Annotated in this window: 62 protein-coding genes (2 of these 62 cut by a window edge); 30 read left to right on the forward strand and 32 right to left on the reverse strand. The window is 31.9% G+C overall.

The genetic code is table 11. The annotated features are described in order from the left end of the window. Positions 1-1,494: the 5' portion of a choice-of-anchor I family protein gene (locus IQ05_RS07950; RefSeq protein ID WP_144891782.1), read on the reverse strand. 33 nt of this gene lie to the left of the window's left edge; 1,494 of the gene's 1,527 nt are visible here — the first part of the coding sequence; its start codon is at positions 1,492-1,494; the stop codon falls past the left edge of the window. Positions 1,495-1,669: 175 nt separating this feature from the next. Between IQ05_RS07950 and IQ05_RS07955 the strand changes: the two genes are divergently transcribed. Then, the gene (locus IQ05_RS07955; protein ID WP_144891783.1) at positions 1,670-2,710 is read left to right on the forward strand and encodes an agmatine deiminase family protein; all 1,041 of its coding nucleotides are present in this window, start codon (positions 1,670-1,672) and stop codon (positions 2,708-2,710) included. Positions 2,711-2,785: 75 nt separating this feature from the next. Here IQ05_RS07955 and IQ05_RS07960 read toward each other — a convergent pair whose 3' ends face one another. Next, positions 2,786-5,053: a M1 family metallopeptidase gene (locus IQ05_RS07960; RefSeq protein ID WP_144891785.1), complete on the reverse strand. Its 2,268-nt coding sequence runs from the start codon at positions 5,051-5,053 to the stop codon at positions 2,786-2,788. Positions 5,054-5,208: 155 nt separating this feature from the next. On the opposite strand from IQ05_RS07960, the gene IQ05_RS07965 reads away from it, so the two are divergent. The 3 genes from IQ05_RS07965 to IQ05_RS07975 all read left to right on the forward strand — a co-directional run bounded on the left by IQ05_RS07965 (position 5,209) and on the right by IQ05_RS07975 (position 7,280). Continuing rightward, positions 5,209-6,060, forward strand: coding sequence for an aldose 1-epimerase family protein (locus IQ05_RS07965; protein WP_144891787.1), 852 nt, complete (start codon positions 5,209-5,211; stop codon positions 6,058-6,060). A 9-nt stretch (positions 6,061-6,069) separates the two neighbouring features. Further along, positions 6,070-6,621 (forward strand): GNAT family N-acetyltransferase, encoded by a 552-nt coding sequence (locus IQ05_RS07970; protein WP_144891788.1) that lies wholly within the window; start codon positions 6,070-6,072, stop codon positions 6,619-6,621. A gap of 107 nt (positions 6,622-6,728) precedes the next feature. Then, positions 6,729-7,280, forward strand: a complete 552-nt coding sequence (locus tag IQ05_RS07975; protein WP_144891790.1) for a DUF3575 domain-containing protein — start codon at positions 6,729-6,731, stop codon at positions 7,278-7,280. Here the strand turns inward: IQ05_RS07975 and IQ05_RS07980 are convergent. Further along, positions 7,277-7,501 carry a VF530 family protein gene (locus IQ05_RS07980; protein WP_144891792.1) on the reverse strand — a complete coding sequence of 75 codons (225 nt, stop codon included), beginning with the start codon at positions 7,499-7,501 and terminating at the stop codon, positions 7,277-7,279. The two genes, IQ05_RS07975 and IQ05_RS07980, sit on opposite strands and share 4 nt — an antisense overlap. Before the next feature lie 58 nt (positions 7,502-7,559). Here IQ05_RS07980 and IQ05_RS07985 point away from each other — a divergent pair, with 58 nt between their 5' ends. Together IQ05_RS07985 and smpB are read left to right on the forward strand one after the other, a co-directional pair. After that, entirely contained in the window at positions 7,560-8,045 is a 486-nt protein-coding gene (locus IQ05_RS07985) for a histidine phosphatase family protein (RefSeq protein ID WP_144891794.1), read from the forward strand. Between the two features lie 37 nt (positions 8,046-8,082). Continuing rightward, positions 8,083-8,535, forward strand: a complete 453-nt coding sequence (smpB, locus tag IQ05_RS07990; protein ID WP_086454511.1) for an SsrA-binding protein SmpB — start codon at positions 8,083-8,085, stop codon at positions 8,533-8,535. Positions 8,536-8,719: 184 nt separating this feature from the next. On the opposite strand, the gene IQ05_RS07995 is transcribed toward smpB, so the two are convergent. Then, positions 8,720-9,361, reverse strand: coding sequence for a protein-L-isoaspartate(D-aspartate) O-methyltransferase (locus IQ05_RS07995; RefSeq protein WP_144891796.1), 642 nt, complete (start codon positions 9,359-9,361; stop codon positions 8,720-8,722). 144 nt (positions 9,362-9,505) lie between these two features. Here IQ05_RS07995 and IQ05_RS08000 point away from each other — a divergent pair, with 144 nt between their 5' ends. From IQ05_RS08000 to IQ05_RS08040, 9 genes are all read left to right on the forward strand, one after another. Then, entirely contained in the window at positions 9,506-10,471 is a 966-nt protein-coding gene (locus IQ05_RS08000) for a Gfo/Idh/MocA family protein (RefSeq protein WP_144891798.1), read from the forward strand. A gap of 6 nt (positions 10,472-10,477) precedes the next feature. Further along, positions 10,478-11,074, forward strand: a complete 597-nt coding sequence (locus IQ05_RS08005) for a hypothetical protein (RefSeq protein WP_144891801.1) — start codon at positions 10,478-10,480, stop codon at positions 11,072-11,074. A 1-nt stretch (position 11,075) separates the two neighbouring features. Next, a complete protein-coding gene (locus IQ05_RS08010) occupies positions 11,076-11,963 on the forward strand; it encodes a 3-hydroxyacyl-CoA dehydrogenase family protein (RefSeq protein WP_144891803.1) in 888 nt (295 codons plus the stop codon). An 82-nt stretch (positions 11,964-12,045) separates the two neighbouring features. Then, positions 12,046-13,266: a DUF1015 domain-containing protein gene (locus IQ05_RS08015; RefSeq protein WP_144891805.1), complete on the forward strand. Its 1,221-nt coding sequence runs from the start codon at positions 12,046-12,048 to the stop codon at positions 13,264-13,266. Positions 13,267-13,289: 23 nt separating this feature from the next. Further along, a complete protein-coding gene (locus tag IQ05_RS08020; RefSeq protein WP_144891807.1) occupies positions 13,290-13,952 on the forward strand; it encodes a YggS family pyridoxal phosphate-dependent enzyme in 663 nt (220 codons plus the stop codon). 23 nt (positions 13,953-13,975) lie between these two features. Beyond that, complete coding sequence (locus IQ05_RS08025; RefSeq protein ID WP_144891809.1) at positions 13,976-14,344, forward strand: four helix bundle protein; 369 nt, start codon at positions 13,976-13,978, stop codon at positions 14,342-14,344. Positions 14,345-14,475: 131 nt separating this feature from the next. Continuing rightward, positions 14,476-15,837, forward strand: a complete 1,362-nt coding sequence (locus IQ05_RS08030) for an exonuclease domain-containing protein (RefSeq protein ID WP_144891811.1) — start codon at positions 14,476-14,478, stop codon at positions 15,835-15,837. Between the two features lie 219 nt (positions 15,838-16,056). Further along, the gene (gene miaA, locus IQ05_RS08035; protein ID WP_144891813.1) at positions 16,057-16,974 is read left to right on the forward strand and encodes a tRNA (adenosine(37)-N6)-dimethylallyltransferase MiaA; all 918 of its coding nucleotides are present in this window, start codon (positions 16,057-16,059) and stop codon (positions 16,972-16,974) included. A 278-nt stretch (positions 16,975-17,252) separates the two neighbouring features. Further along, positions 17,253-17,993 (forward strand): acyl-[acyl-carrier-protein] thioesterase, encoded by a 741-nt coding sequence (locus tag IQ05_RS08040; protein ID WP_144891815.1) that lies wholly within the window; start codon positions 17,253-17,255, stop codon positions 17,991-17,993. Between the two features lie 40 nt (positions 17,994-18,033). Here IQ05_RS08040 and IQ05_RS08045 read toward each other — a convergent pair whose 3' ends face one another. From IQ05_RS08045 to IQ05_RS08100, 12 genes are all read right to left on the reverse strand, one after another. Next, the gene (locus tag IQ05_RS08045) at positions 18,034-18,747 is read right to left on the reverse strand and encodes a response regulator transcription factor (RefSeq protein ID WP_144891817.1); all 714 of its coding nucleotides are present in this window, start codon (positions 18,745-18,747) and stop codon (positions 18,034-18,036) included. A 3-nt stretch (positions 18,748-18,750) separates the two neighbouring features. After that, on the reverse strand, positions 18,751-20,334 hold the full coding sequence (locus tag IQ05_RS08050; RefSeq protein ID WP_144891819.1) for a sensor histidine kinase: 1,584 nt from the start codon (positions 20,332-20,334) through the stop codon (positions 18,751-18,753). 59 nt (positions 20,335-20,393) lie between these two features. Beyond that, complete coding sequence (gene coaE / locus IQ05_RS08055; RefSeq protein ID WP_144891821.1) at positions 20,394-20,990, reverse strand: dephospho-CoA kinase; 597 nt, start codon at positions 20,988-20,990, stop codon at positions 20,394-20,396. A 1-nt stretch (position 20,991) separates the two neighbouring features. Beyond that, positions 20,992-21,993 (reverse strand): glycosyltransferase, encoded by a 1,002-nt coding sequence (locus IQ05_RS08060; RefSeq protein ID WP_144891823.1) that lies wholly within the window; start codon positions 21,991-21,993, stop codon positions 20,992-20,994. Positions 21,994-22,118: 125 nt separating this feature from the next. Further along, the gene (gene fabV, locus IQ05_RS08065; RefSeq protein ID WP_144891825.1) at positions 22,119-23,309 is read right to left on the reverse strand and encodes an enoyl-ACP reductase FabV; all 1,191 of its coding nucleotides are present in this window, start codon (positions 23,307-23,309) and stop codon (positions 22,119-22,121) included. Between the two features lie 81 nt (positions 23,310-23,390). Next, on the reverse strand, positions 23,391-25,043 hold the full coding sequence (gene recN / locus IQ05_RS08070) for a DNA repair protein RecN (protein WP_144891827.1): 1,653 nt from the start codon (positions 25,041-25,043) through the stop codon (positions 23,391-23,393). A gap of 41 nt (positions 25,044-25,084) precedes the next feature. After that, a complete protein-coding gene (gene porD, locus IQ05_RS08075) occupies positions 25,085-25,969 on the reverse strand; it encodes a type IX secretion system protein PorD (protein WP_144891829.1) in 885 nt (294 codons plus the stop codon). Between the two features lie 61 nt (positions 25,970-26,030). Further along, entirely contained in the window at positions 26,031-27,248 is a 1,218-nt protein-coding gene (gene coaBC, locus IQ05_RS08080; protein ID WP_144891831.1) for a bifunctional phosphopantothenoylcysteine decarboxylase/phosphopantothenate--cysteine ligase CoaBC, read from the reverse strand. Between the two features lie 8 nt (positions 27,249-27,256). Next, positions 27,257-27,574: a DNA-directed RNA polymerase subunit omega gene (locus IQ05_RS08085; protein WP_026709525.1), complete on the reverse strand. Its 318-nt coding sequence runs from the start codon at positions 27,572-27,574 to the stop codon at positions 27,257-27,259. Between the two features lie 8 nt (positions 27,575-27,582). Beyond that, the gene (locus IQ05_RS08090) at positions 27,583-28,377 is read right to left on the reverse strand and encodes an outer membrane protein assembly factor BamD (RefSeq protein ID WP_144891833.1); all 795 of its coding nucleotides are present in this window, start codon (positions 28,375-28,377) and stop codon (positions 27,583-27,585) included. A 131-nt stretch (positions 28,378-28,508) separates the two neighbouring features. After that, positions 28,509-29,390, reverse strand: a complete 882-nt coding sequence (gene dapA / locus IQ05_RS08095) for a 4-hydroxy-tetrahydrodipicolinate synthase (RefSeq protein WP_144891834.1) — start codon at positions 29,388-29,390, stop codon at positions 28,509-28,511. 6 nt (positions 29,391-29,396) lie between these two features. Beyond that, positions 29,397-29,909, reverse strand: coding sequence for a DUF6913 domain-containing protein (locus tag IQ05_RS08100; protein WP_144891836.1), 513 nt, complete (start codon positions 29,907-29,909; stop codon positions 29,397-29,399). A gap of 53 nt (positions 29,910-29,962) precedes the next feature. Between IQ05_RS08100 and IQ05_RS08105 the strand changes: the two genes are divergently transcribed. Beyond that, on the forward strand, positions 29,963-30,745 hold the full coding sequence (locus tag IQ05_RS08105) for a 5'-nucleotidase C-terminal domain-containing protein (RefSeq protein WP_144891838.1): 783 nt from the start codon (positions 29,963-29,965) through the stop codon (positions 30,743-30,745). A gap of 142 nt (positions 30,746-30,887) precedes the next feature. Next, the gene (locus IQ05_RS08110) at positions 30,888-31,799 is read left to right on the forward strand and encodes a bifunctional metallophosphatase/5'-nucleotidase (RefSeq protein ID WP_144891840.1); all 912 of its coding nucleotides are present in this window, start codon (positions 30,888-30,890) and stop codon (positions 31,797-31,799) included. Positions 31,800-31,827: 28 nt separating this feature from the next. Here the strand turns inward: IQ05_RS08110 and IQ05_RS08115 are convergent, their stop codons facing one another. The 7 genes from IQ05_RS08115 to rpsF all read right to left on the reverse strand — a co-directional run bounded on the left by IQ05_RS08115 (position 31,828) and on the right by rpsF (position 39,625). After that, positions 31,828-32,532, reverse strand: a complete 705-nt coding sequence (locus IQ05_RS08115) for a hypothetical protein (RefSeq protein WP_144891842.1) — start codon at positions 32,530-32,532, stop codon at positions 31,828-31,830. Between the two features lies 1 nt (position 32,533). After that, positions 32,534-34,534 (reverse strand): NAD-dependent DNA ligase LigA, encoded by a 2,001-nt coding sequence (gene ligA, locus IQ05_RS08120; protein WP_144891844.1) that lies wholly within the window; start codon positions 34,532-34,534, stop codon positions 32,534-32,536. Positions 34,535-34,609: 75 nt separating this feature from the next. Next, on the reverse strand, positions 34,610-35,083 hold the full coding sequence (locus IQ05_RS08125; RefSeq protein WP_144891846.1) for a DUF6495 family protein: 474 nt from the start codon (positions 35,081-35,083) through the stop codon (positions 34,610-34,612). Between the two features lie 118 nt (positions 35,084-35,201). Beyond that, positions 35,202-38,378 carry a TonB-dependent receptor gene (locus IQ05_RS08130; protein WP_144891848.1) on the reverse strand — a complete coding sequence of 1,059 codons (3,177 nt, stop codon included), beginning with the start codon at positions 38,376-38,378 and terminating at the stop codon, positions 35,202-35,204. A gap of 98 nt (positions 38,379-38,476) precedes the next feature. Next, positions 38,477-38,917, reverse strand: a complete 441-nt coding sequence (gene rplI / locus IQ05_RS08135; protein WP_144891850.1) for a 50S ribosomal protein L9 — start codon at positions 38,915-38,917, stop codon at positions 38,477-38,479. Between the two features lie 64 nt (positions 38,918-38,981). Further along, positions 38,982-39,278 (reverse strand): 30S ribosomal protein S18, encoded by a 297-nt coding sequence (gene rpsR, locus IQ05_RS08140; protein WP_086454224.1) that lies wholly within the window; start codon positions 39,276-39,278, stop codon positions 38,982-38,984. A gap of 5 nt (positions 39,279-39,283) precedes the next feature. Then, positions 39,284-39,625 (reverse strand): 30S ribosomal protein S6, encoded by a 342-nt coding sequence (gene rpsF / locus IQ05_RS08145; RefSeq protein ID WP_035671622.1) that lies wholly within the window; start codon positions 39,623-39,625, stop codon positions 39,284-39,286. Positions 39,626-39,787: 162 nt separating this feature from the next. Here rpsF and IQ05_RS08150 point away from each other — a divergent pair, with 162 nt between their 5' ends. Then, a complete protein-coding gene (locus IQ05_RS08150; RefSeq protein ID WP_086454225.1) occupies positions 39,788-40,483 on the forward strand; it encodes a LytR/AlgR family response regulator transcription factor in 696 nt (231 codons plus the stop codon). Between the two features lie 12 nt (positions 40,484-40,495). Here IQ05_RS08150 and priA read toward each other — a convergent pair whose 3' ends face one another. The 4 genes from priA to nadC all read right to left on the reverse strand — a co-directional run bounded on the left by priA (position 40,496) and on the right by nadC (position 45,271). Next, positions 40,496-42,946, reverse strand: coding sequence for a replication restart helicase PriA (gene priA / locus IQ05_RS08155; RefSeq protein ID WP_144891853.1), 2,451 nt, complete (start codon positions 42,944-42,946; stop codon positions 40,496-40,498). 70 nt (positions 42,947-43,016) lie between these two features. Then, positions 43,017-43,445 (reverse strand): DUF2147 domain-containing protein, encoded by a 429-nt coding sequence (locus IQ05_RS08160; protein WP_144891855.1) that lies wholly within the window; start codon positions 43,443-43,445, stop codon positions 43,017-43,019. Between the two features lie 63 nt (positions 43,446-43,508). Beyond that, positions 43,509-44,417, reverse strand: coding sequence for a YihY/virulence factor BrkB family protein (locus IQ05_RS08165; protein ID WP_144891857.1), 909 nt, complete (start codon positions 44,415-44,417; stop codon positions 43,509-43,511). Beyond that, entirely contained in the window at positions 44,414-45,271 is an 858-nt protein-coding gene (gene nadC / locus IQ05_RS08170) for a carboxylating nicotinate-nucleotide diphosphorylase (RefSeq protein ID WP_144891859.1), read from the reverse strand. The genes IQ05_RS08165 and nadC overlap by 4 nt, the downstream gene beginning before the upstream one ends. 258 nt (positions 45,272-45,529) lie before the next feature. Here nadC and IQ05_RS08175 point away from each other — a divergent pair, with 258 nt between their 5' ends. Genes IQ05_RS08175 through rlmH form a run of 3 tightly spaced genes read left to right on the forward strand, consistent with a single transcriptional unit; the run spans position 45,530 to position 47,041 of the window. Then, positions 45,530-45,985: a hypothetical protein gene (locus tag IQ05_RS08175; protein ID WP_144891861.1), complete on the forward strand. Its 456-nt coding sequence runs from the start codon at positions 45,530-45,532 to the stop codon at positions 45,983-45,985. Between the two features lie 33 nt (positions 45,986-46,018). Then, entirely contained in the window at positions 46,019-46,510 is a 492-nt protein-coding gene (locus IQ05_RS08180; RefSeq protein WP_144891863.1) for a CIA30 family protein, read from the forward strand. A gap of 57 nt (positions 46,511-46,567) precedes the next feature. Beyond that, positions 46,568-47,041 (forward strand): 23S rRNA (pseudouridine(1915)-N(3))-methyltransferase RlmH, encoded by a 474-nt coding sequence (rlmH, locus tag IQ05_RS08185; RefSeq protein WP_086455505.1) that lies wholly within the window; start codon positions 46,568-46,570, stop codon positions 47,039-47,041. Positions 47,042-47,046: 5 nt separating this feature from the next. Here the strand turns inward: rlmH and IQ05_RS08190 are convergent, their stop codons facing one another. Continuing rightward, positions 47,047-47,667: a hypothetical protein gene (locus IQ05_RS08190; protein WP_144891865.1), complete on the reverse strand. Its 621-nt coding sequence runs from the start codon at positions 47,665-47,667 to the stop codon at positions 47,047-47,049. Between the two features lie 3 nt (positions 47,668-47,670). After that, entirely contained in the window at positions 47,671-48,495 is an 825-nt protein-coding gene (folP, locus tag IQ05_RS08195; protein WP_144891867.1) for a dihydropteroate synthase, read from the reverse strand. A 159-nt stretch (positions 48,496-48,654) separates the two neighbouring features. On the opposite strand from folP, the gene IQ05_RS08200 reads away from it, so the two are divergent. The 5 genes from IQ05_RS08200 to tpiA all read left to right on the forward strand — a co-directional run bounded on the left by IQ05_RS08200 (position 48,655) and on the right by tpiA (position 52,210). After that, complete coding sequence (locus tag IQ05_RS08200) at positions 48,655-49,200, forward strand: DUF1599 domain-containing protein (RefSeq protein ID WP_144891869.1); 546 nt, start codon at positions 48,655-48,657, stop codon at positions 49,198-49,200. 19 nt (positions 49,201-49,219) lie between these two features. Next, on the forward strand, positions 49,220-50,320 hold the full coding sequence (locus tag IQ05_RS08205; protein ID WP_144891871.1) for a BT_3928 family protein: 1,101 nt from the start codon (positions 49,220-49,222) through the stop codon (positions 50,318-50,320). A 181-nt stretch (positions 50,321-50,501) separates the two neighbouring features. Beyond that, on the forward strand, positions 50,502-50,693 hold the full coding sequence (locus IQ05_RS08210; protein ID WP_144891873.1) for a cold-shock protein: 192 nt from the start codon (positions 50,502-50,504) through the stop codon (positions 50,691-50,693). Positions 50,694-50,910: 217 nt separating this feature from the next. Continuing rightward, positions 50,911-51,411: a TlpA family protein disulfide reductase gene (locus IQ05_RS08215; protein ID WP_144891875.1), complete on the forward strand. Its 501-nt coding sequence runs from the start codon at positions 50,911-50,913 to the stop codon at positions 51,409-51,411. Between the two features lie 46 nt (positions 51,412-51,457). Next, complete coding sequence (gene tpiA / locus IQ05_RS08220; protein ID WP_144891876.1) at positions 51,458-52,210, forward strand: triose-phosphate isomerase; 753 nt, start codon at positions 51,458-51,460, stop codon at positions 52,208-52,210. 51 nt (positions 52,211-52,261) lie between these two features. Here the strand turns inward: tpiA and IQ05_RS08225 are convergent, their stop codons facing one another. After that, on the reverse strand, positions 52,262-53,485 hold the full coding sequence (locus IQ05_RS08225; protein WP_144891878.1) for a porin: 1,224 nt from the start codon (positions 53,483-53,485) through the stop codon (positions 52,262-52,264). A 92-nt stretch (positions 53,486-53,577) separates the two neighbouring features. Here IQ05_RS08225 and prmA point away from each other — a divergent pair, with 92 nt between their 5' ends. From prmA to IQ05_RS08245, 4 genes are all read left to right on the forward strand, one after another. Continuing rightward, a complete protein-coding gene (gene prmA, locus IQ05_RS08230; protein ID WP_144891880.1) occupies positions 53,578-54,414 on the forward strand; it encodes a 50S ribosomal protein L11 methyltransferase in 837 nt (278 codons plus the stop codon). 42 nt (positions 54,415-54,456) lie between these two features. Further along, positions 54,457-54,732, forward strand: a complete 276-nt coding sequence (locus tag IQ05_RS08235) for an ATP-dependent Clp protease adaptor ClpS (RefSeq protein ID WP_144891882.1) — start codon at positions 54,457-54,459, stop codon at positions 54,730-54,732. A 93-nt stretch (positions 54,733-54,825) separates the two neighbouring features. Beyond that, a complete protein-coding gene (locus IQ05_RS08240) occupies positions 54,826-56,097 on the forward strand; it encodes a sterol desaturase family protein (RefSeq protein ID WP_144891885.1) in 1,272 nt (423 codons plus the stop codon). Between the two features lie 63 nt (positions 56,098-56,160). Beyond that, positions 56,161-56,778: a lysoplasmalogenase gene (locus IQ05_RS08245; protein ID WP_317133638.1), complete on the forward strand. Its 618-nt coding sequence runs from the start codon at positions 56,161-56,163 to the stop codon at positions 56,776-56,778. Between the two features lie 44 nt (positions 56,779-56,822). Here the strand turns inward: IQ05_RS08245 and IQ05_RS08250 are convergent, their stop codons facing one another. After that, positions 56,823-57,239 (reverse strand): DUF6691 family protein, encoded by a 417-nt coding sequence (locus IQ05_RS08250; protein WP_144891889.1) that lies wholly within the window; start codon positions 57,237-57,239, stop codon positions 56,823-56,825. Between the two features lie 13 nt (positions 57,240-57,252). Continuing rightward, positions 57,253-57,671, reverse strand: partial view of a YeeE/YedE family protein gene (locus IQ05_RS08255; RefSeq protein ID WP_144891891.1) — the 3' portion only. 142 nt of this gene lie beyond the right edge of the window; 419 of the gene's 561 nt are visible here — the last part of the coding sequence; the start codon falls outside the window, past its right edge; its stop codon occupies positions 57,253-57,255.

Genomic DNA, 57,671 nt, shown 5'->3' on the forward strand with positions numbered 1-57,671 from the left:
TCCGTCACCTTCACTACTTACCACAAGCAAACTTCTTTTTGTTGGACTTTTTGAAGCAGGAATATATAGTAGACCCTCAGGAGCATCACCCGTTTTTATAGTTTGCATTAGTTTAGGTGCTGCAGGATTTGAGATATCATAAATAATTACTGCATCGGCGCGTTCAAGACCTACAAAAAGTATTGTTTTAGGCCCCATTTTTGTAACTACTACAGATTCTGGCTCAGCCCCTTTATCATCACTTCTACCGTCATCATAAAAACCTAATTCTTGTGATTTTTTATCCAATTCATTTTTACTATCATAAACTAAATCACCAGTTGTACCATTCCAGATTGAAAACGACCTCGACCCAAACGATACTAGCTCATCAAAATCGCCATCGCCATCAGTATCTCCCATTTTAGTATTAATATTTAGCCTACCTAAACTAGTCTCAGCTTTTAGTGCTGTAGCATCTGGAAACGCTACAGGATCAAGAATTACTGATGAACTACCTACTCTTTTTACATCAACAAAAGCGCTATATTCTCTAGCATCACCTTCATTTGCAGTTACAAAATAAGATATTTTATTTACTTCAAAACTACTTATTGCATCTGGTTGATACATTCCTTTTATTTTCCAAGGTTTCATAAATATTCCTCCATCTTTATCACTAACATCAATTGCGTTGTCAGCAAGATTATAGTCTTTTAGACCCAAAGGAAAAATATTCGTAATCGTTTTGCTACTCAAATCAATTTTAGCAACCCCATTGTTTTCTTGTAAAGTTACCCAAGCTGTTTTAGAATCAGCAGATATAGTAATGTATTCTGGTTCAACATCTGATGCGAAATTATTAGTTACGCTAGCAATTCTAAAACCTTTTGCCTTGAGCGTATTTAACTGGTTTACAAAACCTGCAAAATTTAAAGTTGTAACCGCATAATTACTATTTACCGCAATTATAGATACGGAACCCTCTGGGTCAATCGAGTAAGTGTCGTTTGGCTCACCTTCATTGGCAGTCATGATAAAATTTCCATCAGGAGAAAATGTAATCATATCTGGTAAGGCACCAACCGTAATTTCTTTAATAAGAGCGTATGTAGTGGTATCAAAAACCAAAACTTTACCAGCATCTTGCTTATTCGGTTTTGCCTCTAAGGCTACAGCTAATTTACCATTAAAGGTAGTAACGCTATTTGAGGCTCCATTATAAGGCGTCAAATCAATACTGGTTACAAATTTTGGACTCGCTGGATTTGACAAATCAATTACATCAATTCTATTCGTATTGCTATTGTTGACAGTAAATAATTTCTTAGATACTTCGTCATATGCACTAATTTCAGCAGCACCTGTTCCTCCTATTGTAAGACTTCCAATTTCTTTAAATGAAGCAGGATTTTCATTCACAATAGTTTCTTGATCGTTGCTTGAATTATCCTCTTTAGTACAACTAGACAAAATCAAAATTGCAGCTAGAAGTGAAATACTGTATTTTTTCATAAATTATTTTTTACCAAAAATAGAAATGAACAAATCAACTATAATTAACACAATATTATTTAATCATTACCTTAATACTATAAATGAAAACGCAGTTTTAAAAAATTGCAATGTTTGCTCGTTTTTTAAGTGAGTCTGAATCATTATATTTGCACCTTTGATAAACGTATATAATATGACTACAAATACTAGGCGTTTTCCAGCCGAATGGGAAAAACAACAAGGAATGCTACTGTGTTTCCCTCATAATGGGAAAGATTGGCCTGGAAAATATGAAGCAGTTCAATGGGCTTTTGTAGAATTTATTAAAAAAGTAGCAACTTTTGAAACTGTTTTTTTGGTTGTGGCAGATGAAAACCAAAAAATAAAAGTAAACACCATGCTGGAAACAGCTCATGTTGAACTAACAAATGTTTCGTACATCATTCACAAAACCAATAGAAGTTGGATGCGTGATTCTGGACCAATCATTATAAAGAACGGCGCCGAAAGAGAGGCATTAAACTTTAATTTTAATGGCTGGGCCAAATACAAAAACATACAATTAGATAAATTTGTTCCTGAGAAAGTGGGCGAATTTCTAAATATTCCTGTAACTCAAGTCATGTACAAAGGAAAACCGGTGATTGTTGAAGGTGGTGCCATTGATGTAAACGGATGTGGAACCTTATTAACATCAGAGGAATGTTTAATGCACCCAGACATACAGGTTCGAAATGCAGGCTTTACAAAAGAAGATTACGAAGCCGTTTTCAAGGAATATCTTGGCGTAACCAATGTGATTTGGTTAGGCGACGGAATTGAAGGCGATGATACTCATGGACATATTGATGATTTGTGTCGATTTGTAAACGAAGATACCATTGTCACTATTGTAGAAAACGATCCGCTTGATAAAAATTATAAGCCGCTACAAGACAATTTAAAACGTTTACAAAATGCAAAACTTGAAAACGGAAAATCTCCAATTACTGTAGCCTTGCCAATGCCGAAGAAATTAGAATTTGACGGATTGCGATTACCTGCAAGCTATGCTAATTTTTTGATTTTAAACCAATGTGTTTTAGTACCTACTTTTAATGATAGTAACGATCGTAAAGCACTAAACATACTAGCAGAATGCTTTCCAGATAGAGAAATTATCGGCATAAATGCAACTGATTTTATTTGGGGCTTTGGAACCCTACACTGTTTAAGTCAGCAAATACCTGAATAAAGAAATAAAAAAAGACTTGTAAATACTTACAAGTCTTTTTTATTAAAATAAATTCTTCTTTAAAATTCCAAAAAATTATTTATCTCTGGTAAAAGGAATTTTTTGTCCACCTGGAACAGTCATTTCAAAACCGTTTAAATTTTCGTTGAATTCAAACTTAAGTCCCGCTTGTTTTGATTCAAAAGCATTCTTTCCAATGTTCTCCACAGAAAATGCAGGATAATTTGTAATCAAGGCATTAAGCGCTCCATTTTTTTCAGAAAAAGTGATTTTTAAAGGAGCCATTTGAGTTGAAAAAATCCCCAAATAACCATCCAGAATTACATCTTTTTCAAGCAAACCTTTGTCAGCAGTCCATACATTATTGGCTGTATTAGAATCTGGAAATGCATGATCCGGATCCAATGTGATGCTTTCAATTTCTTCAGTAGAATTATGTTTAAACGACCAAGATTTATTTTTTTGCCACACTTCAACTGGTAACTTTATTCTTGTGATTTTTCCACTTTTAGTTTTCACGTCAAGAGATACAGGCATAACCATTTTTTCGAAGTTCTCAATAGTAATGATAACTCCTTTACTAGGATCATTTTTTACATATTTTATTGAATTTACACCTTGATCTAAGCGCCAATTGTATTGAAACCAACCTCTCCAGAACCAACTCAAATCTTCTCCAGCAACATTTTCAATTGTTCTAAAAAAATCATCTGGCTGTGGATGTTTAAAAGCCCAACGTTCAACATATGTTTTCAATGCTAAATCAAAACGCTCAGGTCCTAAAACTTGCTCTCTTAAAATCACTAAACCTGCACTAGGTTTAGAATACGCCAAAAGACCAATGTTACGCTCCTTCATGTTATCTGGTGAACTCATTATTGTTTCCAAAAAAGGACTTGTATACATTTCTGCTCTTTGCTGTAAATCCGCTTTTGGCTCTTTATATTCTCCATTATTAAAATCAACAGAACTTAATGAATTGATAAAAGTATTAAAACCTTCGTCCATCCATGCAAACAATCGTTCATTAGATCCTACAATCATAGGAAACCAAATGTGACCAAACTCATGATCTGTAACACCCCATAAATCAGCTCCTTTTGATTCCCAGCTACAAAAAACAATTCCAGGATACTCCATTCCACCTTCATTTCCAGCAACATTTACAGCTGCAGGATAAGGGTACTCAAACCATCTTTTAGAATAGTTCTCTATAGATGCTTTTGTATATTCTGTAGATCTACCCCAAGCTGCATCACCTGCACTCTCAACTGGATAAACGGACATAGCTAACGATTTTTTCCCACTTGGCAAATTGATTTTGGCAGCATCTAAAATAAAAGAGGCTGATGATGACCAAGAAAAATCACGCGAATTATTTATTTTAAAATTCCAAGTTTTTGTAGTACTTGATACTGATTTTGAAGTATTAGCAACTTCATCGGCAGTTCTAATAAATACCGTTTTATCACTTTGCTTCGCTTGTGCTAACCTACTTTGCTCCACTGCTGAATATACTGCTGTAGGATTTACCAATTCACCAGATGCAACCACAATATGATTTGAAGGTGCTGTAATACTTACATCAAAATCACCATACTCTAAATAGAATTCAGATGCACCTAAATAAGGATTCACGTTCCATCCACGGACATCATCATATACACACATACGAGGATACCATTGCGCCATGGTAAATATTTTTCCATTTTTAGTTTCAAGAACTCCCATTCTATCCGATCCTTCATAAGGAGCAATAAATGAAAAGTCTATTTTAATTTTTGTAGAACCTCCTTTAGCATTCAGCGCTTGAGGCAAAAAAACTTGCATTCTAGTATCTGAAATCAAATATTTTGCAGGTGTTTCTGAAGCTACACCTTTATTAGTACTAATTACAGATACTGATTTTATTTTGTGACCTCCGTCAAAAACTTGACCTTGCGCACCATTTCTACTACCTGATAATGGTACTATTGCACTTCCACGAGAATCAGCTTTAAAAAGATTTTGATCTAAATTCATCCAAACAAATCCTAATTTATCAGGACTATTGTTGGTGTACGTTATAATTCCAGATCCTGAAATTTCATTGTTTTTCTCGTCAAGTTTAGCTGTTAGTTTGTAACTAGCACTATTTTGCCAATATTCTGACCCTGGTTGACCACTTGCTGAACGTGTTGCGTTTCCATTTTTAGTGTAAAAATGAGGTCCAAAAGCATCGTGATAGTTGTACTTTGATACTGTATTAGCAGTATTTTCAGGAGTTTGCTGTGCATTCAAATTTATTATTCCAATAAATAATAAGCTCGCATGTACAAAAAATCCGAGATTGATTTTCTTCATAGTTAATTGATTTTGTTTACAAATTAATGAAAAAAAAGAGAATTTTGCGTATAAAAAGTTTAAGAATTTTAGCACTTTGAGAAAAAAACATCTTGTGATTAAATATTGAATATATTTACGGTAAATTTAGAGTATCTCAGTAAAACAAAATTATTTTGACTACAATTTTAAAAAACAATAAACTAACTGCAGCAATAGATCATCATGGTGCAGAACTCATTTCTCTTAAAAGCAGCAATACAAGGGAATACATGTGGAATGGTAATCCCGAATTCTGGGGCAAACATTCCCCTATTTTATTCCCAATAGTAGGAACTTTAAAAAACAATTCTTTTCATTATGAGAATAATGATTACCATTTAACCCGTCATGGTTTTGCAAGAGACATGGACTTTGAAGTTATTGAAGCAAATGATGAGAGAGCTATTTTTTCATTATCACGCACCAATGATACATTAAAAAATTATCCTTTTGATTTCCAATTGCAAATCATTTATACTCTTAAAGAAACAAATTTATCAATTTCCTATCTGGTTAAAAACTTTGGAAAAAGAGCCATGCCCTTTTCTATTGGAGCCCATCCAGCCTTCGCTTTACCATTAAAATTTAAAGATTATGAAATTGAATTTGAACAAGAGGAGCCTCTAGAGTATCATTTATTAAAAAATGATTTAATATCACAGGAGACCCAAAAATTAAATCTTCAAAATAAAAAAGTAAAACTAAATTATGATTTATTTGCGCTTGATGCATTAATTTTCAAAACAATACAGTCCAAAAAACTTACAATTTTAGAAAATAAAAAACCTCTTTTAAAAGTTGAATATGAGGATTTTCCAAGTTTAGGAATTTGGACAAAAATATCAGCACCATTTATTTGTATTGAACCTTGGTTTGGATATTCTGATGTACTGGAGAGTACCGGAGATTTACTACTAAAAGAGGGCATTCAAATTTTAGAACCAAACGCAACCTTTCAATCTATATTTACTATCAAAATTCTTTAATAAAATTCTATGTTGACTATCAATTTCACTCCATTTCCAAATCTTGAAACCGACCGTTTACTTTTAAGAAGAGTAAACGCAGGTGATGTAAAAGAAATTTTAATGTTACGATCTAATCCAAAAACTATGCAGTATATCCCTCGTCCTTTGTTAAAAACGGATGAAGAAGCTTTAGAGCATATTGCCATGATTGATCAAAAAATTGAAGTTAATGAGGGCATCAATTGGGCTATAACTTTAAAAGATAGTCCAAAACTTATCGGGATTATTGGTCATTATCGCATTAAACCAGAACATTACCGAGCCGAAATTGGATACATGCTACTACCTGATTATCAAAGAAGAGGAATCATTACTGAGGCTGTCAAGGCTGCGGTTCATTATGGGTTTAACGACTTAAAACTACATTCAATAGAAGCGGTTATAGCTCCAGAAAATCTTGCATCAGCAAAAGTTTTAGAAAATAATAATTTTGTAAAGGAAGCTCATTTTAAAGATTATGAATTTTACGAGGGCCGATTTTTAGATTCAGCTATTTACTCCCTAATCAACAAATCATAATTTTCATAAACTTAAAATCAACAAATTTTACTATGATTTTTGAAAATTACTGTTACTTTTGTTGATGAAAAATTCCTCTTTAAAACATTATCCTACCGACCTTTTTTATGAAAAAATTAATTGTTCTTATAATTTTAATTTCTAGTGCTACCCTTTCTGCTCAAACTTATGTTAAAGTAAATGCTTTTACAACGATTTTAACGATACCAAATGTAGGTATTGAAACGAGCATAGGTAAGAAATCAACTTTTCATTTTGATGCTTTGGCCTCTTTTTGGAAATCAGTAAACGGTAAACCCAGAGAATTTTATACTTTCACTCCAGAATATCGATACCATTTTAAAGAAAAATATAATGGTTTTTATGCAGGTGCACATATAGGAGCTAGTATTTTTAATTTCCAAAAGTGGAATTATTTAAACACTAATTTATACGAAAAGGGGTTTGGTTATTTTGCTGGTGCAACTATAGGATATCAAGTAAAAGTAAATGAAAAATTTATGATTGACTGTTTCCTAGGTGGTGGTTGGCATCAAGGTTTTTACAAAGGATATGACTTAACCACAGGACAACGCTATGAAAACGTAAAAAATTACAACAAAAGTGGAGAATCACTTCCTTATAGAGGCGGTGTGATGGTTTCTTACAAAATAAATTAAAATTTATTTATACTTTTAACATATAAATCTTCAACTTGTTTACGAGCCCAATCTGTTTTTCTTAAAAAAGTCAAACTGGATTGAATGCTTGGATTACTTGAAAAACATTTAATTTTAATCAGTTCACTTAAGTTGTCAAATCCATAATGACTGACAAGTTTTTCTACAATTTGCTGAAGTGTGATTCCGTGTAGCGGGTCGTTTGATTTTAATTTTTCCATTGTACAAATATATACATTCTAAAATTTATGATTTATTAACCCCCTAAAAAATCTAACCATGAAAAAAAAACTACTCATCCTTACCCTATTGTTTTTTAATATTTGTTTAGCACAACAAAATATCACTACCTATTATTTTATTAGACATGCCGAAAAAGTAGATGATTCCAAAAATCCTGATTTATCAGAAATTGGATTAAAAAGAGCCAATCAATGGAATGCTATTTTTGCAGATGTTCATTTTGACGAAATTTACAGCACCGATTTTAAAAGAACCACACAAACTGCAGCACCTACAGCTACAGCTAAAAATATAAAAACTAAACTGTACGATCTTAAAGATTTAAATATTGAAAATTTCAGAAATGAAACTCTAAATAAAAAAGTTTTGATTGTAGGGCATAGTAATTCAATACCCAAGTTTGTAAACCAAGTTATCAAATACAATTTGTTTCCTGATATTGAAGATACGGTTTTTGGGAACTTGTATGTAATTACAATTACTGGTGATACCATAAGTTACCATTTATTGAAATTGCCATAAACATTGCTTGATATTTTAATTTTGCTACCTTTGCACCATGTTAAAAACAATTAATATTTACAATAAAAGAGCCAAATTCGATTATGAAATTATCGAAACATTTACGGCTGGAATCGTTTTGGCTGGTACTGAGATAAAATCAATTCGTTTAGGCAAAGCCAATATTACAGAAAGTTTTTGTGAATTCAGTAATCTAGAATTATTTGCCATAAATACCTACATTGAAGAATATTCATTTGGAAATCAATTCAACCATAAAGCCCGTAGCGAACGTAAATTACTCTTAAATAAAAAAGAACTTAAAAGTTTATCTAAAAGTGTTCAGGCTAAAGGCTTAACAATAGTTCCTCTTAAATTATTTACAAATGAAAAAGGAATGGCAAAACTTCAAATAGGACTTTGTAAAGGAAAGAAAACTTATGACAAACGAGAATCTTTAAAAGAACAGGATACAAAACGAGACTTAGAACGCATAAAAAAATCATTTTAAATTAAAATGATTTTTTTTGTTTTTGGTAAAGGCTATTTTGATGAAAAATCACAATAGCCAAGCAGATTAAAATATCTTATTTTCTATTCCAAACCATTAAAAACAAATCTTTTTGGGCTAAGCCAAAAAAAAAATCATCTTCAACTCTTTTGTAATAAAACGCTGAAGATGATTTTTTTTTGTTTTAATTCTTATCTTCTAATAAGGGAACAAATCTAAATTCTCCAAATTCGTGCTTTTCAAATTGAGTTTCATTAATTCGAATCAGCAAGGTCATAATTTGCACGTCTTCACCAAGTGGAATTACTAGCCTTCCTCCTATTTTTAATTGCGCCATCAACGGTTTAGGAATAATTGGCGCACCAGCCGTAACAATAATGCTGTCAAATGGTGCGTAATTTGGCAACCCTTTGTAGCCATCACCAAAAGAAGTATGTTTAGGACGAATATTCAGTTTAGGAAATAAGTTTGTAGTTTTTTTAAACAATTCATTTTGGCGTTCTACACTATACACTTTAGCTCCCATGGTACATAAAACTGCTGTTTGGTATCCAGAACCAGTACCGATTTCTAATATTTTATCTTCCTTTTTTACTTCTAATAATTGGGATTGAAAAGCAACGGTGTACGGTTGTGAAATAGTTTGCCCAGCACCAATAGGAAAAGCCTTATCTTGATAAGCATAATTTTCAAAGCTTGAATCCAAAAATAGGTGACGTGGTATCTTTTTTATGGCTTCCAAAACATTTTTATCCGTGATCCCTTTTTGCTCTAAAACGCTTACTAATTGATTCCGAAGTCCTTGATGTTTGGCTGTATCTTTCAAAATTTATTTTTTTATTTCTGTAAAAATAGAAAAGAAAAACTGAAATCAAATATTGGTTTTTAAATAATAATTTAGCGCACAATTTGTCTTAATTCAACAATAGATTAATCATTTAATTGCTATTTTTGTAAAAAATACACCCTTATGCTAAAAATTGGAGTATTAGGTGCTGGTCACCTAGGAAAAATACATTTGCGTTTATTACAACAATCTGACAAATATGAATTGGTAGGGTTTTATGACCCAAATCAAGAGAATGCTGAAAAGATATCAAAAGAGTTTGGATACAAACATTTTAGTACTATTGCAACTCTTATTCATGCTGTTGATGTAATTGATATTGTTACCCCAACACTTTCTCATTACAAATGTGCAAAAGTAGCTATCAAATCAGGTAAACATGTTTTTATTGAAAAACCTATTTCAAACACAATAGAGGAAGCAGAAGAAATCATTGCTCTTGCCAATGAATATAATGTTAAAGGGCAAGTAGGTCATGTTGAACGCTTCAATCCTGCATTTATAGCTACTAAAAACATGATTGAAAATCCCATGTTTATTGAAGCGCATCGTTTGGCTGAATTTAATCCTCGTGGAACTGATGTCCCAGTGGTTCTAGATTTGATGATTCATGATATTGACGCTATTTTAAGTGTGGTTAAATCAAAAGTGAAGAATATTAGTGCCAGCGGCGTTTCTGTTATAAGTGATACACCTGATATTGCAAATGCTAGAATTGAATTTGAAAATGGTTGCGTAGCCAACTTGACAGCTAGCCGAATTTCGATGAAGAACATGCGCAAATCTCGTTTCTTTCAAAAGGACGCTTACATCTCAGTTGATTTCTTAGAGAAAAAATGTGAAGTGGTTAAAATGAAAGATGCTCCGGAAGTTCCTGGCGACTTTGATATGATTTTACAAAATGCCGAAGGCGTAAAAAAACAGATCTACTTCTCCAATCCCGAAGTTGAGCAAAACAACGCCATTCTGGATGAGTTAGAATCGTTTGCAGATTCAATCAACAACAATACAACTCCAGTAGTGACTTTAGATCAAGCAACTGAAGCATTACGAGTTGCTTATCAAATTATTGATTGTTTTAAAAAGTAATCATTGATGGAAAATAAGTTAGAAATTAAATATCGAAATCAAAAACAGTCTTTTGAAATTTTAGAAGATGAAATTATAGTAGATTTAGATACTCCAAAACACAAATTAAAGTACAACATCCCATTAGAAGAAATTAAAACGACTCAGTACATAAATAAGACTAAAGAAGACTCTACTTCAATGTTATTGAATTTTTCTTTATTTTTAAATTTATCATTCATTTTATATTTAGTTGTTGATAATTTTAAGTTAAGCCCCGTTTTAGTCCAAAGTATTTTTCTAACTACCTCATTAGCATTCGTGGCTGTGATGAAGTTTTTTTTTGATGGACATGATGAAAAGCATATTGATTCTTCCAAACTTTTTTATTTTATCTACACAAAAAAAAATGCTGAAGAAGTAGATGATTATATCGAGTTAGTATATAAGAAACAGATCGATTTTTTCAGAAAAAAGTACTTTCTAATTGATCCTGTATTACCATATGGAGTCCAAAATGAGAGATATATTTGGCTTTACAGTAATAAATACATTAACGAAAATGAATACGAAGTAATAAAAGAAGATTTAGATAAATACTTCAGTTTTAACCCAACACTATAATATGAAAACAATAGCCGTAATCGGAGCAGGAACAATGGGTAATGGAATAGCACATACCTTTGCACAAAGTGGTTTTACCGTAAAATTAATAGATGTTTCTGAACAATCTCTGGATAAAGGAATGGCAACTATTGCCGCTAATTTAGACCGAATGATTGCTAAAGGTACTATTAACGAAGAAGATAAAACAAAAACAATAACTAACATTATTACTTATAATGATATCGAAGACGGTGTTGTAGGTGTTGATTTAGTGGTAGAAGCTGCAACAGAAAATGTAGCATTAAAACTAAATATCTTCAAACAATTGAATGAAATTTGTTCGCAGGATACCATTTTGGCAACCAATACATCTTCTATTTCGATTACACAAATAGGATCGGTTGTGACTAATCCAGAACGTGTTATAGGCATGCACTTTATGAATCCGGTGCCTATTATGAAATTAGTAGAGATTATCCGCGGTTACAACACCTCAGATGAAGTTACAAAAACCATAATGAGTCTTTCTGAAAAACTAGGAAAAACTCCTGTTGAAGTGAATGATTATCCGGGTTTTGTAGCCAATAGAATTTTAATGCCAATGATTAATGAAGCAATTGAAACCTTGTACAACAAAGTTGCGGGTGTATATGAAATTGATACGGTGATGAAACTTGGAATGGGCCAACCCATGGGACCATTACAACTTGCAGATTTTATTGGCCTTGATGTATGTTTAGCCATTTTAAACGTAATGTATGATGGGTTCAAAAATCCAAAATATGCTCCATGTCCATTATTAGTAAATATGGTTCGAGCTGGAAAACTAGGAATAAAATCAGGTGAAGGTTTCTACGATTATTCCGAAAGTAAAAAAGCAGAAAAAATTTCTAAACAATTTATTTAATGTCATAAAGTTTGAAAGTCAAAAGTCTTAAAGTCCGCCTCTTTAAACTTTTGACTTTTAACTTTTGACTTTTGACTTAATTATGGCTAAAATAGTTCCTTTTAAAGCAGTAAGACCTACCCGAGACAAAGTATGCCTTGTAACCTGTAGATCTTATGAAGAATATGTAAATGCTGAATTAGCAGCACAACTGGATTTTAATCCACTTTCGTTTTTACACATTTTAAAACCTGCTTATACCAATCAAGAAACTGTTTCATTTGAAAAAAGATACAAGCAAGTTCATCAAAAATACGAAGAGTTCAAAAACGAGATCATTCTTGTAAAAGATAAAAAACCAGCAATTTACATTCATAAAATTGTTACTAAAACACAATCTTTTATTGGAATCATAGCTGGAACAAGTGTTGCTGATTATTGCAATGAAATCATTAAAAAGCACGAAGATATTATTGCTTTTCGAGTTCGATTGCTAAAAGAATACATGAAATATTCTGAGTTTAATACAGAACCCGTTTTGATGACTTATCCTGACAACAAAACCATTGAAAACTGGATTTTTAATTGCACGCAGAAATTAGCTGATTTTGAATTTTCGACCACAAAGAAAGAAATTCATTATTTATGGAAGATAGACGATCCACTTGAAATCAATTGGATTCAAAATATTTTTGAAAAAACAGAGAGTCTTTATATCGCGGACGGACATCATCGTACTGAAGCTTTAAAATTATTATCTGAGGAAAATACCGATGCTCAGAACACCTCTAAGAATCATATATTAAGCTACTTAATATCTGAAAACAACGTAAAAATTTACGAATTTAATCGTCTTGTAAAAGATTTAAATGGTTTGACAAAGGAAGAGTTTATGATTGCGTTGCAAAAGAATTTCAGCATTGAAAACAAATGGCAACAACCCTTTCAACCTTGTCAAAAACATCAGTTTGGGATGTATCTTGATAATGAGTTTTATAGTTTAGTACTTCGTAGAGAAAATGAAATTTTCAATTCTGCTTTAGACAGTTTAGATACTCAAATTTTATATAAAGAAGTTTTATTACCCATTTTAGGTATCGAGGATTTACGAAATGACGAACGAATTGAGTACCTTTCTGGAAAGCAATCTGTTTTAGAAGTAAAAAATAAAATTGACCAAGGCGAATTTGAAATCGGATTTATATTATTTCCCTCAAACGTAGGAGAAATAAAAGCATTGGCCGATGCTAATTTAATCATGCCTCCAAAAAGTACGTACATAGAACCAAAGTTCAGAAGTGGATTAGTAGTCTATGAACTTTAATTTATAAAAATCAGGAATTCATCATGTCAATAGCTACAAATTTACTTGGAATTAAAACTTCTTTACCTGAACATGTAACCTTAGTTGCAGTTTCAAAGACCAAACCGGTTTCGGATTTGATGGAAGCTTATGAAGCTGGTCAACGCATTTTTGGAGAAAACAAAATCCAGGAAATGGCTGATAAATGGGAAGAAATGCCCAAAGATATTCAGTGGCACATGATAGGTCATGTTCAAACGAATAAAGTAAAGTTTATGGCACCTTTTGTAAGTTTGATTCATGGTGTAGACAGTCTTAAACTATTACAAGAAATCAACAAACAAGCGTTAAAAAATAACCGAATTATTGATTGTTTATTGCAAATTTACATTGCCGAGGAAGAAACAAAATTTGGTCTTGATCAGGATGAACTTGATTCCCTCCTAGCATCAAATGAATTCAAAGAACTGAAAAACATTAAAATCGTTGGATTAATGGGAATGGGTACTTTTACTGATAATAAAGATCAAATAAAGAAAGAATTTACGCAATTGAAAACAATTTTCGAGAAAACTAAAAATTTAGAAATTGAAAACTGCCCACTAGAGACCCTCTCAATGGGGATGTCCGGTGACTATCAACTCGCAATTGAATGTGGCAGTACTATGGTTAGAATAGGAAGTAGTATCTTTGGAGGAAGAAATTAATTTCAATTTCAAAGTCGATAAAAATGCTTGTAAACGAACCTAATTTAGAAAAAATATACAATTTTGAAGACCGTTTAGTTAGATTTGCGGGAGAATGTATTTTCTTCGTAAGAAAACTAGAAAAATCTTATGAAATTGATTATTATAAAAATCAACTCATACGCTCCTCTGGAAGTGCAGCATTAAATTATGGTGAAGCTCAAGGGACTATTACAAATAAAGATTTTATTTTTAAAGTTTCTCTTTCTGTTAAGGAACTTAAAGAGTCGAGAAATTCATTAAAAGTTTTACATTACATAAAAGCAGGAGAATTAGAAGAAAGAAAATGGCTTTTGACAGAAGTTGAAGAATTAATCGCTATAGCTTCTAAAATGATAAACAACAAAAAATAATTCAATAACAATTACAATGTGTTTTCAATGGCAATAGAAATGGGAATTACAATTTTCAATTTTTAAGAATTTCCATTGATTTAAGATATTTATTTTGAAATTGCTATTGATTTTTGAAATTGATATTGAAAATGTACGCAATACTCGACATAGAAACGACTGGGGGACAATTTAACGAAGAAGGAATCACTGAAATTGCCATTTACAAATTTGATGGACATGAAATAGTGGATCAATTCATCAGCTTGGTAAATCCTGAAATTCCCATTCAGCCGTTTGTTGTAAAACTTACCGGTATCAATAATGCCATGCTCACATCAGCTCCCAAATTTTTTGAGGTAGCCAAACGCATCATTGAAATAACTGATGGGTGTGTGATTGTTGCTCATAATGCTTCTTTTGATTATAGAATCTTGAGAACAGAGTTTCGCAGATTGGGCTATGATTTTGAAGCCAAAACACTTTGTACTGTAGCCCTATCACAAAAATTATTACCAGAACAACCCTCACATAGTTTAGGAAAATTAGTGCGAGCACTTGGCATTCCAATGGCCGACAGGCATCGTGCCAGCGGAGACGCATTGGCTACCGTAAAATTGTTTAAAATCCTTTTAGAAAAAGATTTAGAAAAAGAAATTGTTAAAGATTTTATCAAACTAGAAGTTCAAAAAGGAATTGCACCAAAACTATTAGACATTGTCTCTAGTTTACCAGCAAAAACTGGCGTTTACTACATACATAACGAAAAAGGAAATCTCATTTACATTGGCAAAAGCCGAAACATAAAGAAAAGAATCAACCAGCATTTTACAGGTACTACCAATAAATGCAAAAAAATTCAAGCCGAAGTTTATACCGTAACTTATGATGAAACGGGTAGTGAGTTAATTGCACTTTTAAAAGAAAGCGAAGAAATTAAAATCAACAAACCAATATACAATAGGGCACAACGCAAAAGTATTTTTCAACTTGCGCTCTATGCTGAGAAAGATGAAAAAGGGTATTTGAACTTAAAACTTCAAAAAGCCGATGGTCGTAAAAAAGAAATCACGTCTTTCACTTCTATCCAAGAAGGGAAAAATGCTTTATTTAGAATCACATCTCATTATAACCTATGCCAAAAACTAACGGGCTTGTACGCTAGTAAAACAAACTGCTTTCAATACACCATAAAAGAATGTGATGGCGCTTGCATAGGCAATGTAACTCCAGAGGAATACAACGCCAGAGTTCAAGCTTTTATTGACAAAAACAGTTTTGAAAATCAAAACATGATTTTAATTGACAAAGGCCGAACCATAAGCGAACGCTCAGCGGTTTTGATAGAAAACGGAATTTACAAAGGGTATGCTTTTTATGATCTAAACTATCAAATAAACAATATAGAAATCCTAAGAAACATCATTATCCCAATGCAAAATAATCGGGATGTTAAGAATATTATTCAAGGCCATATCCGAAAAAATAAAACGTTAAAAATTATCCATTTGTAAGACAACAGCGAAACTCACAAAACATTATTAAAAAAATAAATAACATTTATAACATTTGATTTTAACAATAAGGAGCAATTCCAGCTGTACACTGCAACTCCTCGTGACTTCAGTTGTTTTTCTAAGGCATAAAAGGAGCTACATGCGGTCGCTCTTTTACACCAAGAAAAACGAACTTCAATCCCTGTGGGGTTTACGTTGCCATCTGGGCTAAAAAATATGAAATACTTAATCACTATCGTCGGTCCTACAGCTATCGGAAAAACTTCCTTGAGCATTGTCTTGGCAAGCCACTTTAATTGCGAAATTATCTCCTGTGATAGCCGGCAATTTTTTAAAGAAATGACCATTGGCACCGCCGTTCCAAGCCTAGCTGAATTAGCAGCAGCCAAACACCATTTTATTCAAAATAAATCTATTTTTGAAAATTATACCGTTGGGGATTTTGAAAAAGAAACCCTTGCTAAACTTAACGAACTATTTCAAAATAATGATTACGCCATTTTAGTTGGCGGTTCTGGTTTATATGTTGATGCCATTCTAAAAGGCTTTGATGAATTTCCTGAAATTGATTCAACAATTCGTACAGATATAACTACCAATTATGAAAAACTAGGAATTGGATATTTGCAACAAAAACTAGAAATTTTAGATCCTACGTATTACAAAACATTGACCTCAGATAATCCACAAACCTTGCAAAACCCGCAGCGCATGATGCGTTTTATAGAAGTATGCTTGGGAACAGGAAAACCGTATTCCTCTTTTTTAAACCAGAAAAAAAACAATCGTGACTTCACTCCTATTTTAATTGGTTTGGAAGCTGATCGAAAAATAATCTATAACCGCATCAATCAACGCGTTGATATTATGATGAATGAAGGATTACTTAACGAGGCCAAAACTCTATATCCAAACAAGGAGTTAAACGCTTTACAAACTGTTGGATACAGAGAGTTATTTAGTTTTTTTGACAAAGCATTTTCATTAGAATTTGCCATCGAAGAAATAAAGAAAAATACAAGACGATTTTCTAAACGTCAATTAACTTGGTTTAAAAGAAATGAAAACACCAAATGGTTTGACTTTGAAACACCCTACGAAAAAATCATTGCCTACATAAATTCAAAAAAATAAAATATATCGCAAATAAGGAAACAAATAATCATGAAAGCTATAAAACAAATAGGTAAAGTTTTATTTTTAATTTTTACATTATATCTGATAATACCATACATATTAGCTTTGCAAATGAAAATTGAAGAACCAAATTTGAAAAATTTGGATATTAAAAGTTTCATCGTTTTGGCGATAATGCTACTATTTTTTATACTAATAAATATTAAGATGCTTTTTCCTAATTTTAAAATAGTTCATAAAAACAAGAATACCAATTCATAATTCATAATTATTATATGCCTATATCCCCTAAATTCACCTCTATTTTAAGCAAAGATTGGGAAATCAATTTTACGCAATGTGCGCCCAACGGATATTTAAAATACACTGATTTATGTAATATTTTGCAATTAACTGCTGCGGCTCATTCTGAAGTTGGTGGTATCAGTTTTACTGACATGCAAGAGTTTAATCAAGCATGGGTGTTGAGCCGAATGCGTGTTGAAATCAGCAAATTACCCAAATGGGGCGATACCGTTACGGTAAAAACATGGATCAATTCATTAGAAAACTCGCGATCCGTTAGAGCCCTAGAAATGTATCTGAATGGAGAAAAAATAGTAGGTTCTGAAACTTTTTGGGCGGTTTTTAATACAGAAAAACGACGCCCAGAAGCCTTAGCACTTCCATACGAGCACTTTGAGTTATACCCAGAGAAAAAACCAACAATAGAACGATTTTCTAAAATAAATTTCACTAATGAGAGAGAAATAGTGTTTGAAAAAACCGTTTTTTTATCAGATTTGGATATTGTAAATCATGTAAACAATGTCAAATATCTAGAATGGTGTCTAGATGTTGTTGACGAAAAATTGTTATTAAAACAAAAGGTAGCCAGCATCGAAATGAATTTTTTAAAGGAATTATCATTAAAGGATACGGTTCAAATTCATGAAAGTATTCACAAAGAAGAAACCATATTTAGCATTACGAAAGATGACAAAACATGCTTTGCATTACAATTAAATTGGAAATGACATAAAAAAGCCTCAAAAGTTAATTTGAGGCTTTTTGTATTTATGCAACTTTGTTTTTTATAACTAATCTAAATCCTTCTCCATGGATGTTTAATATTTCTACATCCTCATCTGGTTTTAAATATTTTCTCAATTTAGCAATGTAAACGTCCATACTTCTTGAGGTAAAGTAATTATCATCTCTCCATATTTTTGTCAAGGCTAATTCTCTTGGCATTAAATCATTTTCATGCAGAATTAGCATTTTCAACAATTCATTTTCTTTTGGTGACAACTTTATCGGCTCCTCTTCTTTGAAAGTTAAGAAACGTAATTTAGAATTCAAATGAAATTTACCAATGTTAAATTCAAATTGCACATGCTCAGCCTTAGTATCAGAAGCTTTTCTTTGAATAATTGCTTTAATTTTCATTAATAAAACTTCAGAGTCAAATGGTTTATTCAAATAATCATCTGCTCCAGCTTTATATCCTTTTAAAACATCCTCTTTCATAGATTTTGCTGTTAAAAAAATAATTGGCACTTCATTATTTTTTTCTCTAATCTCTTTGGCTAATGTATATCCATCTTTGTATGGCATCATCACATCAAGGATGCACAAATCGTAGGTGTCTTTTTTAAATTTTTCAAAACCTTCCATACCATTTTTAGCTAAAGTCACATCAAAGTCATTTAACATTAAATAGTCTTTAAGGACTGCTCCAAAATTAAGATCATCTTCAACTAATAGTATTTTTTTATTTGTATTTTCCATATTTTAATTTATTAATGGTAATTTTATTATGAAGGTACTTCCTTTTCCTTTTTCACTTTCTACGTAAACGTGACCGTTATGATCATCTACTATTCTCTTTACATACGCAAGGCCTAAACCATGACCTTTTACGTTGTGTATATCTCCCGTGTGCTCACGGTAAAATTTTTCAAAAATTCTTTTTTGAGCAATTTTGCTCATACCTAAACCTTTATCTTTTACTTTTATAATCACCATATCCTTGATATTTTCGGTGAAAATTTCAATTTCTGGAGTGTTAGGTGAATATTTAACTGCATTTTCAAGTATGTTTACAATTACATTTGTAAAATGAACATCATTGATTAAGACTGTAGTTCTTACAGCTTTAAAATCACACTTTATTGTACCTTGTCTATCTTCAATTATTAAATTAACATGATCAATAGCATCTTCAATTATTTCATGTATGTTATTAGAGTCTTTTGAAATATCTAACTCTTTCTTTTCTAATTTTGATATTCTCAATACATTTTCAACCTGCGCATGCATCCGCTTATTCTCATCCTTAATCATTTGTAGGTATCTCAAAACCTTTTCTTTATCATCAATAATTTTAGGATTCCTAATAGCATCAAGAGCTAAATTTATGGTTGCAATAGGAGTTTTAAACTCATGCGTCATATTATTTATAAAATCATTTTTGATTTCAGATATCTGACGTTGTCTTATTAATTGATTCAACGCACTTGAATAAGCAATAATTATAATAAGAGTAAACACTATTGAAAGTATCGTAATACTAACCAACTCTGATAATAAAAATTTCTTTTTATGAGGAAACGTCACTAACAATTGATACTTACTATTCCCTTCATTATCTGTAAAAATTGGAATAGAATAGGTAGCTTCTTTATTGTACTTAAAATCTCCAGACTTCACATTAGTTGCTAAATTATTATTGTACACACTGAACTCAAATTTAGTATCTACTCCAGATTCCATCAATTCTTTGCGAATCATTTTATTCAAGGTCTCCTTAGTAACGCGTTCTTGTATTGGTAATACCGATGCGAAATCTTTATAAAATATTTCAAATGATGCATTATCAAGAACATTCAAATTTCCTGATTTCTCAATTTTTATATCCGGAATCAAACTTTGATTTCCACCTATTTTATCAATAGATTTGTCACTATAAACTTCAGTAACTCTCTTAGCGCTAAAAGTTTTAAATTTTTCGCTATCAAATTTTTTATCAAAGAACGTAGGTGAAATATTATAATCTTCTGAAATTATACTATTCGAATAAATAATAGTTTTATTCGTTTTTGGATTTTTTTGAACGTAATAAAATTCTAATAAATCATCTTTTTTCGGAATTTTTCCAGTACTGTCTTTAATACGATTAATTTTATCATAAAAATTGTAGGCTTCTTGCTTTTGAATTTTTTCTGAAACGTTACCTAGTACTTGGTTTACATGAAATTTGAATTGCTCATCGTTATTTTCAAACGATGTATTAAACCAATATACTTGCACCAAAATTATCCCGATAAGAGACAAACTCATCAGTAAGACTAGTAATCTAAAAAAAAGTTTATTCATCAATACAAATTTAGTATTTTAACAATATATTAAACGATAGATTAACCAAACATTAACACCTAGGCTTGTTTTTGTTTAATCTTTAAAATTTTAAGAATTTTATCAACTTCCAGCTTTGAAGATTCTAAACTGATATTTTCAATCACAAAATCACTTTTTTCTACACGCTGTGCATCAGTCCATTGCGCATTTATACGTTTCAAAACAAGATCTCTCGTTGTAGCATCCCTCTCAAGAACCCTATTAATCCTAGTTTCTAGCGGCGCTACTACTGACACTATTACATCACAATCTTTGTACTTATTACTTTCAAACAAAATAGCAGCTTCATAAATCACGTATTGGGCTTTATCATTTTGCTTTAACCATAACTCAAAATCTTTTTTTATGGCAGGGTGAACAATTTTGTTCAATATTTGCAACTTTTCTGGATCACTAAATACAATCTTGGCAAGTTCAGCTCTATCAAGCATTCCATCGTTAAAGACTATATTACCAAAAACCTCTTTTATACTGTTCAAAACAAATGCTTCTTGCATTACTTTTTTTCCAGCATCATCTGCAATATAAATAGGAATACCTGCTGCCTTAAAAAAACCAGCAATTGTTGTTTTTCCACTGCCTATACCTCCTGTTAACCCAATAATTTTTGTCATATTACACTTTGAAAAACATTTCAGGAAATGCTGTTTGAGGATCTTTTTTCAAAACAATAATCTGAATATACGATTTTAAAAAACCTGTTCCGTACCCATAAAACTGTTTCCAGACAGCTATCAGGGACAAATACCCAATTTTTATACTTTTATTTTTAATTGATGCTACAATAAAAAGTATAGCAAAATATAAGAAATAAAGCTGCAAAAGGATATCAAAATTAAAGAACATCACCGCCAAAAAAGCAACAAGTATTCCTAAAATAAAAACCGTAGGAAAGAAAAAAGTAAGTTTATTGTGTTTAGGATACCAACTGTTTAAAATAGGTCTTGCTTTTCCAAATTTATGAACTTGAACTGAAAATTTTTCCCAATCAATACGTCTCTTATGATATACGTATGCTTTTGGAAAAAGTTTTGTTTCAAAACCTAAATTCCACAAACGAATGGATAAATCAGGATCTTCACCAGGATGAATGTTTCCAAAACCCTTAGATGCCATAAAAGCTTTTCTAGACAATCCCATATTAAAACTTCGGGGTTGAAATTTATCTATTTTTTCTGAGCCTCCTCTTATTCCTCCCGTGGTAAGAAATGAAGTCATAGCAAAGTTAATTGCTTTTTGAATATCCGTAAAACTATCTAATGCGCTATCAGGACCACCAAAACAGTCCACATAATTCTTTTGCAAAGCTAATTCGACTTCTGACAAATAATTTTCTGGAATTATACAATCAGAATCAAAAATGATAAAATAATCTCCTCTAGCTTTACTCATACCATAATTTCTAGAATCACCAGGACCCGAGTTTTCTTTGTAATAATAAGCTATATCTAATCTATTACCATATTTACTAGCAACATCTTGACACCGAATAGTAGAACCATCTTCGATTAACACAATTTCAAAAATTTCTTTGTATGTAGTACGTGATAAACTTTCTAAAAGCTCATCAACCTCGTCTGGCCTATTGTATACGGGAATAATTAAGGAAAACATCATCTTATTAAAAGTGGTATTTAGGGTATTTTTTATGAATCAAAAATTTTAACAAAGATAATCTTTATCCATAAAAAAACCATCAACTATTAATTGATGGTTTTAAAATATTATTTAAGGAAAGCTTACTACATTATACTTTCAATAGCTACAACTTCATTAGCATCTGCTGCATAATCAACTCCAGCTACATCAAATCCAAACAAGTTATAAAAATCTTTTCTATACCCTTCTAAATCTGATATTTCCTGTAAATTTTCAGTAACTGCTTCGTTCCATAAAAAAGCAACTTTCTCTTGAACGTCAGATCTCATTTCAAGATCGTCAATTCTAATCCTTCCTTTTTCATCTACCGGAATTTCACCTCCAGTGAACAAACGCTCTTGGTACAAACGCTGAATTTGCTCTATACACCCTTCATGAATTCCTTCTTCTTTCATGATTTTGTACAACAACGAAATATACAATGGAATAACCGGAATTGCGGAGCTTGCTTGTGTAACCAATGCTTTATTAACCGATACAAATGCTTTTCCATCGATGCTTTTTAATGCATCTGTAATAGCAAATGCCGTTGCTTCAAGATGATCTTTTGCACGTCCTATAGTTCCTTTTCTATATACAGCCTCTGTTAATGATGGCCCAATATAAGAATAAGCAACAGTAGCAACTCCTGGTGCCAATAGATTTTCAGCTTTTAAAGCATCTATCCACATAGCCCAATCTTCACCACCCATAACCGCTACAGTATTTTCAATATCGTCACCACTGCAAGGAGCTATCGAAATTTCAGATACTTTACCTGAGTGAAAATCAACAGTTTTATTTGTAAATACATCACCGATAGGCTTTAATACTGATCTGTGTAAAACACCTGTAACAGGATGCATACGCACTGGCGAAGCTAAACTGTAAATTATAAGATCAATTTGTCCTAAATCAGCTTTGATAAGATCAATAGTTTGTTGTTTTATTTCATTAGAAAAAGCATCACCGTTGATACTCTTAGCATACAAACCTGCTTTATGTGCTTCATTTTCAAAAGCTGCTGAATTATACCAACCTGGTGAGGCTGTTTTTCCTTCACTAGGCGCTTTCTCAAAGAAAACACCAATAGTTGCAGCTTCAGAACCAAAGGCACTTGTAATACGAGAAGCTAAACCAAATCCTGTTGATGCGCCTATTACTAAAACTCTTTTGGCTCCATCAATAGTTCCTTTAGCTTTAACATATTCTATTTGATTTTTTACATTTTGCTCACATCCTACTGGTTGCGCTGTCGTGCAAATAAATCCTCTCATTCTTGGTTCTATGATCATATTTTTGGGTATTATTTTTATAAATAAATGTTTTTAGTTTTAAGATTATGATGAAAAAACGAACAAATATAATAGAAAAAATTAGTTCAACAAGGCTTTAGCATGATTAAGGGCAGAGTCTGTAACGGCAGTTCCCGATAACATTTGAGCAATTTCAACTATTCTTTCATCAGTGGTTAATAACTTCAATTCTGATTGTGTATCATCGTCAATTGTTGATTTAAACACTTTAAAATGCGCATCTCCTTTGGCAGCAATTTGAGGCAAATGGGTAATAGCAAAAATTTGCATTGATTGACTCATTTGTTTCATGATCTCTCCCATTCGTATTGCAATTTCACCCGAAACTCCCGTATCAATTTCATCAAAAATTAAAGTTGGTAGTTTTGAATATTGAGCCAAAATAGCTTTTACAGCCAGCATAATACGAGACATCTCTCCTCCCGATGCTACCTTTTTCAATATCCCGAAATCAGTTCCTTTATTTGCAGAAAACAAGAATTGAAGCTCGTCTTTACCATTTGCAAAAAATGATTCTGAAGCTGATAAAACAATATTAAAACGTACATTAGGCATTCCCAACGTACTTAAAATCTGAATTAATTTTTCTGATAAAACAGGTATAGCAGCAGATCTATTATTGCTTATATCTAATGCTAATTTGTTGAGATCATTCTTTTTTTGTTCTATGGAAACCGTTAAATTTCCAATTTCATCTTCCATACTGCCAAGTTCTAAAACAGAATTTTCAAGTTGAGATTGAATTACTAATAATTCTTCAACAGTTGCAACTTGGTGCTTTTTTTGAAGGTTAAAAATAAGTTGTAATTTTTGACTTATTAGGTTAAGTTGCTCGGGATCATTAATTAATCTATCCGAAAGACGAACCATCTCCTCTGTAACATCATCAAACTCTATCGTAATACTTGTAATTCGCTCAAGCAAAGATTGGTATTCAGTAGAAAATGAAGCAATTTTTTGTATCGAATTTTTGATTTCGTTCAGATTGTATAATACTCCTATTTGTTCTTCATTGGCTATAGCCAAAGATTTACTCATAGATTCTTTAATAATCTCTACATTATTTAGCTTCTCAAAATCAGATTCTAAAATTTCTTGTTCACCAGATTTTAATTTAGCCTCAACAAGTTCATTCAGTAAAAAGGTATTATATTCCTGCTCTTTCTTAGCTTCACTTTGTTTTTTCAACAAAGCATTTAACTTTGAGGTATCTGACTTGTACCCTTTTAATAAAAATTGATATTTAGTAATAATCTCCTTATTACTCGCAATTGCATCTATAATATCAAATTGAACATTCTCATCTGAAAGTTCTTGAGTTTGTTGTTGTGAATGTATATCGAGTAAAAAAACACTCAAATCCTGTAACTCCTGAAGATTTACTGGACTGTCATTTACAAAAGCTCTAGATTTCCCCGAAGGAAGTATTTCACGTCTTATGATGGTATCGTTTTCAAAATCCAAGTCATTAGATTCAAAAAAGGAGTTTAAACTGTATTTAGAAATATCAAAATGTGCTTCAATAACACATTTTTCTTCTTTGTTTTTTAATGAAGTTAAATCGGCTCTTTTTCCTAAAACAAGACCTAGAGCACCTAAAATTATAGATTTACCTGCTCCTGTTTCTCCTGTTATAATAGAAAAACCGCTAGAAAAATCAATAGTTAATTTCTCTATCAAAGCATAGTTTTTTATAGAAAGTGACGTTATCATGTAATTGTTATTTGGAAATAGGTGTACAAATATAGTAAACCCTAGAATTTAATAGAAGACCATTTACTTGAATTCAATGGTGACGTTTTGTTGAGACCATCAACTAAATCTGAAATAGGGATGCTAGGACCACCTGAAAATATAGAGACAATTTCATCAGATTTGGCGTCAAAAAAGACACGGGTTAAAAAAGCATTTGGTCGTGACCCACTAAGTTTAGACAAACCAGCTAGTGCAAGTTTTACTTTTTCTTTTCCAAGTTTCAAATCCTGACTCATTATATCTAGACCCAAATGATAATCCAGCATTGTCTCTCTAATTTGTTTAAAAGGAGGAGCTAATAAATCGTTTATTAAAAAAAAGCGGTTTTGATTCCCATCAGCTTGACTCCAACCTCGAGCACCACTTTGTTGTGCTACGTTACAAATATTTTGAGCAATCTCTAAATTTGGATTACCTGATTCTAACACAAACGTATCAGCATCCAAACCTAAAATTAAATAGCTGTAAAAAGACACAACCGACACCAAGTTTGAATCAAATGAAGCTGGATTGAAAAATAGATTTTCAAACTCTATATATCTAAAATTAAAATCCTTATCGTTAAAATTGAAAACTGGTGACGCATATGTAGAATTAAAAGTAGGCCTAGAAGACTGGACTTGTATGCTTGCTGTAAACTGATCTGCACTATTAGAAAGTATAGTAATATACATAGAGCAGTTTATTTTTTCAACTTGCTTCATGGGTTGTCCTGTCCAATCTGTTTTATTTACAAATTCATTTAATGAGGTTTGTAGTGTTTTGAAAACTTGTTGATTGGTGGCACTCAATCGTTGCGAATCAACCGTAACTGTACAGTTTAACTGTTGTGAATGAACAATTCCACAAATAAAAAATAACAAAAAAGGGATTATTTTATTCATCTTCAAATTTCTGTTATACGATTATATTTTGATTAAATTGAATTGAAAAAAAAAATTAGAATTATATCTTTATTTCAAAATGTTGACATACTTTATCCATAATATCATCTGCAACTTTTTCTTTGGATTTTAAATCCATTGGAGAGACTTGGAATAATTGATCTATAAATGTTACTTTATTCGTTAGCTTTCCAAAACCTGCGCCTTGATCTTGTAGCGAATTAAGAACGATCAAATCTAAGTTTTTTTTCTTGATTTTCAACTTTGCATTTTCAATTTCATTTTCAGTTTCTAATGCAAAACCTATTAAAAACTGATTTTTTTTCTTTTCTCCCATAGAGGCAAGAATATCTTTAGTCTTTTCAAGTTCAATTGTAAAGCTTTCTTCGGTTTTTTTAATTTTTTGTTCAGCAATATTTTTCGGTCTATAATCAGCAACTGCTGCGGCTGCAATGGCAACATCAACTGAATCATATACATTATGACAGGCCTGATACATATCCTCTGCAGATACTACTGGTATCACTTGTATCAAACTATTACTAACTTTAAAATGTGTAGGCCCTGTGACTAAGTAAACTGTTGCTCCTCTATTTGCAGCACTAATAGCAATATCAAAACCCATTTTACCAGATGAATGATTCCCAATAAAACGAACTGGATCTATCGCTTCATAAGTTGGACCCGCAGTAATTAAAATTCTTTTTCCCCGAAGTGGTAACTTACTATTTAAATCATTTTCAATAAACGCAATAACATTTTCAGGCTCAGCCATTCGTCCTTCACCAGATAATCCGCTAGCCAACTCACCTGTTTCAGCAGGAATCAAAATATTACCATAACGAATTAACGATTCAAAACTTTTTAAAGTAGAAGCATGTTTATACATGTCTAGATCCATCGCTGGTGCAAAGTAAACCGGACATTTTGCTGATAGATAGGTAGCAATTACAAGATTATCACAAGTTCCATTAGTCATCTTAGACAATGTATTTGCAGTAGCCGGAGCAATTATCATTAAATCAGCCCAAAGTGCTAATTCAACATGATTGTTCCACTGCTCATTATCATTTTCTTGATCATAAAAATTAGAGTGAACTGGATTTTTTGATAGAGTAGATAACGTAAGTGGAGTGACAAAATCCTTAGAAGCAGGTGTCATTATCACTTGGACATGTGCACCTGCTTTAATAAAAAGTCGTACTAATGTAGCTGTTTTATAGGCTGCAATTCCACCAGAAATTCCAAGTAGAATTTTCTTACCTTGTAAAACTGACATAGTACTAATTATTTATTTGAATCTCTATGATATATTTTACCATCTAACCATTCTTGAACTGCTAACGCATGTGGCTTAGGTAATTTTTCATAAAATTTAGAAACTTCAATTTGTTCTTTATTTTCAAAGACTTCTTCAAGACTATCATTATAAGTAGCAAACTCTTCTAATTTCTCTGTCAGTTCTTTTTTAATTTCAGAGTTAATTTGATTTGCTCTTTTAGCCATAATCGTTATTGCTTCATATACGTTACCCGTTGGTTCTTCAATTACCGTTTTGTTGTATGTAATTGTGTTTACAGGAGCATTCGTCTTTTTTAAATCCATGACTTTATTTATTTAGTAAAATTTTGTAACTCTTTTTCTATTCTCACTAACATGTCGTTAGCTTCTTTCTTGTATTTTGATTCTGGATTAAATTTCACCAAGTTAGCCTGAGCAACTTTAGCAACATTCAACCTCTCTTGCATTTTTGATGGAATACTATTAATAGCTAGTTGATAGGCTGAATCCAGTTTATAATACAAAGCGTCTTCTTTGTATTTCGTACCTGGATAATCAACTATAAAGTTCTCAAGCGCAACTATTGCTGATTTGTAATCAGAAATGGTGTGATACCCTTTTGCGTTTTCATATACTTTTTTCTCGATTTTTTCACTCAAATCCTTTACTACTAAATTAGCATCCTTTGCATATTGAGAATTTGGATATGCATCTATAAAGTTTTGAAGCTTATCTAATGCCTTGTTAGTATAGGTTTGATCCAAACTATAAACAGGAGATAACATCGAATAACTTTTTGCTCCTAAATAAGCTGCTTCTTCCAGTTTTTCGCTTTTTGGATAACCAGAAACAAAACTATCAAACTGATATCCCGCTAAGTAATATTGTTTTGTTTTGTAATAGGACTGAGAAAACATAAAAAATAATTTTTCAGCTTGCGGTTTTCCTCTGTATGCAGGTGCAATTTGTTCAAAAATCTTTAATGCTTTAGAGTATTTACCAGCATCATATAACTTGGTTCCCATTTCAAATTTCACAGCAACATCCTCAGATTTTAATGCTTTTTGATATTCATTACAAGAGCTGAGTAAGGCAACAGTTAAAACGAGATATATTATTTTTTTCATTTTCATATTTTATAATGATTTGCAAGCTAAAAAAACCTACCTATCATTCCGAAGTTTCGGTGGCAAATTTAGGTATTAATTCAGCGAATACAAAATATATTTTTTTTGTTAAAAATATCGAATTCAAAAACCTATCCGTTGATTTTTTTTACAAATGTATCAATTCTTTTTTCTAGTGATTCATCCACGGTTACTAATGGTAATCTTACCGCATTTGAAGCAATACCTAAGGATTGAAAGATTTGCTTAATTCCTGCGGGATTTCCTTGTTCAAAAATCATATCAATACTATCAGCAAGTAGATATTGGGTTTTAAAAGCTTCGTCAACTTTACGTTCTAAACCAAGTCGAATCATATTTGAAAATTCCCTTGGAAAACCTTGACCAATTACAGAAATTACACCTGCTCCTCCAGCCAAAACCATTGGTAAAGCAATCATATCATCTCCAGAAATTACTAAAAAGTCCGATGGTTTATTCTGTAACAATTGCATGGCTTGCACTAAATCACCAGCTGCCTCTTTTATGGCTACTACATTTTTAAATTCATGTGCTAAACGCAATACAGTGCTTGGCAGCATATTACTTGCCGTTCTTCCTGGAACATTATACAAAATTACAGGTATCGGAGAAGCCTCTGCAACTGCTTTAAAATGCTGATAAATTCCTTCTTGAGTTGGTTTATTATAATATGGTGATACAGATAAAATTGCCGTAAATGCTGACAAATCTCTAGTCTCTAACTCTGCAACAACCTTAGCGGTATTGTTTCCTCCTACTCCTAAAACAAGTGGCAATGCACCATTATTTGCTTCAATGACAGTTGTAATAACTAGTTCTTTTTCCTCTTGTGATAAGGTAGCATTCTCTGCAGTAGTACCTAATACTACAAGATATTCTATTCCACCTTCAATGGAATAATTGACTATTCTTTTTAAAGCATCAACATCTATTGAAAAATCGCTTTTAAAAGGAGTTACAAGAGCAACACCTGTACCTATTAATGATTGCATATTGAATTATATTTTATTTAGTAATTTTAAAATTTTAAAAAACTCTTTTACAAAAACCACATGATTTTCAAGAGTAGTTTGGATGGTAAAATGATGTAATCGAGTATCAACTGTTGCAAAACCTACTTTAAAATCAGCCTTTGTTGAATGTGTAAGTTGCATTAAAATAGCCTCTTCTAGATCATAATAACTAATTAACACATCATACTTTTTACTCAAAAACTCTTTTGGAGCTACACCACTAAAACCTCCGTTCCATTGTAAATGAGCGTGTTCCAAATTCGGAAACTCATCTTTAATTTGATTGACCGAATCTTTCTTAAGCTGAAGGATAGCTATATTTTCACGAAGAATTCCTCCCAACACAAGTTCCTTAATCAAAAGTTTTGTTTTTGTAAAACCGACTCCATCAACTATAACTCCAATAGTTTTTACCGATGAAGGTACCATCAAAAGAGATGAACTTTGTAATTTTTTATTTAATGTTTTTTTTACCCAAAAATTTTTAATATGATTCAAAAACATATTACTTTTACCTGATTACAAAATTAATTAATAAAGTCGCATTTAAAATGGTAAATCTAAAAAAGTATAACGATGTTTCTAAACTTTTTGTTATATTCTTAACATTTTTTTTTATTGCATCCTGCAGTAAACAAAGTTACACTGTTACTAAAATTGAAGGTAAAAGAGTTACAGTAACTGATAAACAAGGAACAAACCTTGAAATAGAAAATTTTGTCAAACCTTATAGAGAGCATATCAATAAAGATCTTGACAGCGTACTTGCCTATTGTCCAGAAACATTAGATAAAAGCAACGGGAAATGGCAAACAAAAATTGGCAATCTTATGGCTGATGTAACTTTGTCACGAGGAAATATTGTTTTTCAGGCCAGAGAAAAAAAGAAAATTGATATTTGCATTTTAAATAGTGGCGGAATAAGGTCTATATTACCCAAAGGGAATGTGACAGCAAGAACAGCATTTGAAATCATGCCTTTTGAAAACAGTCTCGTAGTAATTGCTTTAAAAGGAGAACAAATACTTGAGATGGTTACTTTTTTTATTGCTGAAAAAAAACCACATCCATTGGCTGGAATAACTTTTACTATTGATACTAATAACAATCCTAAAAACATAATGGTTCAAGGAAATCCACTAGATGCAAACACCACGTACTATGTAGGAACCAATGATTATCTTGCTAATGGTGGTGATAACATGAACTTTTTCAAAAAAGGAATTCAAAAGTTTGATTTAGAATACAAACTACGTAACATACTAATCGATTATTTTAAAGAAGTAGATACCATACCTGTGATTGATGATGTTAGAATTACTGAAGAAAAGTAATATCTAATTTTTATTAATGATTTTAAATTAGATACTAAATAACAATACCTTTTTTGGAAAAACGCACCTACGTTTACAGCAAAAAAAATAAAAAGCAATCCTAATTCATTTTCAAAAAAATCAATTAGACAAAATATACACCATGAAAAGAAGAGAATTTATAGAGAAAACCGCTGCTGGATCAGCTTTATTGAGTTTAGGTTTATCCCTAAGTAGTTTTGATACAACCACAGCAAAACAGCTTACCATTTTACATACTAATGATGTTCATAGTTATATAGATCCATTTCCTGCTGATCATCCGCGTAATGCAAACATGGGCGGAGTAGCGCGAAGAGCTGCTCTTATTGAAAGCATTAGAAAAGAAAATCCGAATGTCCTTCTCCTTGATGCTGGTGATATTTTTCAAGGCACACCCTATTTTAACTACTACGGAGGGGAACTGGAATTTAAATTAATGAGTATGATGCAATATGACGCCTCTACCATAGGTAATCATGATTTTGACAATGGTGTTGATGGACTACGCGCTCAAATGCATCACGCAAAATTTGAATTTCTTTCAGCCAATTATGATTTTAAAAATACAGTTATGGATGGATTTGTAAAACCATTCAAAATTTTTAATAAAAATGGTATTAAAGTTGGAGTTTTTGGACTAGGAATTGAACTTGCAGGACTTGTAGATAAAGGCATGTATAAAGAAACCGTTTATAATAATCCCCTTGAAATTGCTCAAGATATGGTTCGAATTTTAAAACAAGAAAACAAATGCGATATTGTGATTTGCTTGTCTCACTTAGGATATAAATACAAAGACGAACCAAACAAAATTTGTGATTTGAAACTTGCCGAACTTACTCAAGATATTGACTTGATCATTGGTGGACATACCCATACATTTTTAGACAAACCTTCGGTGGTAAAAAACAAACTAGGAAAAGATGTATTAGTAAATCAAGTGGGATGTTACGGAATCAATTTAGGTAGAATTGATTTTTATGTAGACAATGACAAAACAAAAGCTTTTGAAGGAAAGTCTATCATAGTTTAGCTTTACTTTTAATTTCAAAAATGACTAACTATTGCACTCTATCTTTATGAATATTTTCTGTATCAATTACAAATCTGTAAAATGCATAATAACTACTTACATATAACACCATTCCTAACGGTCTAAAAAAAGTGGGTGGAAAAGTTGACAAAAAACATTTTTCAATAAAAACTGTGAAATACAATGCCGTAAAGAGGAGTCCATAAATATACAACCAAGGTGAATCGTTGTTATCATTCATAAAATAATTTGATATTACCAGCCCTGCCATAATTGATATTACAATGTTTTGAATCACTATTCCATAAAAACTTGATGTATTAATTTCATCTGCAATAGAAAGTAGGTAAGAAAAAATAAATAAAGTGGGGATAATTGCTATTACCACTGGGATAAAATCTTTCACTTTATTTATTTTTATAATATAACTTATAAGTAAAGACCTGTGTATAATATAACCCGCTAGCGCTGCAAGGGAAAAATAAGATGAATTAGGTATTAACAAAACACTCACAATAAATAAAAAAATACTAGCTAAAATAAAAAGTGTATTTCTAACTTTTGAAGTAATTAAATATAAGATTAAAATCAAAAGGGCTATAAAGGGTTTAAATGCAAAAAGTATCGGTTCAAAAGATGACAATTCTGCAATAACCTCAATTAATGCAAATACAAACATAAAAGCTATTAATGCCTTTTCGATCAAACTACTTTTAACATTATAAATTTTCATTTTATGGTTTTAAAAGGTTCAAAAATTCTTCTTCAGAAATAATAGAAACGTTTAACTTTGTGGCCTTATCTAGTTTTGCCGGCCCCATATTATCTCCTGCAACAACATAATCTGTTTTGGCAGATATGGAACTACCCACTTTCCCTCCATTATCTTCTATCGCTTTTTTTAATTCGTCTCTTGAGAATTTTTCAAAAACTCCTGAAACTACAAATATCTTTCCAGAGAAAATTGTGGTTGCATTTGGATTCACAGTTTGAATAATTTCAAATTGAACCCCAACAGTTTTTAACTTATCTATTATAGCAATATTGTTTTCATTTTCAAAAAACGAAACAACACTTTGTGCAATACGCTCCCCAATTTCATCTACTTGTATTAAATCCGATATTGTTGCAATTTGTAAAGCCTCTATGTTTTTATAATGAAGTGCTAGTTTTTTTGCTACAGTTTCTCCCACATATCGAATCCCTAGAGCGTACAAAACCCTTTCAAAAGGAATGTTTTTTGAATTCAATACACCATTCACTAGATTTTCTGCTGATTTTTGAGCCATTCGCTCCAAGGGTACAATTTGTTCCACCTTTAGATCATAAAGATCTGCATAATTTTGAACTAAATTATTATTGAAAAGTAGAGCAACCGTCTCACCTCCTAACCCCTCAATATCCATAGCTTTTCTGGAAATAAAATGCTGTATTCTACCAATAATTTGAGGAGGGCAACCATAAAAATTAGGACAATAATGATTAGCTTCACCTTCATTTTTTATTAATTCTGTTTTGCATTCTGGACATTCTGTAATATAAACCGTTGGTGTTGTATTTTCAGGTCTAAAACTCAAATCCACTGCAATTATTTTTGGAATAATTTCACCACCTTTTTCAACAAATACAGTATCTCCAATGCGTATGTCTAATTTTTCAATTTGATCGGCATTGTGTAGGGAAGCTCTTTTAACCACTGTTCCTGCCAGTTGTACGGGAGACAAATTTGCAACTGGAGTTATAGATCCTGTTCTACCCACTTGGTACGAAATGGAGTTTAATCGAGTAGAAACCTGCTCTGATTTGAATTTATACGCTATAGCCCAACGCGGAGATTTGGCTGTATACCCTAATTCTTCTTGAAAATAAAAAGAATTAACTTTCACAACAACGCCGTCCGTTTCATACGGTAAATCATGACGGTGCACATCCCAATACGCTATAAAATTAAAAACTTCTTCTAGATTATTTGCTAATTGAGCTTCTTTGGGGACTTTGAATCCCCAATCTCTTGCCACATTTAAACTATTAAATTGAGAATCGAAAGGCAAATCACTACCTATTATAAAATACAACAAACAATCTAAGGGACGTTTTGCAACGAGAGCGCTATCTTGCAATTTTAAACTTCCCGAGGCAGTATTTCTAGGGTTTGAATATGGAGTTTCTCCAATTTCAATCAAATCTTGGTTCATTTTTTCAAAACCAGCAAATGGTAAAATTATTTCTCCCCGAATGTCAAATTTTGAAGGATAATTACCTTTTAGTTGCAAAGGAATCGTTTTTATCGTTTTAATATTTTGTGTTACATCATCCCCTTGAAATCCATCACCACGAGTAACCGCTTTTTGTAATTTTCCATTTTCATACGTAATACTTATCGAAGCACCGTCATATTTTAACTCACAAGTATAAGAAATAGGTACATCGCCCAAAACTTTTTTTAATCGAGTTTCCCAATTGATAAGATCTTCTTTAGAATAGGAATTATCTAAAGAGTACATGCGATGTTCATGTACTACGGTTTGGAAATTTTTAGTTATTGTACCTCCTACTCTTTGTGTAGGCGAGTTTTTATCTTCAAATTCCGGATGCTTACTCTCAAGTTCTTGTAGCTGTTTTAATTTTAAGTCAAATTCATAGTCAGAAATAACAGGATTATCTAAAACATAATAATTGTAATTATGCTGATGCAACTCTTCTCTTAGTTGTTGAATTGTATTTTGAATATTCATGGAAATAAAAATTGGCTATCTTAGTACGTGAAATAAGGTACTAAAATAACCAATTTAAAAGAATTAGCAATATATTTAAGAAGCTATAATTGTATTTATTTGCTGGTATAATTGACCGTCACTTAAAAAAGAACCTTGTTGTATCAATTCAAAAATTGAAGAATTGCGTTCTTCAGTAAATTCTTTTTTACCTACTTTCATTTCAATGGTATCTGTAAACATATTGTCGCTAAGCCATTGCAATCCCTCACGAGTTAAAAAATCGACATCTGGAACCAGAGATTTTAAAACAATAGATTGTACATGTGTATCAAAACAGTGAAAAAGAAAAATATGATTTTTAGAAAAATGTTCTAAATAAGTTGCTTTAGAAAGTACACCTTCCCAAATCAAATCTGAGAAAACATCCAATTCTTGTTCAGCCACTTCTGGTTTTTCAGCTTTAATTTTATCCCACTCTGCTTTATCAATAGCTTGAGTGGCTAAAAAATTTGTAAATTCTTGCGTCAGTTCTTCAAACTGCTCTTTGGTCAATCGAGTATATTTCATTGTATAATTGTTAATCTAAAATTATAATTCAAAAATGCTTTTCGTGAATGCAAATTTAAAACTAAATCATAAAAAAGCCTTCTTTTTCAAGAAGGCTTTCTATTAATTTCTAAATAGATTAGAAAATATATCTAATTCCAAACTGTGCTTGCCATCTTGATAATAAACTTGCATCGTAATTGAACGTTTTAGTTTGTGTTCCATTAAAAGTATAAGTAGGAATTTTTGTAGTTTGATTAACAGTTACTCCTATTGGTTGAATACTAGTAGGAACTTGTACTAATCCCCAATCAGAATTTAATAAATTTCCAACATTTAAGATATCAATACTAAACTGTATTGTATTTGTTTTATCTGAAGTAGAAGATGGTTTAAAATTATAATCTTGAATTAATTTCATATCCCATTTTCCTCTCCATGGTGCTAATGCGCCATAACGCTCAGCATATTGACCTCTTCTTTCACTTAAATATTTATCTTGATTGATGAAAGCATCAAATGCTGCACCTTGTCCCGCTCCACTAAATGTCATAGCTCCAATTTCAGCCGTCGTAGGCACATAAATTAAATCATTATTAACAGATCCGTCATTGTTAATATCACCTCCATAGATATAATTAAAACGACCACCCTGTGCATATTCGAAAAATGTTGAAACAGTAGTTGCCCACTTGTCATTCGAACCGTATTTCCATTTCTTAGATGCAACACCAATAAAACGGTGCGTATCTCCGTATTTTGAATTAGACAAAACGGCATCATTTACATTACCCAAAGCTGGATTAAATGCAAATGCATCACCCGTGATTTCAGCTTCAATAGAGTTTACATCTTTAGCTATTAAATAATTATAAGCTAAACTGGCAAATAAACCGTTATCAAAGTTTTTTTGCAACTTAAATGATGTGTTTAAAACATATCCTTTATTAGAATTAGTCATTACATAAGCGTTATTAGCGCCTTTGTCTGTAGCATTGTAAATTACTCTTTTATCAACACCCGCAAGAATTCCAGATGGAGTTCTTAAACCCCAGTTTTGCACATGAACACCGTTGATATCTTTGTTGTAAGACATATCAAAAGTTGCAATATAATTGTTTTTGAAACGGTGATCTAAACCTAAACTTGATCTCCATACTTGAGGCCACTTAAAGTTTTTATCCATAATTTGAAAGAAACCATCATCAGCACCACTCACTTGATTTCCTAACCATACAAATGGAAGTTTTCCAGTAAATACACCAGATCCACCACGTATTTGAGTTGTTTTATCTCCTTTAACATCCCAATTGAAACCCATTCTTGGTGACCAAAGTAATTTATCTGTTGGTAATGTAGTCGAAATTAATGTTTCATTAGCCTTCGTTTTAGGATTGTAATACAAGACACTGTTATTTCTTGTAGCTCCGTTTTGAGTATCAATATATTTTTGAATCAAATCAGAAGTATCAAAATACAACGGTTTGTCAACTCTTAATCCTAATGAAAGTTTGAAATTATCGGTAATATTCCAATCATCTTGAGCATATAATGCAGCTTGACCTACATTAAGCTCAGCCAATTTCCATCCATTATCTGAACCTACTTTAAAGTTGTTCTTAGCTGCATCAGTAGTTTGTGCATACAATAAATTTTGAGCAATAATACTTGTTGCAAATGGTTTAGCAGCATCATTCAAAAAGTCTTGAACACTAAAGTATGGAGAGAAAAAAGTTCCAGCATATCCATTTGGATTACCAAAATTGTCATATCCTGCCAAATTAAATGAATTTTCAAATTGATATTTCTCAAAAGAAGCACCAAAAGTAAAAGCATGCTTACCTGCTGTATAACTTAAATTGTTTGTGATTTGAAGCACTTTTTGGTCTAGAGTATTGTTGATCGAAAAAGGTTCGTGACCAGCAATAATGTAATTTGAACCATTACTCTGAATATTAATTACTGGAGCTGGCTCAGAAAAAGGATCTCTAAAATCATTAAAATGAGTATAACCCGCTTGTAATTTATTAGAAACAGTTTCGCTTATTTTGGAGTTTAACTCAACTAAAAAAGATCTTAATTCATTGTTAATTTGATATCCAGATTTTTCGAATTGTAGTGTATTTGCATCTGGACCTCTAAATCCTAAAGCAGATGGATGAGCAGGTTTGTCTTTTGCAGCATTCAAAAAGTTGTAAATAACAGCCAATTTATTGTTGTCATTAATGTTCCAATCTAATTTTATAATCCCTTTATTAGAATTCGTATTGTGTTTAAATCCTTGGTAAGCACCTGTGTTGTAACCCAATCTTCCTAAAGCAGCTGATACTGCAACCAAATCAGATTCTAAAACTCTTGATTCATTTACACCTGTAACACCATCACCATTATTAGCAACAAAATTTGATCCTAAGTCACTACGCTTATCAATTTCATAATTGGCAAAGAAAAATAACTTGTCTTTTACTATTGGACCTCCAAAGCTAAATCCAGCTTGTGTTTGCTCCAACGAAGGTACAAAAATCTCTTGTCCTTTTATTTTACTTCCTGTTAGATCTTGATTTCTAAAGAAAGCATAAGCAGTACCATGAAATTCATTGGTACCTGATTTAGTAACTGCATTTACAGATGCACCTGTAAAACCAGATAAGGTAACATCATAAGGCGCTGTAGCAACCTGAATTTGTTCTATTGCATCCAACGAAATAGGTTGAGAACCCGTTTGCCCACCTGGAGTTGCAGCATCTAATCCAAAAGGATTATTAAAAACGGCTCCGTTCAAAGAATAACTGTTGTATTGATCGTTACGTCCTCCAAAAGAACCTCCACTTGCAGATGGCTCTAAACGAGTAAAATCATCCGCTGACCTTGAGATTGACGGCAACGAAGTTAATTCTTTTCTACCAATGGTAGTTTCGGCACCTGTTCTTCCATTACCAAATACTTTGTTTTTAGAACCTGTAACTTTTACCTCGCTAAGTTGTTGACTCACGTCGCTTAGTTGCGCATCTAAAATTAATGCTTTACCTAACTCTAAAAATACTTCATTGTACACTTGAGATTCATAACCTACAAAGGAAATAGTAATTTTATAAGGTCCACCAATACGCATGTTAAGCATATTGTACCTACCGTCTACATTCGAAACTCCAGAATATTTAGATCCTGTAGGAGTATGAATAGCTAAAATAGTTGCAGCTGGAAGTGTTTCACCTGCTGAACTTTTTACAATTCCTTTAATACTTGATGTTGTAGTTTGTCCTAACAAGGTAACAGAACTACAAAAAATCAGAAGTAATGTAATTAATTTTTTCATTTGCTTAATTGTGTGTTATTTGTGGCGCAAAATTAAGCAAAAAAAAATCACTCCGAAGAGTGATTTTAATAAATTATTAACAAAAAGTTAATGATTTTTTATTTTTCTGCAACAATCTCATAGTCTAATTCAACTATAACATCTCTGTGTAAACGAACACTTGCATTATATTTACCAGTACGTTTTACGATACCGCTAGTGATAAATTTTCTGTCAATTGTTTGACCACCTTTAGCTAATGCTTCAGCAATGTCAATATTAGTGATAGAACCAAATAATTTTTCACCACCTGCTTTAGCAAATATTTTAATTTCAATAGCTTTTAAAGCTTCACCTAAAGCTTTTGCATCAGCAACTACTTTAGCTTCTTTGTGAGCTCTTTGCTTTAAGTTTTCAGCTAATACTTTCTTTGCAGATGAAGTAGCTAATTGAGCAAATCCTTGTGGAATTAAAAAATTACGACCATAACCGTTTTTTACAGTTACTACATCATCTTTAAATCCTAAATTTTGAACATCTTGTTTTAAAATAAGTTCCATGTTGTTGTCCTTTATTATAGAAGTTAGGTTTCATGATTAGAAAACCAACAACTGAGTTTTAATATTATTTAAGTAAATCCGCCACGTAAGGCATCAAAGCAATGTGACGTGCTCTTTTCACAGCAACTGAAACTTTTCTTTGGTATTTTAATGAAGTTCCTGTTAAACGACGTGGTAAAATTTTACCTTGCTCATTAACGAATTTCAATAAGAAATCAGCATCTTTGTAATCAATATACTTGATACCTGATTTTTTGAAACGACAATACTTTTTAGTTTTGTTTGTTTCTATGTTCAAAGGCGTTAAATATCTTATATCTCCGTCTTTTTTTCCTGAAGCCGATTGTTGTAATGTTGCCATAATAATTAAGCTTTTGTAGATTTTAATTTAGTTCTTCTTCTCTCAGCCCATGAAATAGCATGTTTATCAAGACTTACAGTCAAGAAACGCATTACTCTTTCGTCACGTCTAAATTCAGTTTCAAAAGCGATAAGAACCTCACCAGCTACTTTGAACTCGAATAAATGGTAAAAACCACTTTTCTTGTTTTGAATTTCGTAAGCCATTTTTTTAAGACCCCAGTCTTCTTTAGACACCATTTCAGCACCTCTACTAGTAAGAAAATCTTCAAATTTGCTTACTGTTTCCTTTACCTGAACTTCAGATAAAACGGGATTTAAAATGAAAACAGTTTCATAATGATTCATAAAAATATATTTATTGTTAATTTGGGTGCAAAAGTAATAAAAAATTTAAATAAAAAAATATTTTTGTTGTTTTTATCGACGTAAAGTAAAAAAATCCGATTAATTGAAACAACTTAAATTAAAAGTAGTATATTTACGCAATCTAATAAATAAAACTTTATTATGAAATTAAACTGTGTAGTAGTCGATGATAGTTCTATACAAAGAATGATCATCGCAAAGTTAGTAAATAACCATCAAAATCTTAATCTTCTTGGAGATTTCTCTAATGCTATTGAGGCTAAAAATTATATGTCTATTCATGATGTTGATCTTATATTTTTAGACATTGAAATGCCTGTAATAAGTGGTTTTGATTTTTTAGATGGTTTAAAAACGAAACCACAAATCGTTTTCATTACATCAAAAGCAGAGTATGCCATGAAAGCATTTGATTATGATGCTACGGATTATCTTCAAAAACCAATTGCAATAGACCGTTTTAATGCAGCAGTTAAAAGAGCAATTGACAATTACCAATTAAAGAAAGAAAACAAGGAAGAAGAAGGAGAACATATATTCATAAAAAGTAATCTAAAAAAACTTAAAATTTTTACTTCTAAGATTAAATGGATCGAAGCCTTTGGAGATTATGTAAAAGTAGTTACAGAAGACGACAGTAATTTAGTTCTCTCTACTATGAAAGCTTTTGAAAACGATTTACCCAAAGATAAATTTGTTCGCGTACATAAATCATATATTATCAATATAGACAAAGTAGAACGATTTAACAGCAAGTTTGCTGAAATAGGATCAACTAAAATTCCATTAAGTCGTCATAAAAAAGAGGATTTAGTAAAAGCTTTATCTTTTACCTAAATCATTATACTATTAATAGTAGTCAACATTTAAAATTACTTTAATCGCTCTAAATTGCGCAACAGCCTCAAAACTATTCATTATTTTATGGATAGTTTTTTTTGTGTTTACTAGAGATGTAGTATTCGGAATTTTAATAAGTATCGTACGTATATATTCATTCCTAATTCTACTTATTGCAGGTTCCTCTGGCCCTAATACTGGCATATTCAAATTTTGACTTAATACCTGATACAACCAAGCTGAACCTTCGTTAACTTTGTCATAATTACGCTGTTTAAGTGTTATCTTGATTAACTTAAAATAAGGCGGGTATTTATAAATTTGACGGTCATACAGTTGTTCCTGATACATTCCGTTGTAATCATTATGAGTTACCTGTTGTATTGTATTGTGATTGGGATTATAGGTTTGAATAATTACTTTACCTTGTTTTACAGATCGTCCTGCACGTCCTGAAACTTGAGTCATCATCTGGAAACTTCTTTCAAATGCCCTAAAATCTGGATGAAATAACATATTATCAGCGTTCAAAATCCCAACTAAAGTAACATTATCAAAATCCAACCCTTTGGCAAGCATTTGAGTACCAACTAAAATATCGATTTCTCTATTTTTAAAACTATCGATAATTTTTTCAAAACCAAATTTCCCTCTTGTAGTATCTTGATCCATCCTACCTATTTTTGAATTTGGAAACAAAACAGCTAATTCTTGTTCTATTTGTTCCGTTCCAAACCCTTTAGTAATCAAATCCAAGCTTGAACAAGCATGACAATTTGTAGGCTTAGCCATACTATAGCCACAGTAATGACAGCGCAATTGATTCTTATTCTTATGAAATGTCAAACTTACATCACACTGCTGGCAATGAGGCACATGCCCACACGTAATGCACTCCATTACAGGAGAATACCCTCTCCTATTTTGAAACAAAATAACTTGCTCGCCTAAAACTAGCGCATCCGTAATAGATTGAATAAGATCATCACTAAAATGGCCGTTCATTTTCTTTCTGAAATACTTATCTTTTAAATCAACTAATTCTATTTGTGGCATCATCACATTTCCATGACGCTGGCTAAGTTTTACCAGTCCAAATTTACCTGATTTAGCATTGTAATACGTCTCTATACTTGGAGTAGCAGATCCTAATAAAACCTTAGCTTTATGGGCTTGAGCCAAAACTATTGCTGCATCACGTGCGTGATAACGTGGCGCAGGATCAACTTGTTTGAAAGTTTGTTCATGTTCTTCATCAACAATTAGTAATCCTAAATTTTGAAAAGGTAAAAACAAAGCCGATCTGGCTCCTATTATTACCTGTGCTTTATCAGATTTTTGTAAAACTTGATTCCAAACCTCAATACGTTCATTATTATTATACTTTGAATGAAAAACAGCTACTTTATCACCAAAATAAGCTCTCAACCTGCCCACTAACTGCGTAGTCAAGGCTATCTCTGGAAGTAGATACAAAATTTGATTTCCTGATTTAAGGTATTCTTCTATGAGCTTTATGTAAATTTCAGTTTTTCCGCTAGAAGTTACTCCATGCAACAAACAAACCTCCTTAGTAGAAAAATCATCTTTAATTTCACTTAATGCAAGCTGCTGATACGTATTTAATTCAAGCAAATCCTCAGTCAATTTACCTTCAAAAAGCACTCTGTCTTGTTGTAAATAATAATCTTCAAAAATCTCTTTCTCAATTAATGCCTTTACAATTACAGAAGACGAATGGCTTACTTCAATTATTTTTTTTACAGTAATAGGTTTCTTTTCAGTTGCACTTATTTGAAAATAAGACATCACAACATCTCTTTGCTTTGCAGCATTTTTTAAAGTTTCTAACAATTCATTCAATCCCTGATTCGAATCAAATTTAGGATGCAATCGAACATAGCGAACCAACTTAGGCTTATAATTTTCTTGAACTTCTTCATGAAGAACTAGAATATTTTTATCAACTAATTTTTGAATAACAGGAAAGATATTTTTTTTATTCAAGATGGAAATTATATCCTGAATTTTTAATGAATTTTGTTGCTGAAGTGCTTCGTAAACAAGAAACTCATCATCTGATAATTGATTAGGATCAACAAAAGAATTACTTTTTTGCGAGATAACTGTTTCACTCTCTAGAAGCAAAGCGCTTGGCAATGCTCCTCTGTATACATCCCCAATAGCACACATATAGTAGGATGAGATCCATTGCCAATGCTGAATTTGAATTTCAGTTACTATAGGAGCTTCATCAAGAATTTGGTTTATGTCTTTAGCGTCGTATAGCGAAGGTTGATTTTGATGAATTTCTATAACAAGTGCCGTGTAAACTTTACTTTTCCCAAACGGAACAGCAACTCGCATTCCCTTTTTTAAAAAACGGAATTCAACTTCAGTTACAGCGTATGTAAAGGTTTTAGCTAAGGAAAGTGGTAAGATTACTTCAACAAAATACATCAATTTTACAATTAAGAGTTATGAGTTTGAGTTATGTAATATGGTAAACTCATAACTCTTATTGTTTTTATTATCTAACTCTATTCCAGGTTTGTGTTCTTCCAAACAAAGATACGCCAATGTAACCGCGAACATTTAGTTTGTCATTCCCTTCAAGAGCAATAAAACATTTATACTGCTTACCTGTAACCGGATCCAAGATTTTTCCTGAATTGTATTCTTTACCATCTTTTTTAAGACCTTTGATGATAACTAAACCCATAATAGATTTATTTTTCTCTTCTCCTGTACATGCTGTACAAACACTTTTCTTCTTTTCTACATCAATAATATCAATGATTTTACCATAAATCATCCCTGATCGTTCGTAAATTTCTACAATAGATTTGGCTTTGCCGGTTTCATCATCAATAGTTTTCCATTTTCCTAAAACCGATTGATTTTGACCATAAAAACACACGGAAAAAAATAATGCAATAATTGTAATCGTATTTTTCATTTTCTTGATTTTTGTACCTCTTACAAGGCAACGCTGTCCAAAACAGCTTTTATAATTAAACACTTACTCACTCTTTAATTTCAACTTATTGATGGTTGCATTCAACTCAAATCCCAAAAGCAAAATCATGCAATTGATCCAAATATAAAACATCAATATTAATAAGGTCCCTATTGAACCGTACAATTCATTGTATTTTGAAAACTTTACAACCCAAATACCAAATAGATACGAGTCTAAAATGATCAAAATTGTAGTAAAAACAGAACCAATTGAGATGAAAGCCCTATTTTTATCATGTTTTGTTCCAAATTTAAACAAAATGGAAGTAGTCATTAAAATCATCAAAATAACGAAGGCATACCTTCCTAGAACTATCAATTGAATTTGATCACTAAAAACTGTCTTCTGCAAAAGCACTTCAAATACAACGATAGTTGCAACCGTTACGATTAACAAAAAAGACAACAACATTGACATTCCCAAAGCAACAATATATTGTCTAATAAAACCTCTTTTTACCAGTACATGCCTAGAAGTTTCAAAACCTCCTAAAATTCCATTTAATCCATTTGCCATTAAAAAAATAGACAAAATAAATCCAGATGACAATAAACCTGAGTCACTGTTATTCAAAATATCACTTATTATTTTATAAATGGCATCATACGTATTTGGCGGAACTCCATCTTTTACAAATAGCAAAAAATCTTCTTGAAAACCATCAATAGGTATGAACGGAATAAGATTTAATATAAACAACGCAAAAGGAAACAAAGCCATAAAAAAACTAAATGCAACAGCACTAGCATGATAGGTTACCGCACTTTCAATAATCCCTATAACGTACAGTTCAATTAAATAATAAAGAGACAAGCCTTGTAGCCATGGTAGTTTTATTTTTTTTAAACCAATAACTACATTCCTTATAAGAGGAATTTCAAGTAATCTGTCTTCCGTTTTTTTACTCATATTGCTTTTAAACTCAAATCCATGTTATAAACTGAATGTGTTAAAGCCCCTGATGAAATATAATTTACGCCACACTCTGCATAATTACGAATCGTTTCTTCATTAATATTGCCCGATGATTCTGTTAAACACTTAGATCCAATTAAAGCTACTGCTTTTTTTGTATCCTCAAAATTAAAATTATCAATCAATATTCTGTAGACTCCATCGTTTTCCAAAATTTCTTTAATTTCTTCTAAATTTCGAGCTTCTACTATAATTTTTAAATCTAGATCATTAGCCGCTAGAAATACTTTAGTCTTGGCTATAGCCAAAGAAATGCCACCAGCAAAATCATTGTGATTATCCTTAAGCATTATCATATCATACAACGCAAAGCGATGATTTTCTCCTCCTCCAATTTTTACGGCCCATTTTTCACAAGCTCTAAATCCTGGTGTTGTCTTTCTAGTATCTAGAATTTTTGTATTTGTACCTTCAAGCAAAGCAGCAAACTTCTTAGTTTTTGTTGCTATAGCTGACATGCGTTGCATGGCATTCAAAACAACGCGTTCTGATTTTAAAATGGATTGAGAACTACCCGATACATGAAACACAACATCTCCTTTAACTACAGCAGCACCATCTTCAATAAAGGTTTCAACAATCAAACGAGGATCAACATATTGAAAAACCATTTTTGCAAATGCTACTCCTGCAATGATACCATTTTCTTTTACTAATAATTTAGCTTTACCGCTAGCCGTCTCAGGAATACAAGCTAAAGAGCTGTAATCACCAGGCCCAACATCTTCTCTTATGGAATTTTCGATAAGTAATTGTAACTCTTCTTGAAATTTTTCTTCGCTAATCATAGTAAAAAATTTAACTGCTAAAGTAAGATATTATTTCTCTAAAATAAAACATCTCAAGCGCCTTATTTTAAAAACTGTTGCTTAAAAGTGTAACCAATTGATATTTTGACTAATCCCCTTTTTCAATACGAATCAAATAAAAAAATGCAACCATCAATAAACTTGAAACTATTCATCAACAAGATTTGAAATTTAAGAAAGCCTCCTTGTAAAACTTTGTGAATTTTGTATCTTTGAAAAGAATTTTTTGAACCTATCATGAAAAAAATATACGCTTTAGCACTCCTATCTAGCTTGTTAATTGTTTCTTGTAAAAAAGAAGCCGAAACGACTACTAGTCTAAAAAAGAATGTAGTCCCATTTACTGAAGTGGGAAATCAAATGAAAAATGAAGCCGCAATTGCAAATCAGCCTCAACAAAAAGTATTAACAAACTCAGTGCCAAATACTGCTCCTGTACAAAAAGGTATGAATCCTGCGCACGGACAACCAGGTCATCGATGTGATATTCCTGTAGGTGCACCTTTAAAAAGCACTCCTGCTCCTAGCACTCCAACACCTAGACCACAAACTGTAACTGCACCTGTAAACACAGTTACAACTGTTACAAAACCTGCAGAAAACACTGTTACTCCCGAAGGAATGAACCCTCCTCATGGTCAAGAAAACCATAGATGTGATATTGCTGTAGGAGCTCCATTACCTAAACAATAGTTGTTAGTACTTTAATTATTTATACACTTGTAGATGAAACCATTACTGCTATTTCATTTTGATCATAGTTGTGACTTGTCACAATGGAGAATTGTAAATGACTCTGTGATGGGTGGTATATCTAGTAGTTTCATTATCTGTAATACCGATGGGAAAGGCCTCTTTACTGGAACTGTTTCATTAGAAAATAACGGTGGTTTTTGTGCTGTAAAATACACTTTTGATTCGTTATCATTGCAAGATGCAAAGTCATTTTCTGTGAGATTGAAAGGTGATGGAAAAGCATACCAATTTCGGGTTAAAAATAAAATAAGCGAAGCTCATTCTTATGTTTTTGCATTTGAAACCACAACAGATAGGCAAACTATAAATATTCCCATCAGTGAATTGAAACCAGCGTTTAGAGGTCAAAAACTGAACTTACCTGCATATGATGGAAAACAACTTCAAGAAATTACTTTCTTAATTGGCAATAAAAAAAACGAGACTTTTGAGTTAGCAATAGAAAGTATTACTATCATATAGATATTACAATCGCCAAGAAAAAAACTTAATTTTTCTGTGTGAATTATAAAAAATCAGATGAATATCAAACTAATAGCCATTGGCAAAACAGACAATAAAGAATTGCAATCTTTAATCAATGATTACACCAAACGATTGTCCTTTTACATCAAATTTGATTTAGAAATTATTCCTGACATCAAAAATGTAAAGAATTTATCTGAAAGTCAGCAAAAGGAGAAAGAAGGCGAATTGATTTTAGCAAAAATAAATCCTACTGATCAACTTATTTTGCTAGATGAAAATGGGAAAAATTTTTCGAGTGTACGTTTTTCAGAAGAACTACAAAAGAAAATGAATTCAGGTGTAAAAACTCTAGTTTTTGTTATTGGCGGTCCTTATGGATTTTCAGATACTGTTTATGCTAAAGCACAAGGAAAAATATCATTGTCTTTAATGACTTTCTCCCATCAAATGGTTCGGTTGTTTTTTATCGAGCAATTGTATCGCGGCTTCACGATTTTAAGAAACGAACCGTATCATCATCAATAACTAGCTTAATAAATAAATTCTTGATTGGTTTTAGAGTTTAATTTTGAACTTTCAAGTTGAATTTTATTTTGCAAATAATTACCAAATGTCATGTTTTTATCAAAACAAAAAAAGTAGTGGCTGGGTTTATTATTTGATATTTTTTCTAAATAAGATTTCAGCTCTTCTTGCTTAACCAAGATACCATCAACTAAAATTTGATTGTTTGCTTTAAAAGTTACAGCAACTCTAGCATTTGGTTTTTCCGTTTTATAATACACATTGGTAAAAGGAATAAAAGCTAGATTTTTACCGATCGTATCTGCATAGGAATAGTAATTTTCGGCCTTTTCATTCTTGTGTGCTTTATCTTCTCGCTTTTTTTGCTGCAATTTTATTATTTCTGGGATTACGAGTCGTAGCGGCAAGCGTTTATCCACATTTACAATCCAATTGGTCGAAATAATACTGTTTTTCCTATTCACTACCGCAAGTGTATCCTTACCCTTGGTACTAAAAAAAATATAAATGGGTGATAAATCCTTTACCTCCTTAACAATTGTCAAATTAGACTTTGGTAACAAAACCTGCTCTTGTTTTCCGCATGAAACCAACACAAATAGTGTAATAACTATAAAATATTTCATCTTTTAAGAATTAAGTTTGTTGTACAAAGTCACACATTCCATAGCTTCTTTAACATCGTGTACGCGTAGAATTTTGGCACCCTTGGTCAATGCCAAAGTATTCATAACGGTTGTACCGTTGAGCGCGTCATGCGCCGTAGTATTTAGTGTTTTGTAAATCATTGATTTTCTGGAAACCCCTACTAAAAGAGGTACATTTAAACTAGAAAACAATTCTAACTTACTAAAAACATCAAAGTTTTGAGCAGTAGTCTTGGCAAAGCCAAAGCCTGGATCTACAATTATATCATTGATTCCTAAAGCTCTAGCTTGCGCTATTTTTTCAGAAAAATAAAATATCATTTCTTTTACAATATCGTCATAGTCCGTGAGTGTTTGCATAGTTTGAGGATTTCCCCGCATGTGCATCATTATGTAAGGAACGTTATATTTAGCAATGATTTGGAACATTTTAGAATCTAAATTCCCTGCGGCAATATCATTTATTAGAGCTGCTCCACTCTCAATTGTGGCTCGAGCAACTTCGCTTCTAAAAGTGTCAATAGAAAGAATTGTATCTGGAAAATGTTTTAGAACCAAATCTACAACAGGCACAATTCTAGAAATCTCTTCGTTTTCCGAAACAAATTCAGCATTTGGCTTACTAGAATACGCCCCAATATCTATAAAAGTTGCGCCGTCAATTCGCATTTTCTCAACTTGAGAAAGAATATCCGATTCATTTTTATATTTTCCACCATCAAAAAAAGAATTAGGTGTTACATTTAAAACTCCCATTACTTTGGGCGTTGACAAGTCAATAAGTAATCCTTTGCAATTAATAGTCATTTTGTGTTTTTCAGTGTTCGTTTGTAGGTAAAAGTTCAAATGCCAACATCATTTACATTCAAGCATGATAATCAAAGTATGGTTAAGCGTTTTTGTACTTTGTACTTCAATCTTAATTCTTTACTTTTGAAAAAATTTGAATACAAATATACATCAATAATGAAGAATACTTCAAAAGAATATGACGGGGTTATAACCATCTGTAGAACCCTATTTGTTAACAAAATGAAAGATTACGGTTGTGCTTGGCGCATACTTAGACTTCCTTCATTGACAGATCAAATTTACATCAAAGCCCAAAGAACTAGAGGTTTACAAGAAAATGAAGTTCGTAAAATTGATGAAGATGAAACAGGTGAATTCATAGGAATTATAAACTACTCCATCATGGCTTTGATTCAACTGGAACTTGGAGTGGTAGAACAACCCGATTTAGAAGTGACACACGCTACTCAATTATACGATGCTAAAATTGAATTGACTAAAAAACTCATGGAGGATAAAAATCATGATTACGGAGAGGCATGGCGTGAAATGCGCGTAAGTTCTCTTACTGATTTGATTTTACAAAAATTACTTCGCGTGAAGCAAATTGAAGACAATAAAGGAAAAACATTAGTCTCTGAAGGCATTGACGCTAATTATCAGGACATGATAAATTATGCTGTTTTTGCATTAATTTTAATGGGTTTTGGAAATAAATAAGAACTACTAAGTACTCAATATGAAAAATATAATAACTCAATTTTCAAGAATTTTTGTTGGAATCCTATTCATTATTTCAGGATTGATAAAACTCAACGATCCGATAGGCTTTTCATACAAACTAGCGGAATATTTTAGCGAACCCGTTTTTAATATGCCTATTTTTATACCGCTTTCATTATCACTTGCCTTATTCCTTGTGATTCTAGAGGTGGTTTTAGGGATCATGTTGCTCATTGGTTACAAATCTAAATTTACAATTTGGAGCTTACTTATACTCATTGTTTTGTTTACCTTTTTAACCTTTTACTCCGCTTATTTTAATGTGGTCAAAGATTGTGGTTGTTTTGGCGATGCTTTAAAACTAACACCTTGGCAATCCTTCACCAAAGACATTGTCTTATTGTTCTTTATACTTGTCTTGTTTTTCAACAAAAAACTAGTGAAACCATTATTTCCTAGAATTCTTCAAAACGCTATTTTTATATTGAGCATCTTAGCTTGTTGCTTTTTGGGGTATTGGGTATTAAATCATTTACCAGTAATTGATTTCAGACCATACAAAGTAGGGAACAATATTCAAAAAGGAATGCGAATTCCTGATGGTGCTCAAAAATCAGTTGTTGAAATGATTTTCATTTACAAAGTGGGTGGTATAGAAAAAGAATTTACCGAAAAAGATTTGATGTCAATTCCTGAGGGTGCTGTTTTTGTGGATCGTAAAGACAAAGTAATTTCTGAAGGGTACGTACCTCCTATTCATGATTTTACAATGGAAAAAGACGACACTGATTATAAGGATGAATTTCTTCAAGAACCAAAACTCATCATGATTACAGCGTATGACTTAGATTTAGCCGACGCAACTGGGATGCAAAAAGCAGAAAAGCTAAAACAAGAGGCTGTAGCCAAAGGATATAAAGTAATAGGTTTAACTGCCTCTGCTCCAGAAAAATTAGAGTCTGCTAAGAAAAAATTCAATTTTACATTTGACTTTTATTTTTGTGATGCCATTACGGTTAAAACCATTGAAAGAGCAAATCCAAGTATCATAATTCTAGATAAAGGAACTGTCATTCAAAAAGTTCATCATAATGATATTGATCAATTAAAATTATAATTCCATCCTATGTTTCAAGAAAAAAGTCTTAAAGTAAATACCCTTTAAGACTTTTTTGTTTTCGTAGCTTTTTGAAGAAATACTACATTATTATCAAGCATTTATAATCTTTACAACTTTAAATAGAGTTACTATCAATTTTAATTGTAATTTTATTCTTTATTAATAAAAAAACAAAAACATGAGTAAAGGAGTAGTTAAATTCTTCAATGAAGCTAAAGGTTTCGGATTCATTACAGAAGAAGGTTCAGGAACAGATCATTTTGTACATATTTCTGGTATAGTAGATCAAATTCGCGAAGGTGATACAGTAGAATTTGAATTAGAAAATGGAAAAAAGGGATTAATTGCAGTCCAAGTTGTAGTAATCTAACATTAGGTACACTAAAAAATTAAAGCTCGTTGGTTTTTCCATCGAGTTTTTTTTTGCTTCAAGCTCTCATTCTGAAATAGCGATACATCAAAATAATTGTACGATCTTAAACTATATCGATATTGTAGTATTAATTTCGAAAAATGACATCAAATTCTATTTTTAGGACTAGAGCTTTCAAATTCTTTGATTAACTTTGTTTAAAACAAATATAAAAATGAAAAAAATAATAGCTTTATTAGTAGTATTTGCAACCTTTTCTTGCACTACAAATGCTCAAAAAACTGAATTCACAAAGAAAGCATTGACAGAAACATTGTTAGCAACTAATGGCAGTCAAGTAGCATTCAAAAACATTCTAAAAAAACACAAAGGAAAAACACTTGTTATAGAAGTATGGGCTTCATGGTGTGGTGACTGTGTAAAAGCAATGCCGAAATTAAAAGAGCTTCAAGCAAGTAATCCAGATGTGAGCTATTTATTTATATCAATGGATAAAACTGCAGATAAATGGAAAGAAGGAATTGAAAAACACCAACTTAAAGGGGATCACTATATGGCTAATGACCAAATGAAAGGTGTATTTGCTAAAGAAGTTGATGTTGACTGGATTCCGAGATACATTATAGTGGACAAAAATGGAAAAATTGTTTTGTACCGAGCTATAGAGACAGATTTTGAAAAAATAAATGAAACTTTAAAAAGTTTAAAAAAATAACAATCAAAATGCTTTTAGCATTATAAATTTATAAGAAAACCGAACCATGAGAAAAAAAATTGTAGCTGGAAATTGGAAAATGCATAAAAATGCAGAACAAACTGAGGATTTATTGAACGAGTTAATTGCAAAGTTACCAACTGAAACAAATGCACATGTTATGGTTGCACCTACATTTGTTAACCTAGCATCAGCAGTGGATCACTTAGAGTTTACCAATATTGAAGTTGCAGCTCAAAATCTTCATGCAGCAGAGGGCGGTGCATTTACTGGAGAAATTTCGGCAGATATGTTGAAAAGTGTAGGTGTTACAAATGTCATCTTGGGTCATTCAGAAAGAAGAGCTATGTTTCATGAAACTGACGCTGTAATTGCTGCAAAAGTGGATACTGCATTAAGACACGAAATGACTGTTTTATTCTGCTTTGGCGAAGAATTAAAAGACAGACAAACTGGAAACTATTTCAATATAGTAGAAAATCAATTGCGTGATGGATTGTTTCACATTGAAGCAAAAAATTGGGACAAAATTGTTTTGGCTTATGAACCCGTTTGGGCAATTGGAACTGGAGAAACAGCCTCTCCAGATCAAGCACAAGAAATGCATGAATTCATTAGAGAAACCGTGAGAAAATCTTTTGGAAATGATATTGCTGACAATGTATCTATACTTTACGGAGGTAGTGTAAAACCAGACAATGCTGTTGAAATATTCTCAAAGCCAGATGTTGATGGAGGATTAATAGGAGGAGCAGCATTAAAAGCTGATGATTTTGTTGCAATTGTAAATGCAATATAAATCCATATAATCTTAAACTAAAAGCGGTACATTCTAGATGTACCGCTTTTTTTATATCCCAATTTCTATTTGAAAGCGCAAAAACCAATTGTTTCTTTTGTCTCCGTTAAAATAATGAAGTGTATCAAAAGTGAGTTCACTTTGTACTTTAAAAGCATGTTCCCAAATATACTTGGTTACACCGATGCTGAATTGTTTGGAATTTGGAGCTAAACTTTTAATATCATCACCCACTTTTTGACTGGAGAAACGACTTATGAATTCATAATTTGATGGGAAATTATAACTCAATTGATAATCAAATCCTTCACCAACAAAAGCATAACTCACCTGAGAAATATCTAATGGATTGATAGTAATTGCATTTTTTGATGTTGAACGTGACATATAACTCGACATTGCAGCCCACCCATTGTACTTGAACATGGCGTCAATCAAAACTGATTTCATAGTTCTTTCTTGGAATAAATCATTTCCAAGTTGACCTTGTGTACGTTTTGCATTATTATTTTGCTGAAAAGCACCAGACAACATAAATTTAGGTTTTTGTTCACGAACAATATCTCCCTCAAAATAAGTCCCATCTCTTGAAAAAGCTCCAAACGGCAATAGCTCTACTTTTGTGGTTACTGCAATACCTGCATCAGCATTTCCGGTTATATTACGTCCTTCTCCAGTTGATAACGCTCCTTTTAAATTATAAGAAAAATCATTTTGAAATTCATTGATATTGTGCACCTGAAAACCAAAATCCCGATCAATTGTAAACTTAGAATTATTAATTGATCTGTCAGTAAGTTGCAATCCTCCTGAGGAATTTACACGTTGCCTATTGCCGGGAAGTTTTGTTTGACCAAAACTTAAATTCCAATTTTTGTTCGGTCTATAAAAAACAACTGCGTCCCTAATTATATTTAGATTTTCACCATCTTTGATTTCGCCTACATCACCCGGAGCAAATGAAAGTTGAATAGCATATAAAAACTTTGGCGAACCCACATACCCATCAAAACGTAATCTCAACCTGCGTATTTGACCGTCGTATCCTGCTGGTTCATCTTCATTATTTATGTAGGATACTCTGTTTTGTATTCTAAAACGAATATTCATTTGAAATAAACTATCAGGAGATGTAATTCCAATACCTTTTCCAAAACTATAATAAGGCAAAGCTGATAATTTTAAATCATTATCTGCTTTGTTTTGTTGTATTGAAACCTGAGCAAAAACAACTACTCCAATCATAAGGAATAGCAGTAAAATAAGTTTTTTCATTATAAAACACTGTTTGATGCACAAATGTAAAATAAATTTTAAATTACAAATGCCAATTAGTGCGTGATTCTTACCTTTGCAAAAAAACTATCATGTCAAACATATATATTGGATATCATTTTACAATAAGTCCAAAAGAAATCGGATCTGAAATATTAATAGCTGAATTAGGAGAAAAAGCATTTGAGAGCTTTACCGAAACTGAAAATGGAATTTCTGCTTTTGTTCAGAAGGATTTGTGGGACGAAATGATTTTGGATGACATTCAAATATTGCAATCTGAGGAGTTTATAATTGATTACACTTTTGAAGAAATTGAGCAAGTAAACTGGAATGAAGAATGGGAAAAAAACTTTGATCCTATTGATGTCGATGGAAAATGCCACGTTCGAGCGCCTTTTCATCCAAAAACCGATGCAGAATATGATATCATTATAGAACCGAAAATGAGTTTTGGAACGGGTCACCATGAAACTACACACATGATGATTCAGCATTTATTAGAAATAGATGTTACCGGAATGAAAACACTTGACATGGGTTGTGGTACTGCCATTCTTGCCATTCTTGCCGAAATGAAAGGAGCTCAACCGATTGATGCTATTGATATAGACAACTGGTGTTATCTTAACTCAATAGAAAATGCAGAACGCAATAATTGTACTCATATTACCGTTTATGAAGGTGAAGCTGCATTACTTGAAGGTAAAAATTACGATTTAATAATTGCAAATATCAACCGTAACATTTTACTTAATGACATGAGTGCGTATGTAAAGAGTTTAAACACAAACGGAACCTTGCTCCTAAGCGGCTTTTATGAAGAAGACATCCCTTTTATTGATGCTTCTTGTCAAGAAAACGGTTTGAAATATGTCAAAAAATTTCAAAGAAACAATTGGGTCTCTTTAAAATATGTAAATGAGTAGTATTATTTTTTTATTAATTACGAAAGTATAAAAACCTACAAAATGAGTATTAAAGAAAAAGTAAGAGAAAGAGTAAGTTTAAAAGAATTAATTAGTTTAGACAATGAAATAGTAGTTTACAACGATGATGTAAATACTTTTGAGCATGTAATTGAAACTTTAATCCGAGTTTGTAATCATACTCCCGAACAAGCAGAACAGTGTTCATTAATTGTACATTATAATGGGAAATGTACCGTAAAAACGGGCTCATACGATAAATTAAAACCACAATGTACTCAATTATTAGAAGCTGGATTAAATGCGGAGATAATTTAAGAATAATAAAATCTCCTTTTATAAAATAAAACACTGTGAATAATTCATAAACATTCTCTTTTATTCTATATTTGAATAAAAAAAAGTGTTTATATGGAAGAATATGGTAAAATTTTAGTTTTTGTAATGCCTGTCTTTTTGATATTGATTATCATCGAGAAAGTTTATGGGCATTACAAAGGGGAAGACACTTCACCTAACATGGATTCTGTTTCAAGCGTAAGTTCTGGAATGATTAACTCCTTAAAAGATGTTTTGGGGCTTAGCATAACCCTAGTTTCATACGATTGGATTGTATCTAAAATAGCTTTATTCAATCTTGAAGCTTCCATTTTAACCTATTTTATTGGATTTGTAGCTATTGATTTTTATGGCTATTGGAGCCATCGTTTGTCGCATCAAATTAATTTTCTGTGGAACAAACATGCCATTCACCACAGTAGTGAGGAATTCAATTTGGCTTGTGCTCTACGCCAACCTGTTTCCAGTTTCGTCAATTTGTTTACCTTTTTATTGATTCCTGCAGCACTTTTTGGAGTTCCCTCCAAAGTGATTGCAATTACCCTACCGATTCATTTATTTCTTCAATTTTGGTACCATACTAAACACATTAAAAAAATTGGTTTTCTAGAAAATATACTGGTTTCTCCCTCCCATCATAGGGTTCATCATGCTATCAACCCCGAATATATGGACAAAAACCATTCACAAATATTCATCATTTGGGATAAATTGTTTGGTACTTTTCAAGCGGAATTAGAAAGTGTTCCACCTGTTTTTGGAATCACACGACCAGCTAGAACATGGAATCCAATACGGATTAATTTTCAGCATCTATGGTTACTCATTACCGATGCTTGGCGCGCCGAAAACTGGAAAGATAAGTTTACCATTTGGTTTAAACCAACTGGCTGGCGTCCAGAAAATTTTGAAGAAAAATATCCCGTAACAAAAATTACTAATGTCTATGATTTTGAAAAATACGGTGTTCAACATTCTAAAAAACTGATGTACTGGTCCCTTTTTCAAGCTATTATGACGTTGTTATTGATTAGTTATATGTATAATTCTATCGCAATAATAGGTTTGCCAAATGTATTTATTTATGGAGCATTCATCTTCCTTACCGTTTACAGTTATACGGAACTTATGGACACGCATAAAGCTTCTGTGTTTTGGGAAGGTATCCGTTTTATATTTGGAATTGGACTGATTTTCTATTTTGGAGATTGGTTCGGTATGGATCAACTCTTTCCTTTTGCGAGTTATATTATCGGCGGTTACCTGGTATTATCCTTAGCCGTAACGGTATATTTTGTCAGCATAAACTTTGAAAAAGAAACAATGATTGTAGCTCAATCTTAAAACGAAACAATGAAAAGCACCATAATATTAAAAAGTTTCATTGGGTTTAGTCTAGTTTACCTTTTGATAATTCTTTTTGAAAAAGAAGAAATTGCCTGGTTTTTGAAACCGCTTTTATTGCCATTTCTAATTCTGGCTGTTTATATTAGTGAAAGATTTAGTACCAAAAATATTCTTTTAACAGCTTTAACTTTGTCGTGGATTGGTGATATAATTTTGATGTTTGCTGACAAAGGAGAATTGTATTTTATTGCAGGATTGATTGCCTTTTTACTTTCACACATTTCTTATATTATACTCTTTAGTAAACAATTAAGGATCTATATAAAGAAAAGTAAAATCATTTACTGGATAGGAGTTACAGCAATTGCCTTATATTTAATTGTAATGATGTTGATTTTGCTACCAAGTCTAGGAGACTTAAAAGCTCCTGTTTTTGTTTATGCACTAACAATTTCCATTATGTTGTTATTTGCTCTTAAAGGATTTTTAAACTGGCAAAAACCTGCCAGTATATATATTTTAATAGGCGCTATCATTTTTGTCGCTTCAGATAGTATTTTGGCCTTTGATAAATTCTATGCACCGTTAAAATGCAGTTCCTTCTTGATTATGGTAACTTATTTAATTGCACAATATTTAATTGTTACTGGCATTTTGAAACTAAACAAAAAAAAGTAGCATTTCCATAGGAAAATGCTACTTTGGTATTAGATATTTTTCAATTAATGAGGTAATTTATTTTTCAATAAACCATATAAAAAAGTTCCCAAAAGAGCCCCAAAAAGAACTATAAGAACGGTCCAAAAACCAGCACCAAGCAATATGAATATAGGCCCTGGACAAGAACCTACTAATGCCCAACCCAAACCAAAAAACAATCCGCCAATCCAGTAGCGAGCAGATCCTTTTTCTTTATCGGGAATTTCTATAGATTCTCCTTTGATGTCTTTGATATTATTTCTTTTTATGATTTGAATCCCAATAATTCCTGTCAATATAGCCACCGAAATAATTCCGTACATGTGAAAAGATTGAAACTGAAACATTTCATAAATTCTATACCAAGAAACAGCTTCGGATTTTGTTAAAACAATTCCGAAAATGAAACCAACCGCTAAAAATTTTATACTATTTTTCATTTATATATGAGAATTAATTTAGGATTAAAGGAAGTAAAAAATGAGCCATAATAAGACCCCCAATAAAAAAACCGATAACCGCTTTTAAAGAAGGTAGTTGTAAATTACTCAAGCCTGAAATTGCATGTCCTGAGGTACATCCACCAGCATAACGGGAACCAAAACCAATCAAAATACCACCAATAAGCAGTATACAAATACTTTTTGGGGATTCTAAAATAGCTGTTCCAAAAAGTGCATCCGGCATTAATTTTCCGTTTGGAGCTTCAATACCTAGTTGTGCTAATTGTGCTATTGTTTTAGGATTAATGTCCACATTTGAAGCATCACTCATGAAATGAACGGCGACAAATCCACCTAACATAGCTCCAAGAACGACTACTAAATTCCAGCGTTGTGCTTTCCAATCAAAATCAAAAAACGATACTCGCT

The organism is Flavobacterium tiangeerense (assembly GCF_007830355.1).
In the GTDB taxonomy this organism is placed as follows: domain Bacteria; phylum Bacteroidota; class Bacteroidia; order Flavobacteriales; family Flavobacteriaceae; genus Flavobacterium; species Flavobacterium tiangeerense.

What these genes read in the sequence shown, in the direction of transcription:
- IQ05_RS07955 (WP_144891783.1), top strand. Translation starts at nt 1,670, where the DNA reads ATGACTACAAATACTAGGCGTTTTCCAGCCGAATGGGAAAAACAACAA.
- IQ05_RS07960 (WP_144891785.1), bottom strand. Translation starts at nt 5,053, where the DNA reads ATGAAGAAAATCAATCTCGGATTTTTTGTACATGCGAGCTTATTATTT.
- IQ05_RS07970 (WP_144891788.1), top strand. Translation starts at nt 6,070, where the DNA reads ATGTTGACTATCAATTTCACTCCATTTCCAAATCTTGAAACCGACCGT.
- IQ05_RS07975 (WP_144891790.1), top strand. Translation starts at nt 6,729, where the DNA reads ATGAAAAAATTAATTGTTCTTATAATTTTAATTTCTAGTGCTACCCTT.
- IQ05_RS07980 (WP_144891792.1), bottom strand. Translation starts at nt 7,501, where the DNA reads ATGGAAAAATTAAAATCAAACGACCCGCTACACGGAATCACACTTCAG.
- IQ05_RS07985 (WP_144891794.1), top strand. Translation starts at nt 7,560, where the DNA reads ATGAAAAAAAAACTACTCATCCTTACCCTATTGTTTTTTAATATTTGT.
- smpB (WP_086454511.1), top strand. Translation starts at nt 8,083, where the DNA reads ATGTTAAAAACAATTAATATTTACAATAAAAGAGCCAAATTCGATTAT.
- IQ05_RS08000 (WP_144891798.1), top strand. Translation starts at nt 9,506, where the DNA reads ATGCTAAAAATTGGAGTATTAGGTGCTGGTCACCTAGGAAAAATACAT.
- IQ05_RS08005 (WP_144891801.1), top strand. Translation starts at nt 10,478, where the DNA reads ATGGAAAATAAGTTAGAAATTAAATATCGAAATCAAAAACAGTCTTTT.
- IQ05_RS08010 (WP_144891803.1), top strand. Translation starts at nt 11,076, where the DNA reads ATGAAAACAATAGCCGTAATCGGAGCAGGAACAATGGGTAATGGAATA.
- IQ05_RS08015 (WP_144891805.1), top strand. Translation starts at nt 12,046, where the DNA reads ATGGCTAAAATAGTTCCTTTTAAAGCAGTAAGACCTACCCGAGACAAA.
- IQ05_RS08020 (WP_144891807.1), top strand. Translation starts at nt 13,290, where the DNA reads ATGTCAATAGCTACAAATTTACTTGGAATTAAAACTTCTTTACCTGAA.
- IQ05_RS08025 (WP_144891809.1), top strand. Translation starts at nt 13,976, where the DNA reads ATGCTTGTAAACGAACCTAATTTAGAAAAAATATACAATTTTGAAGAC.
- IQ05_RS08030 (WP_144891811.1), top strand. Translation starts at nt 14,476, where the DNA reads ATGTACGCAATACTCGACATAGAAACGACTGGGGGACAATTTAACGAA.
- miaA (WP_144891813.1), top strand. Translation starts at nt 16,057, where the DNA reads ATGAAATACTTAATCACTATCGTCGGTCCTACAGCTATCGGAAAAACT.
- IQ05_RS08040 (WP_144891815.1), top strand. Translation starts at nt 17,253, where the DNA reads ATGCCTATATCCCCTAAATTCACCTCTATTTTAAGCAAAGATTGGGAA.
- IQ05_RS08045 (WP_144891817.1), bottom strand. Translation starts at nt 18,747, where the DNA reads ATGGAAAATACAAATAAAAAAATACTATTAGTTGAAGATGATCTTAAT.
- IQ05_RS08050 (WP_144891819.1), bottom strand. Translation starts at nt 20,334, where the DNA reads ATGAATAAACTTTTTTTTAGATTACTAGTCTTACTGATGAGTTTGTCT.
- coaE (WP_144891821.1), bottom strand. Translation starts at nt 20,990, where the DNA reads ATGACAAAAATTATTGGGTTAACAGGAGGTATAGGCAGTGGAAAAACA.
- IQ05_RS08060 (WP_144891823.1), bottom strand. Translation starts at nt 21,993, where the DNA reads ATGATGTTTTCCTTAATTATTCCCGTATACAATAGGCCAGACGAGGTT.
- fabV (WP_144891825.1), bottom strand. Translation starts at nt 23,309, where the DNA reads ATGATCATAGAACCAAGAATGAGAGGATTTATTTGCACGACAGCGCAA.
- recN (WP_144891827.1), bottom strand. Translation starts at nt 25,043, where the DNA reads ATGATAACGTCACTTTCTATAAAAAACTATGCTTTGATAGAGAAATTA.
- porD (WP_144891829.1), bottom strand. Translation starts at nt 25,969, where the DNA reads ATGAATAAAATAATCCCTTTTTTGTTATTTTTTATTTGTGGAATTGTT.
- coaBC (WP_144891831.1), bottom strand. Translation starts at nt 27,248, where the DNA reads ATGTCAGTTTTACAAGGTAAGAAAATTCTACTTGGAATTTCTGGTGGA.
- IQ05_RS08085 (WP_026709525.1), bottom strand. Translation starts at nt 27,574, where the DNA reads ATGGATTTAAAAAAGACGAATGCTCCTGTAAACACAATTACATACAAC.
- IQ05_RS08090 (WP_144891833.1), bottom strand. Translation starts at nt 28,377, where the DNA reads ATGAAAAAAATAATATATCTCGTTTTAACTGTTGCCTTACTCAGCTCT.
- dapA (WP_144891834.1), bottom strand. Translation starts at nt 29,390, where the DNA reads ATGCAATCATTAATAGGTACAGGTGTTGCTCTTGTAACTCCTTTTAAA.
- IQ05_RS08105 (WP_144891838.1), top strand. Translation starts at nt 29,963, where the DNA reads ATGGTAAATCTAAAAAAGTATAACGATGTTTCTAAACTTTTTGTTATA.
- IQ05_RS08110 (WP_144891840.1), top strand. Translation starts at nt 30,888, where the DNA reads ATGAAAAGAAGAGAATTTATAGAGAAAACCGCTGCTGGATCAGCTTTA.
- IQ05_RS08115 (WP_144891842.1), bottom strand. Translation starts at nt 32,532, where the DNA reads ATGAAAATTTATAATGTTAAAAGTAGTTTGATCGAAAAGGCATTAATA.
- ligA (WP_144891844.1), bottom strand. Translation starts at nt 34,534, where the DNA reads ATGAATATTCAAAATACAATTCAACAACTAAGAGAAGAGTTGCATCAG.
- IQ05_RS08125 (WP_144891846.1), bottom strand. Translation starts at nt 35,083, where the DNA reads ATGAAATATACTCGATTGACCAAAGAGCAGTTTGAAGAACTGACGCAA.
- IQ05_RS08130 (WP_144891848.1), bottom strand. Translation starts at nt 38,378, where the DNA reads ATGAAAAAATTAATTACATTACTTCTGATTTTTTGTAGTTCTGTTACC.
- rplI (WP_144891850.1), bottom strand. Translation starts at nt 38,917, where the DNA reads ATGGAACTTATTTTAAAACAAGATGTTCAAAATTTAGGATTTAAAGAT.
- rpsR (WP_086454224.1), bottom strand. Translation starts at nt 39,278, where the DNA reads ATGGCAACATTACAACAATCGGCTTCAGGAAAAAAAGACGGAGATATA.
- rpsF (WP_035671622.1), bottom strand. Translation starts at nt 39,625, where the DNA reads ATGAATCATTATGAAACTGTTTTCATTTTAAATCCCGTTTTATCTGAA.
- IQ05_RS08150 (WP_086454225.1), top strand. Translation starts at nt 39,788, where the DNA reads ATGAAATTAAACTGTGTAGTAGTCGATGATAGTTCTATACAAAGAATG.
- priA (WP_144891853.1), bottom strand. Translation starts at nt 42,946, where the DNA reads ATGTATTTTGTTGAAGTAATCTTACCACTTTCCTTAGCTAAAACCTTT.
- IQ05_RS08160 (WP_144891855.1), bottom strand. Translation starts at nt 43,445, where the DNA reads ATGAAAAATACGATTACAATTATTGCATTATTTTTTTCCGTGTGTTTT.
- IQ05_RS08165 (WP_144891857.1), bottom strand. Translation starts at nt 44,417, where the DNA reads ATGAGTAAAAAAACGGAAGACAGATTACTTGAAATTCCTCTTATAAGG.
- nadC (WP_144891859.1), bottom strand. Translation starts at nt 45,271, where the DNA reads ATGATTAGCGAAGAAAAATTTCAAGAAGAGTTACAATTACTTATCGAA.
- IQ05_RS08175 (WP_144891861.1), top strand. Translation starts at nt 45,530, where the DNA reads ATGAAAAAAATATACGCTTTAGCACTCCTATCTAGCTTGTTAATTGTT.
- IQ05_RS08180 (WP_144891863.1), top strand. Translation starts at nt 46,019, where the DNA reads ATGAAACCATTACTGCTATTTCATTTTGATCATAGTTGTGACTTGTCA.
- rlmH (WP_086455505.1), top strand. Translation starts at nt 46,568, where the DNA reads ATGAATATCAAACTAATAGCCATTGGCAAAACAGACAATAAAGAATTG.
- IQ05_RS08190 (WP_144891865.1), bottom strand. Translation starts at nt 47,667, where the DNA reads ATGAAATATTTTATAGTTATTACACTATTTGTGTTGGTTTCATGCGGA.
- folP (WP_144891867.1), bottom strand. Translation starts at nt 48,495, where the DNA reads ATGACTATTAATTGCAAAGGATTACTTATTGACTTGTCAACGCCCAAA.
- IQ05_RS08200 (WP_144891869.1), top strand. Translation starts at nt 48,655, where the DNA reads ATGAAGAATACTTCAAAAGAATATGACGGGGTTATAACCATCTGTAGA.
- IQ05_RS08205 (WP_144891871.1), top strand. Translation starts at nt 49,220, where the DNA reads ATGAAAAATATAATAACTCAATTTTCAAGAATTTTTGTTGGAATCCTA.
- IQ05_RS08210 (WP_144891873.1), top strand. Translation starts at nt 50,502, where the DNA reads ATGAGTAAAGGAGTAGTTAAATTCTTCAATGAAGCTAAAGGTTTCGGA.
- IQ05_RS08215 (WP_144891875.1), top strand. Translation starts at nt 50,911, where the DNA reads ATGAAAAAAATAATAGCTTTATTAGTAGTATTTGCAACCTTTTCTTGC.
- tpiA (WP_144891876.1), top strand. Translation starts at nt 51,458, where the DNA reads ATGAGAAAAAAAATTGTAGCTGGAAATTGGAAAATGCATAAAAATGCA.
- IQ05_RS08225 (WP_144891878.1), bottom strand. Translation starts at nt 53,485, where the DNA reads ATGAAAAAACTTATTTTACTGCTATTCCTTATGATTGGAGTAGTTGTT.
- prmA (WP_144891880.1), top strand. Translation starts at nt 53,578, where the DNA reads ATGTCAAACATATATATTGGATATCATTTTACAATAAGTCCAAAAGAA.
- IQ05_RS08235 (WP_144891882.1), top strand. Translation starts at nt 54,457, where the DNA reads ATGAGTATTAAAGAAAAAGTAAGAGAAAGAGTAAGTTTAAAAGAATTA.
- IQ05_RS08240 (WP_144891885.1), top strand. Translation starts at nt 54,826, where the DNA reads ATGGAAGAATATGGTAAAATTTTAGTTTTTGTAATGCCTGTCTTTTTG.
- IQ05_RS08250 (WP_144891889.1), bottom strand. Translation starts at nt 57,239, where the DNA reads ATGAAAAATAGTATAAAATTTTTAGCGGTTGGTTTCATTTTCGGAATT.